This is a genomic window from Streptomyces sp. WM6372 (assembly GCF_001279655.1).
In the GTDB taxonomy this organism is placed as follows: domain Bacteria; phylum Actinomycetota; class Actinomycetes; order Streptomycetales; family Streptomycetaceae; genus Streptomyces.
In genome coordinates this window covers 1-57,671 of record NZ_LGDB01000187.1, presented here as the reverse complement: position 1 = coordinate 57,671, position 57,671 = coordinate 1, and the positions used below count along the sequence as shown (strand labels likewise).

General features: G+C 72.1%; 48 protein-coding genes and 1 riboswitch (1 of these 49 running past the window's edge). Of the genes, 13 read left to right on the top strand and 35 right to left on the bottom strand.

The window, feature by feature from the left end:
* The 6 genes from serA to ADK52_RS19795 all read right to left on the bottom strand — a co-directional run.
* Positions 1-1,506, bottom strand: the 5' portion of a protein-coding gene (gene serA / locus ADK52_RS19820; RefSeq protein ID WP_053691171.1) for a phosphoglycerate dehydrogenase. Its footprint begins 84 nt before the window's first position; the window shows 1,506 of its 1,590 coding nt (coding positions 1-1,506); it begins with the start codon at positions 1,504-1,506; the stop codon falls past the left edge of the window.
* Positions 1,507-1,778: 272 nt separating this feature from the next.
* Positions 1,779-2,780: a ketol-acid reductoisomerase gene (gene ilvC, locus ADK52_RS19815; protein WP_053691170.1), complete on the bottom strand. Its 1,002-nt coding sequence runs from the start codon at positions 2,778-2,780 to the stop codon at positions 1,779-1,781.
* A 140-nt stretch (positions 2,781-2,920) separates the two neighbouring features.
* Positions 2,921-3,445 carry an acetolactate synthase small subunit gene (gene ilvN, locus ADK52_RS19810; protein WP_030857425.1) on the bottom strand — a complete coding sequence of 175 codons (525 nt, stop codon included), beginning with the start codon at positions 3,443-3,445 and terminating at the stop codon, positions 2,921-2,923.
* 32 nt (positions 3,446-3,477) lie between these two features.
* On the bottom strand, positions 3,478-5,364 hold the full coding sequence (locus ADK52_RS19805; protein WP_053691169.1) for an acetolactate synthase large subunit: 1,887 nt from the start codon (positions 5,362-5,364) through the stop codon (positions 3,478-3,480).
* 204 nt (positions 5,365-5,568) lie between these two features.
* Complete coding sequence (locus ADK52_RS19800; RefSeq protein ID WP_420714918.1) at positions 5,569-8,478, bottom strand: putative bifunctional diguanylate cyclase/phosphodiesterase; 2,910 nt, start codon at positions 8,476-8,478, stop codon at positions 5,569-5,571.
* A 282-nt stretch (positions 8,479-8,760) separates the two neighbouring features.
* Positions 8,761-9,708: a 2-hydroxyacid dehydrogenase gene (locus ADK52_RS19795; RefSeq protein ID WP_053691167.1), complete on the bottom strand. Its 948-nt coding sequence runs from the start codon at positions 9,706-9,708 to the stop codon at positions 8,761-8,763.
* 79 nt (positions 9,709-9,787) lie between these two features.
* On the opposite strand from ADK52_RS19795, the gene ADK52_RS19790 reads away from it, so the two are divergent.
* The 3 genes from ADK52_RS19790 (at position 9,788) to ADK52_RS43030 (ending at position 12,399) form a co-directional block, all read left to right on the top strand.
* Positions 9,788-10,795: an aldo/keto reductase gene (locus ADK52_RS19790; RefSeq protein WP_053691166.1), complete on the top strand. Its 1,008-nt coding sequence runs from the start codon at positions 9,788-9,790 to the stop codon at positions 10,793-10,795.
* Between the two features lie 152 nt (positions 10,796-10,947).
* Complete coding sequence (locus tag ADK52_RS19785) at positions 10,948-12,180, top strand: PQQ-dependent sugar dehydrogenase (RefSeq protein ID WP_078988462.1); 1,233 nt, start codon at positions 10,948-10,950, stop codon at positions 12,178-12,180.
* Positions 12,181-12,231: 51 nt separating this feature from the next.
* Positions 12,232-12,399, top strand: a complete 168-nt coding sequence (locus tag ADK52_RS43030) for a DUF6191 domain-containing protein (protein WP_324615927.1) — start codon at positions 12,232-12,234, stop codon at positions 12,397-12,399.
* Here the strand turns inward: ADK52_RS43030 and ADK52_RS44810 are convergent.
* The 6 genes from ADK52_RS44810 to ADK52_RS19755 all read right to left on the bottom strand — a co-directional run bounded on the left by ADK52_RS44810 (position 12,365) and on the right by ADK52_RS19755 (position 20,052).
* Complete coding sequence (locus ADK52_RS44810) at positions 12,365-15,418, bottom strand: helix-turn-helix transcriptional regulator (RefSeq protein WP_053691164.1); 3,054 nt, start codon at positions 15,416-15,418, stop codon at positions 12,365-12,367. The two genes, ADK52_RS43030 and ADK52_RS44810, sit on opposite strands and share 35 nt — an antisense overlap.
* Before the next feature lie 80 nt (positions 15,419-15,498).
* The gene (locus tag ADK52_RS43025) at positions 15,499-15,666 is read right to left on the bottom strand and encodes a hypothetical protein (RefSeq protein ID WP_182508544.1); all 168 of its coding nucleotides are present in this window, start codon (positions 15,664-15,666) and stop codon (positions 15,499-15,501) included.
* Positions 15,667-15,856: 190 nt separating this feature from the next.
* Positions 15,857-16,465 carry a hypothetical protein gene (locus ADK52_RS19770; RefSeq protein ID WP_053691163.1) on the bottom strand — a complete coding sequence of 203 codons (609 nt, stop codon included), beginning with the start codon at positions 16,463-16,465 and terminating at the stop codon, positions 15,857-15,859.
* A gap of 103 nt (positions 16,466-16,568) precedes the next feature.
* Positions 16,569-17,123, bottom strand: a complete 555-nt coding sequence (locus ADK52_RS19765; RefSeq protein WP_053691162.1) for a GNAT family N-acetyltransferase — start codon at positions 17,121-17,123, stop codon at positions 16,569-16,571.
* Between the two features lie 39 nt (positions 17,124-17,162).
* Positions 17,163-19,412: an MMPL family transporter gene (locus tag ADK52_RS19760; protein WP_053691161.1), complete on the bottom strand. Its 2,250-nt coding sequence runs from the start codon at positions 19,410-19,412 to the stop codon at positions 17,163-17,165.
* A gap of 205 nt (positions 19,413-19,617) precedes the next feature.
* A complete protein-coding gene (locus ADK52_RS19755; RefSeq protein ID WP_053691160.1) occupies positions 19,618-20,052 on the bottom strand; it encodes a hypothetical protein in 435 nt (144 codons plus the stop codon).
* Between the two features lie 61 nt (positions 20,053-20,113).
* On the opposite strand from ADK52_RS19755, the gene ADK52_RS19750 reads away from it, so the two are divergent.
* Positions 20,114-20,911 (top strand): GNAT family N-acetyltransferase, encoded by a 798-nt coding sequence (locus ADK52_RS19750; protein ID WP_053691191.1) that lies wholly within the window; start codon positions 20,114-20,116, stop codon positions 20,909-20,911.
* Between the two features lie 33 nt (positions 20,912-20,944).
* The gene (locus tag ADK52_RS19745; protein ID WP_053691159.1) at positions 20,945-21,445 is read left to right on the top strand and encodes a DinB family protein; all 501 of its coding nucleotides are present in this window, start codon (positions 20,945-20,947) and stop codon (positions 21,443-21,445) included.
* 73 nt (positions 21,446-21,518) lie between these two features.
* Here ADK52_RS19745 and ADK52_RS19740 read toward each other — a convergent pair whose 3' ends face one another.
* Positions 21,519-22,253 (bottom strand): siderophore-interacting protein, encoded by a 735-nt coding sequence (locus ADK52_RS19740; protein ID WP_053691158.1) that lies wholly within the window; start codon positions 22,251-22,253, stop codon positions 21,519-21,521.
* Between the two features lie 69 nt (positions 22,254-22,322).
* Between ADK52_RS19740 and ADK52_RS19735 the strand changes: the two genes are divergently transcribed.
* The 3 genes from ADK52_RS19735 (at position 22,323) to ADK52_RS19725 (ending at position 27,005) form a co-directional block, all read left to right on the top strand.
* Positions 22,323-24,419: a penicillin acylase family protein gene (locus ADK52_RS19735; RefSeq protein WP_234344035.1), complete on the top strand. Its 2,097-nt coding sequence runs from the start codon at positions 22,323-22,325 to the stop codon at positions 24,417-24,419.
* A complete protein-coding gene (locus ADK52_RS19730; RefSeq protein ID WP_078988461.1) occupies positions 24,416-25,048 on the top strand; it encodes a GNAT family N-acetyltransferase in 633 nt (210 codons plus the stop codon). The genes ADK52_RS19735 and ADK52_RS19730 overlap by 4 nt, the downstream gene beginning before the upstream one ends.
* A 73-nt stretch (positions 25,049-25,121) precedes the next feature.
* Positions 25,122-27,005 (top strand): protein kinase domain-containing protein, encoded by a 1,884-nt coding sequence (locus ADK52_RS19725; protein WP_053691156.1) that lies wholly within the window; start codon positions 25,122-25,124, stop codon positions 27,003-27,005.
* Between the two features lie 74 nt (positions 27,006-27,079).
* Here the strand turns inward: ADK52_RS19725 and gatB are convergent, their stop codons facing one another.
* The 10 genes from gatB to ADK52_RS19675 form a co-directional block, all read right to left on the bottom strand.
* Entirely contained in the window at positions 27,080-28,570 is a 1,491-nt protein-coding gene (gatB, locus tag ADK52_RS19720) for an Asp-tRNA(Asn)/Glu-tRNA(Gln) amidotransferase subunit GatB (protein ID WP_053691189.1), read from the bottom strand.
* Between the two features lie 37 nt (positions 28,571-28,607).
* Positions 28,608-28,787, bottom strand: coding sequence for a hypothetical protein (locus ADK52_RS19715; RefSeq protein WP_229345000.1), 180 nt, complete (start codon positions 28,785-28,787; stop codon positions 28,608-28,610).
* 62 nt (positions 28,788-28,849) lie between these two features.
* Positions 28,850-30,346 (bottom strand): Asp-tRNA(Asn)/Glu-tRNA(Gln) amidotransferase subunit GatA, encoded by a 1,497-nt coding sequence (gene gatA, locus ADK52_RS19710; RefSeq protein ID WP_053691155.1) that lies wholly within the window; start codon positions 30,344-30,346, stop codon positions 28,850-28,852.
* Positions 30,347-30,351: 5 nt separating this feature from the next.
* The gene (gatC, locus tag ADK52_RS19705) at positions 30,352-30,648 is read right to left on the bottom strand and encodes an Asp-tRNA(Asn)/Glu-tRNA(Gln) amidotransferase subunit GatC (protein WP_007266718.1); all 297 of its coding nucleotides are present in this window, start codon (positions 30,646-30,648) and stop codon (positions 30,352-30,354) included.
* A gap of 194 nt (positions 30,649-30,842) precedes the next feature.
* On the bottom strand, positions 30,843-32,984 hold the full coding sequence (locus ADK52_RS19700; RefSeq protein ID WP_324615926.1) for a bifunctional diguanylate cyclase/phosphodiesterase: 2,142 nt from the start codon (positions 32,982-32,984) through the stop codon (positions 30,843-30,845).
* A gap of 455 nt (positions 32,985-33,439) precedes the next feature.
* Entirely contained in the window at positions 33,440-35,653 is a 2,214-nt protein-coding gene (gene ligA, locus ADK52_RS19695) for an NAD-dependent DNA ligase LigA (protein WP_053691153.1), read from the bottom strand.
* A gap of 31 nt (positions 35,654-35,684) precedes the next feature.
* Entirely contained in the window at positions 35,685-36,668 is a 984-nt protein-coding gene (locus ADK52_RS19690) for a methionine synthase (protein ID WP_053691152.1), read from the bottom strand.
* Positions 36,665-37,354, bottom strand: coding sequence for an SDR family oxidoreductase (locus tag ADK52_RS19685; RefSeq protein ID WP_053691151.1), 690 nt, complete (start codon positions 37,352-37,354; stop codon positions 36,665-36,667). Before ADK52_RS19685 ends, ADK52_RS19690 begins: the two co-directional genes overlap by 4 nt.
* Before the next feature lie 162 nt (positions 37,355-37,516).
* The gene (locus ADK52_RS19680; protein WP_053691150.1) at positions 37,517-37,861 is read right to left on the bottom strand and encodes a DUF1330 domain-containing protein; all 345 of its coding nucleotides are present in this window, start codon (positions 37,859-37,861) and stop codon (positions 37,517-37,519) included.
* A gap of 93 nt (positions 37,862-37,954) precedes the next feature.
* Complete coding sequence (locus tag ADK52_RS19675; protein ID WP_053691149.1) at positions 37,955-38,944, bottom strand: GlxA family transcriptional regulator; 990 nt, start codon at positions 38,942-38,944, stop codon at positions 37,955-37,957.
* A 115-nt stretch (positions 38,945-39,059) separates the two neighbouring features.
* Between ADK52_RS19675 and ADK52_RS19670 the strand changes: the two genes are divergently transcribed.
* Positions 39,060-39,983 (top strand): NADP-dependent oxidoreductase, encoded by a 924-nt coding sequence (locus ADK52_RS19670; RefSeq protein ID WP_053691148.1) that lies wholly within the window; start codon positions 39,060-39,062, stop codon positions 39,981-39,983.
* Positions 39,984-39,993: 10 nt separating this feature from the next.
* Here ADK52_RS19670 and mnmA read toward each other — a convergent pair whose 3' ends face one another.
* A complete protein-coding gene (mnmA, locus tag ADK52_RS19665; RefSeq protein ID WP_053691147.1) occupies positions 39,994-41,157 on the bottom strand; it encodes a tRNA 2-thiouridine(34) synthase MnmA in 1,164 nt (387 codons plus the stop codon).
* Between the two features lie 69 nt (positions 41,158-41,226).
* Between mnmA and ADK52_RS19660 the strand changes: the two genes are divergently transcribed.
* Positions 41,227-41,916 (top strand): N-acetylmuramoyl-L-alanine amidase, encoded by a 690-nt coding sequence (locus tag ADK52_RS19660; protein WP_053691146.1) that lies wholly within the window; start codon positions 41,227-41,229, stop codon positions 41,914-41,916.
* Positions 41,917-41,954: 38 nt separating this feature from the next.
* Here the strand turns inward: ADK52_RS19660 and ADK52_RS19655 are convergent, their stop codons facing one another.
* The 11 genes from ADK52_RS19655 to ADK52_RS19605 form a co-directional block, all read right to left on the bottom strand.
* On the bottom strand, positions 41,955-43,118 hold the full coding sequence (locus tag ADK52_RS19655) for a cysteine desulfurase family protein (RefSeq protein WP_053691145.1): 1,164 nt from the start codon (positions 43,116-43,118) through the stop codon (positions 41,955-41,957).
* A gap of 79 nt (positions 43,119-43,197) precedes the next feature.
* Positions 43,198-44,049, bottom strand: coding sequence for a thioesterase family protein (locus ADK52_RS19650; protein WP_053691144.1), 852 nt, complete (start codon positions 44,047-44,049; stop codon positions 43,198-43,200).
* 58 nt (positions 44,050-44,107) lie between these two features.
* Positions 44,108-44,764, bottom strand: coding sequence for a trimeric intracellular cation channel family protein (locus tag ADK52_RS19645; RefSeq protein ID WP_053691143.1), 657 nt, complete (start codon positions 44,762-44,764; stop codon positions 44,108-44,110).
* 205 nt (positions 44,765-44,969) lie between these two features.
* Positions 44,970-46,037 carry an ABC transporter ATP-binding protein gene (locus ADK52_RS19640; RefSeq protein ID WP_053691188.1) on the bottom strand — a complete coding sequence of 356 codons (1,068 nt, stop codon included), beginning with the start codon at positions 46,035-46,037 and terminating at the stop codon, positions 44,970-44,972.
* Between the two features lie 5 nt (positions 46,038-46,042).
* Complete coding sequence (locus ADK52_RS19635) at positions 46,043-47,104, bottom strand: ABC transporter ATP-binding protein (protein WP_234344037.1); 1,062 nt, start codon at positions 47,102-47,104, stop codon at positions 46,043-46,045.
* A gap of 35 nt (positions 47,105-47,139) precedes the next feature.
* On the bottom strand, positions 47,140-48,141 hold the full coding sequence (locus ADK52_RS19630; protein ID WP_053691141.1) for an ABC transporter permease: 1,002 nt from the start codon (positions 48,139-48,141) through the stop codon (positions 47,140-47,142).
* Between the two features lie 151 nt (positions 48,142-48,292).
* Positions 48,293-50,053: an ABC transporter substrate-binding protein gene (locus ADK52_RS19625; protein WP_053691140.1), complete on the bottom strand. Its 1,761-nt coding sequence runs from the start codon at positions 50,051-50,053 to the stop codon at positions 48,293-48,295.
* 41 nt (positions 50,054-50,094) lie between these two features.
* Positions 50,095-51,087: an ABC transporter permease gene (locus ADK52_RS19620; protein ID WP_053691139.1), complete on the bottom strand. Its 993-nt coding sequence runs from the start codon at positions 51,085-51,087 to the stop codon at positions 50,095-50,097.
* A 492-nt stretch (positions 51,088-51,579) separates the two neighbouring features.
* Positions 51,580-52,320, bottom strand: coding sequence for an enhanced serine sensitivity protein SseB C-terminal domain-containing protein (locus ADK52_RS19615; RefSeq protein ID WP_053691138.1), 741 nt, complete (start codon positions 52,318-52,320; stop codon positions 51,580-51,582).
* A gap of 56 nt (positions 52,321-52,376) precedes the next feature.
* Positions 52,377-53,114 (bottom strand): enhanced serine sensitivity protein SseB, encoded by a 738-nt coding sequence (locus ADK52_RS19610; protein WP_053691137.1) that lies wholly within the window; start codon positions 53,112-53,114, stop codon positions 52,377-52,379.
* A gap of 154 nt (positions 53,115-53,268) precedes the next feature.
* Positions 53,269-53,904, bottom strand: coding sequence for an AAA family ATPase (locus ADK52_RS19605; RefSeq protein ID WP_420714919.1), 636 nt, complete (start codon positions 53,902-53,904; stop codon positions 53,269-53,271).
* Between the two features lie 272 nt (positions 53,905-54,176).
* Positions 54,177-54,280, top strand: a riboswitch (glycine riboswitch).
* A gap of 184 nt (positions 54,281-54,464) precedes the next feature.
* Here ADK52_RS19605 and gcvT point away from each other — a divergent pair.
* The 3 genes from gcvT (at position 54,465) to glyA (ending at position 57,362) form a co-directional block, all read left to right on the top strand.
* Positions 54,465-55,580, top strand: a complete 1,116-nt coding sequence (gcvT, locus tag ADK52_RS19600) for a glycine cleavage system aminomethyltransferase GcvT (protein WP_053691136.1) — start codon at positions 54,465-54,467, stop codon at positions 55,578-55,580.
* Positions 55,581-55,704: 124 nt separating this feature from the next.
* Complete coding sequence (gene gcvH, locus ADK52_RS19595) at positions 55,705-56,088, top strand: glycine cleavage system protein GcvH (protein WP_053691135.1); 384 nt, start codon at positions 55,705-55,707, stop codon at positions 56,086-56,088.
* 17 nt (positions 56,089-56,105) lie between these two features.
* The gene (gene glyA, locus ADK52_RS19590) at positions 56,106-57,362 is read left to right on the top strand and encodes a serine hydroxymethyltransferase (RefSeq protein WP_053691134.1); all 1,257 of its coding nucleotides are present in this window, start codon (positions 56,106-56,108) and stop codon (positions 57,360-57,362) included.
* The last annotated feature ends 309 nt before the right edge of the window (positions 57,363-57,671 follow it).

The following is a 57,671-nucleotide window of genomic DNA, read 5'->3' as shown; positions in this document are numbered from 1 at the left end:
GACGGTGAGGACGGCGAGCGCCTCGCCGTGCGCCTCCGCTCGGGCGACCTGCATGCCCGCGATGTTCAGGCCGGCCTCGCCGAGGACGCGGCCGACGGTGCCGACCACGCCGGGGCGGTCGGTGTAGCGCAGCACGACCATGTAGTCGGCGAGCGCCAGGTCCACGTCGTACTCGCCGATGCCGACGATCTTCTGGAGGTGCTTCGGGCCGGCGAGGGTGCCGGAGACCGACACCTCCTGACCGTCCGACAGGGTGCCGCGCACGGTCACCACGTTGCGGTGGTCCGGGGACTCCGAGCTGGTGGTCAGGCGTACCTCGACACCGCGCTCCTGCGCGAACAGCGGGGCGTTGACGTAGGAGACCGTCTCGTCGACGACGTCCTCGAAGACACCCTTGAGGGCGGAGAGTTCCAGCACCTTGACGTCGTGCTGGGTGATCTCGCCGCAGACCTCGACGTCGAGGCGGACCGCGACCTCGCCCGCGAGGGCGGTGAAGATGCGGCCGAGCTTCTCGGCGAGCGGCAGGCCCGGACGGACGTCCTCGGCGATGACGCCGCCCTGGACGTTGACCGCGTCCGGTACGAGCTCGCCCGCGAGCGCCAGGCGCACCGACTTGGCGACCGAGATGCCGGCCTTCTCCTGGGCCTCGTCCGTGGACGCGCCGAGGTGCGGGGTGCAGACGACCTGGTCGAGCTCGAAGAGCGGGGAGTCCGTGCAGGGCTCCTTCGCGTACACGTCGAGGCCGGCGCCGGCGACGCGGCCCTCCTTGATGGCCGAGTACAGCGCGGCCTCGTCGACGATCCCGCCGCGCGCGGCGTTGACGATGCGGACGGACGGCTTGACCTTGTGCAGGGCCTCGTCCCCGATGAGACCGAGGGTCTCGGGGGTCTTGGGCAGGTGCACGGTGATGAAGTCGGCGACTTCGAGGAGCTCGTCCAGCGTCAGCATCTTGACGCCCATCTGGGCGGCGCGCGCGGGCTGTACGTAGGGGTCGTACGCGACGATCTTCATGCCGAAGGCCGACATGCGCTGGGCGACCAGGACGCCGATGCGGCCGAGGCCGACGACACCGAGGGTCTTCTCGCTGAGCTCGACGCCCGTGTACTTGTTCCGCTTCCACTCGCCGTTCTTCAGGGCGGTGTTGGCCTGCGGGATGTTGCGGGCCGAGGCGACGAGCAGGCCGCAGGCGAGCTCGGCGGCGGTGACGATGTTGGAGGTCGGGGCGTTCACGACCATCACGCCGGCCTTGGTGGCGGCGGAGACGTCGACGTTGTCGAGGCCGACACCGGCGCGCGCGACGACCTTCAGCTTCTTGGCGGCGGCGATGGCCTCCGCGTCGACCTTGGTCGCGGATCGCACCAGGATGGCGTCGACGTCCACGATCGCGGGGAGCAGCTCCGCGCGGTCGGCTCCGTTGACGTGCCGGATCTCGAAGTCCGGACCGAGCGCGTCGACGGTGGCGGGCGACAGCTCTTCGGCGATGAGTACGACAGGTTTCGAGCTCACGTGGGTCATCCTCACAAGTCCAGTGCGGACGGCCGTCCCGACGGCCGCAGGCGGTGGAGGGGGTAGCCGCGTGGAAGACGCACGACACTGTGGGCCTGACGCGTTGTGTTGAGCAGTGTAGTGGCGGATTCCGTGCTGGATTCCGCCTGTCCGGAAGGATCACCCGTCCGGGGTTGGCCAGGGTGGACAAGCCCCGTGTGCAGAGCGGTCCGATCCGGCCCGTCATCCGCGGCGGGGCCGGGGCTCATCGCCCCGGCCCCTTCGCGTACGGATCAGCTCTCGTCGCTGTCGACCCAGCTCATGAGCTTGCGCAGCTTCTTGCCGGTGGTCTCCAGCAGGTGCGCCTCGTCGGCCTTCTTGTACTCGTTGTACTTCGGCAGACCGGCCTTGTACTCGGCCATCCAGGTGTTGGCGAACTCGCCGCTCTGGATCTCCGCGAGGACCTGCTTCATCTCGGCCTTGGTGGCGTCGGTGATGATGCGGGGACCGGTGATGTAGTCGCCCCACTCGGCGGTCTCGGAGACCGACCAGCGCATCTTCTCCAGGCCGCCCTCGTACATGAGGTCCACGATGAGCTTCAGCTCGTGCAGGCACTCGAAGTACGCGATCTCCGGCTGGTAGCCGGCCTCGGTCAGGGTCTCGAAACCGGCCTTGACCAGGGCGGAGGCGCCACCGCAGAGGACGGCCTGCTCACCGAACAGGTCGGTCTCGGTCTCCTCGGTGAAGGTGGTCTTGATGACGCCGGCGCGGGTGCCGCCGATGCCGGCCGCGTACGAGAGCGCGAGGGCGAAGGCGTTGCCCGAGAAGTCCTGCTCGACGGCGGCGATGCAGGGCACGCCGCGGCCTTCCTCGTACTGGCGGCGGACCAGGTGGCCCGGGCCCTTCGGGGCGACCAGGGCGACGTCCACGTTGGTGGGGGGCTTGATGAAGCCGTAGCGGACGTTGAAGCCGTGGCCGAAGAAGAGCGCGTCGCCCTCCTCGAGGTGCTCCTTGATGGACTCCTCGTAGATCTCGGCCTGGAGCGGGTCCGGGGTCAGGATCATGATGACGTTGGCCCAGGCGGCGGCCTCGGCGACCGGGACGACCTTCAGGCCCTGCTCCTCGGCCTTGGCCTTGGACTTCGAGCCCTCCTTCAGGCCGACGACGACGTCGACGCCGGAGTCACGCAGCGACAGCGCGTGGGCGTGGCCCTGGCTGCCGTAGCCGATGACCGCGACCTTGCGGCCCTGGATGATGGACAGGTCGGCGTCGTTCTCGTAGAACAGCTCGGCCACTGGGATATCTCCTTGGTGCGCTGGTGTTGCTCCCACCGTACGGCGGGGAACGTGAAGGAAGTTTCTTGGTCTCGCGATGCGAGAGGCAACGCGACGTCGGCGTGTCGCTCAGGCGCCGTGCTGCTCGGGCGCCGTGTCGCTCAGGCGCTGCGGTCGAGCGCGCGCAGGCTGCGGTCCGTGATGGACCGGCCGCCGCGCCCTATGGCGATCGTGCCGGACTGCACGAGCTCCTTGATGCCGAAGGGCTCCAGCATCTTGAGCATCGCGCCGAGCTTGTCGGCGCCGCCCGTCGCCTCGATGGTGACGGCCTCCGGGGAGACGTCGACCGTCTTGGCACGGAACAGCTGGACGATCTCGACGATCTGGGAGCGGGTCTCGTTGTCGGCGCGGACCTTCACCAGAACGAGTTCGCGCTCGATGGCGTTGTGCGGCTCCAGCTCGACGATCTTGAGCACGTTGACCAGCTTGTTCAGCTGCTTGGTCACCTGCTCCAGCGGGAGGTCCTCGACGTTCACGACGATCGTGATGCGCGAGATGTCGGGGTGCTCGGTGACGCCGACCGCGAGGGAGTCGATGTTGAACCCGCGGCGGGAGAACAGCGCGGCGATCCGGGCGAGGATGCCGGGCGTGTTCTCGACCAGGACGGAGAGCGTGTGCTTGGACATGTGAGTCGTTCTCTCTCTCAGGCTCTCTCGGCTCAGTCGTCTTCGTTGTCGCCGAAGTCGGGACGGACGCCCCGGGCTGCCATGACCTCGTCGTTGGAGGTGCCGGCGGCGACCATCGGCCACACCATGGCGTCCTCGTGGACGATGAAGTCGATCACGACGGTACGGTCGTTGATCGCGTTGGCCTCGGCGATGACCTTGTCCAGGTCGGCCGGGTCCTCGCAGCGCAGCGCCACGCAGCCCATGGCCTCGGACAGCTTGACGAAGTCCGGGACGCGGGTGCCCTTGCGGGGGGCGGTGGACTCACCGAGCTGGGAGCCGACGGTGCCGTGGCCCGTCTCGTCCGCGTGCAGCACGGTGTTGGAGTAGCGCTGGTTGTAGAACAGGGTCTGCCACTGGCGGACCATGCCCAGCGCACCGTTGTTGATGATCGCGACCTTGATCGGGATGTTGTTCAGCGCGCAGGTGACCAGTTCCTGATTGGTCATCTGGAAGCAGCCGTCGCCGTCGATCGCCCAGACCGTGCGGTCCGGCATGCCGACCTTGGCGCCCATCGCGGCGGGGACCGCGTAGCCCATGGTTCCGGCGCCGCCGGAGTTCAGCCAGGTGCGGGGCTCCTCGTAGTTGACGAAGTGCGAGGCCCACATCTGGTGCTGGCCGACACCGGCCGCGTAGATGGTGTGCTCGGGGGCGAGCTCGCCGATGCGCTGGATGACCTGCTGCGGCGAGAGCATGCCGTCGTCGGGCAGGTCGTAGCCCAGCGGGTACGTGTCGCGCCAGCGGCTGAGGTCCTTCCACCAGGCGGTGTAGTCCCCGGTGTTGCCCTCGGTGTGCTCGGCCTGGACCGCCTGGATCAGGTCGGCGATGACCTCGCGGGCGTCACCGACGATCGGGACGTCGACCTCGCGGTTCTTGCCGATCTCCGCCGGGTCGATGTCCGCGTGGATGACCTTGGCGAACGGGGCGAAGCTGTCCAGCTTGCCGGTGACGCGGTCGTCGAAGCGGGTGCCGAGCGCGATCAGCAGGTCCGACTTCTGCAGGGCGGTGACGGCGGTGACCGCGCCGTGCATGCCCGGCATGCCCACGTGCAGCGGGTGGCTGTCGGGGAACGAGCCCAGCGCCATCAGCGTGGTGGTGACCGGGACCCCGGTCAGCTCGGCCAGGACCTTGAGCTCGGCGGTCGCGCCGGACTTCATGATGCCGCCGCCGACGTACAGGACGGGGCGCTTGGCCTGGCAGATGAGCTTCGCGGCCTCGCGAATCTGCTTGGCGTGCGGCTTGGTGACCGGCCGGTAGCCCGGGAGGTCCTGGGACGGCGGCCACGAGAAGGTGGTCCTCGACTGCAGGGCGTCCTTGGCGATGTCGACCAGGACCGGGCCGGGGCGGCCGGTGGAGGCGATGTGGAACGCCTCGGCGATCGTCTTCGGGATGTCCTCGGCCCTGGTCACCAGGAAGTTGTGCTTGGTGATCGGCATCGTGATGCCGACGATGTCCGCCTCCTGGAAGGCGTCGGTGCCGATCGCCTTGGAGGAGACCTGGCCGGTGATCGCGACGAGCGGCACCGAGTCCATGTGCGCGTCGGCGATGGGGGTGACCAGGTTGGTGGCGCCGGGGCCGGAGGTGGCCATGCAGACGCCCACCTTGCCGGTGGCCTGCGCGTAGCCGGTCGCGGCGTGGCCGGCGCCCTGCTCGTGGCGGACCAGGATGTGGCGGACCTTGGTGCTGTCCATCATCGGGTCGTACGCCGGGAGGATGGCCCCGCCCGGGATACCGAAGACGGTGTCGCACCCCACCTCTTCGAGAGAGCGGATGAGGGACTGCGCACCCGTGACGTGCTCAACTGCGGCGGGCTGGTGTCCGCCGGAACGGGGCCGCGGCTGCGGATGGTGGGCCCCGGTGGCCTGCTCGGTCATCGGCATTCTCTTCTCGAAGCTGAGGGTTTTACGAGGATTCGAAGGTGTGCCAGTGCAACAAAAAACCCCTCGTGCCGGGAGGCAAGCGAGGGGAGCGCGTCGGGAGTACGGAGCGGGGACATGCAGGTCCCAGCTTCAGCCGACGCGCTTTCCAAGTACGAGAATTCGGGTGCGCATGGCACTGACCCTCCCTCCGGCGGGAGGGGGATGTCAAGCGGGTGGGACGGGCGTCTCATTATGTGAGCCTCTGCGGATGGCCATCGAGCCCCCGGACGAACCACCGGCCAAGGCGGGCTGGGCCGCTCCGCCCGGTACTGGGAACGTACCGCGCACCAGCGCGCGGCGCAGCCTGTACTCGTCGAGTGGGCCGGAAAAAGCCACTCCCTGGCCGTGTGTGCACCCCATCGCGCGCAGTGCCATGACCTGCTCGGGGAGGTCCACCCCGTCGGCCACCGACTGCATGCCCAAGTCATTTGCAATGCGCAACAAACCAGCGGTGATCTTGTGGAGACGGGCCGATTCGACCACTCCCTCGACGAGCCCCCGGTCCACCTTCAGGATGTCCACGGGAAGCCTGCGCAGGGCGCTGATGGCCGCGTAGCCGCTGCCGAAGCCGTCCAGGGAGATCAGGACCCCGAGCCGGCGCAGGGCCGCCAGGCGCCGCTCCAGCTCGTCGAAGGGGACCCTGGGGTCGGACACGGTCAATTCGATCACGAGGGCCCCGGACGGCAGCCCGTGCCGGGTCAGCAGGGCCTCCACGGAACCGAGCGGCGCGGCCCGGTCCAGCAGCCGCTGGGCGCTCATCCGTACGGCCACCGGTACGTCGTGCCCGATCCGGTGCCGCTCGGCGGCCTGCGCCACGGCCTCCTCCAGCAGCCAGTGCCCCAGCTCGGCGGCCCGGGTGGGCGAGCCCGCGGGGAGGCCGGAGCGGCCGGAGCGGCCGTCGGGCCCCGCCGCCGCGCCCTCGCTGTACTCGGCCACCCGGAGGAATTCCGCCGGGGTGAACAGGATCCCCTGGGCCGAGCGCCACCGGGCCTGCGCCGCCACGGCCGTGACCTCGCCGCTCGCCAGCGAGACCACGGGCTGGTGCAGCAGGGCGAACTCCCCGTCGTGGAGCGCGGTGCGCAGCCGCCCGGCGAGCTCCGCCTTCCGTACGACCTCGGCCTGCATCTGGGGCGCGTACAGCTCGACCCGGTCCTTGCCGCCCGCCTTGGCGCGGTACATCGCGAGGTCCGCGTTGCGCATGAGGTCCGAAGGGGTGATGCCGGGGTCGGCGAAGGCCACGCCGATGCTGGCGGCGACCCGGACCTCGCTGCCGGCGATCCGGTACGGCTGGGACAGGGTGGTGCGCAGCCGGTCCGCGATCTCGTGCACCTGGTACTCGCGTGCGCTCCGGTCGCGGCTGCCGTCGCCCAGGATCAGCGCCGCGAACTCGTCGCCGCCGAGCCGGGCCGCGGTGTCCCCGGCGCGCACCGAGTCCTGGAGCCGGTGGGCGGCCTCGATCAGCAGCTCGTCGCCCGCCTGGTGGCCGATGGTGTCGTTGACCGCCTTGAACCCGTCGAGGTCGATGAAGAGCACGGCGGTGCTGTGGTCCCCCGCGCGCCGGCCGGTCAGGGCCTGGCGGACCCTGCGGGTGAACAGGGCCCGGTTGGGCAGGTCGGTCAGCGGATCGTGCTCGGCGCTGTGCTGGAGCTGCGCCTGGAGGCGGACCCGCTCGGTGACGTCGCGGCTGTTGAGGATGAGGCCGCCCTGGTGGCGGTTGACGGTGGACTCCACGTTGAGCCATTCGCCGCTGCCGGACTTGAAGCGGCATTCGATGCGGGTGGTCGGCTCCTCGGCGGGCGGCGCGGCGAGGAAGCGGCGCACCTCGTGGACCACCCGGCCCAGGTCGTGCGGGTGGATCAGGGTGGCGAGCTCGGTGCCGACGAGCTCCTCGGCCTCGCGTCCGTAGACCCCGGCGGCCGCGGGGCTGACGTACCGCAGGGTCCCGGTGGGGGCGGCGATCATGATGACGTCGCTGGAGCCCTGGACCAGGGAGCGGAAGTGGTTCTCCTTCTGGGCGAGTTCCTGCGTCAGCGCGATGTTGTCGATGAGCATGATGCCCTGCCGGATGACGAGGGCGAGCACCACCGTGCAGCCGGTGAAGACGACCACGCGGTCGACCTTCCGGCCGTCCACCACGTTGTACAGGATGCCCAGGGTGCAGACGGCTGCCGCCAGGTACGGCGTGAGCGCGGGCAGCGACCCGGTGATGGGGCGGCTGACCGGGCGGTCGGGGCGCGGCGGCCCCGGCGTCCCCGGCTCCGGATGGGCGCGCCGGGCTCCCCAGGGCGCGTAGGCGAGCAGCAGCGAGCCGGCGAACCAGCCGGCGTCGAGCAGCTGACCGGACTGGTATTCGGCGCTGAGCAGCGGCGAGGTGAACAGGGCGTCGCTGAGGACGGTCAGGGCCAGGGCCGCGATGGCGGTGTTCACGGCCGAGCGGTTGGCCTCGGAGCGCCGGAAGTGCAGGACGAGCACCATGGAGACGAGCGCGATGTCCAGCAGCGGGTAGGCGAGCGAGAGCGCGGCGCGCGGGACGCTGCCTGGGGCTCCGGACTGGGCGGTCCGCGCCGCGTGCGCGAGGGCCAGGCTCCAGGACAGGGTGAGCAGGGAGCCGCCGATGAGCCAGGAGTCGAGTCCGAGGCAGACCCAGCCGGCGCGGGTGACCGGGCGTTTGGCGAGGACGAGCAGGCCCACGATGGCGGGCGGTGCGAAGCAGAGGAAGGCGAAGTCGGCGAGCGAGGGCTTCGGCACGGCCTCGCCGAGGACCACCTCGTACCAGCCCCAGACGCCGTTGCCGCAGGCTCCCATGAGGGAGGAGAACGCGAAGAGCAGCCAGGCCGGGCGCTCGCGGCTGTCGATCGCCCGCGCGTACGTGTAGCAGGAGACGGCGGCGAGCAGGGCCGCGGCACTGAGCCCGAAGTCGCCCATGATCTCGGCGAGTTCCTCGGAGCCCCAGCCGAGGGCGGCGCCGACGGCGTACCCGCCGCTGACCACTGCGAGGAGCAGCTGCATCGCCAGGCTCCTGCCGCCGCCCGAGACGGGCGGCCTGGTCAGCAGCGCCGCCCCCGGGGTACTCACCGGTCCCCCTCGCTGGCTGATTCCGGCGCAGCCCAGTCCCTGCAGCGCCGCCTCCGGCGGCCGTGCCGCATCGGATCCTTCGTCCATTGGCCGTACATCGCCCGTCGCCCCCCAAAGTGTCCGATCACTCCCCAGCGCCAGACGAAAGCGCTGCAGCCCCTTGTTCCGGACGATACACCACTTTCGTCACTCAGGGACATAGACGGTCTACTCTCCGTTACCACTCGGGGAGTTGTTGCCACTGTGCGCGTCCGGACGGATGCGGAGCGTGCGCACTGCGCGTCAGCCGGTGATCAGGACCGTGTTCTCCACGGGCTCCCCCGCGGCGAACCGCTGGAGCTGGCGGGCCACCAGACGCCTGGCCCGCGGCGCGAACGCCGTACTGCTGCCGCCCACGTGAGGCGTGATCAGGACATTCGGAGCATGCCAGAGCGGATGGCCGGAGGGCAGCGGTTCCGGGTCGGTGACGTCGAGCGCCGCGCGCAGCCGGCCCGACTCCAGCTCCGCCAGCAGGGCGCCGGTGACGGCGACGGGGCCGCGCGCCACGTTCACCAGCAGGGCGCCGTCCTTCATCCGGGCGAGGAACGCGGCGTCGGCCAGGCCCCGCGTCGCGTCGGTCAGCGGGGTGGAGAGGATCACCACGTCGGCCTCGGGGAGCAGCCGCGGCAGTTCGGCCTGAGCGTGCACGGGCCCGCGCGGGGTGGTGCGCGCCGAGCGTGCGACCCGTACGACCCGCGCGCACTCGAAGGGTGCGAGCCGGTCCTCGATGGCCTCGCCGATCGATCCGTAGCCGAGGATCAGTACGGACTTGTCGGCGAGGGCGTCGTAGAAGCCGGAGTGCCATTCCTCGCGGTCCTGGCCGCGCACCATCCCCGGGATGCCGCGCAGCGAGGCGAGGGTGAGGGTGAGCGCCAGCTCGGCGGTGCTCGCCTCGTGGACGCCGCGCGCGTTGCACAGCCGTACGCCGGGACGCAGCAGGTCGAGGCCGTCCAGGACGTGGTCGATGCCCGCGGTCAGCGTCTGCACGATTTCGAGCCCCGGCATGTCGGCCAGCGGGCGCAGGGTGACCTCGGGGGACTTCATGTACGGGGTGACGTAGAAGACGCAGGCGGCCGGATCGGCCGGGAAGTCGTCCTCACCGTCCCACGCGCGGTAGGTGAAGGCGTCGGGGAGGCCCTTGATCTCCTCGGCGGGGAACGGCAGCCAGACGTCCACTGTCTTTGCATCCATGACCAGGAGGCTATGCCAAGGGCAATGGATCCTGATCAAGCCGTTAGTTTGTTTGCCGGACCGGGAGGGGGACGCACGGGTGGAGCGCAGGTCGATCGGGGCGGGGGCGCTGACGGTGGGCGCCGTCGGGCTCGGGTGCATGCCGATGAGCTGGGCGTACGCGCCCTCGCGGCGCCGCCTGGCGGAGTCGCTGGCCACGGTGCACACGGCGCTGGACCTCGGGGCGAACCTGCTGGACACCGCCGACATGTACGGGCCGTTCACCAACGAGCTGCTGCTGGGGCGGGTGCTGCGGGAGCGGCGGGCGGACGCGTTCGTGTCCGCCAAGGTGGGGCTGCGGGCGGGCGAGCAGCACGTGGTGGCGGACGGGCGGCCCGGATACGTGCGGCGGGCCTGTGACGCCTCGCTGCGGCGGCTGCGGACGGACGTCATAGACCTCTACCAGCTGCACCGGGTGGATCCGGAGGTCCCGGTCGAGGAGACCTGGGGGGCGATGGCCGAGCTGGTCGGTGCCGGGAAGGTGCGGGCGCTCGGGTTCTGCGCGCTGGGGGCGGGCGCCGGGCCGGGGGCGGGGCGGCGCGGGGACCGGGCGTACCAGGTGACCTTGGACCACCTGGAGCGGGTCCAGCAGGTGTTCCCGGTGAGCGCGGTGCAGGCGGAGCTGTCGGTGTGGTCGCCGGATGCGGCGCGGCGGCTGCTGCCGTGGTGCGCGGCGCGCGGGGTGGGGTTCCTGGCGGCGATGCCGCTGGGCAGCGGGTTCCTGACCGGGACGCTCCGGCCGGGCGAGGGCTTCGAGTGGGAGGACGTGCGGGCGCGGCATCCGCGGTTCACGGCGGAGTCGATGGCGGCGAACCAGGTGCTGGTGGCGGGGCTGCGGCGGGTGGCGCGGCGGCTCGGGCCGCAGGTGACGGCTGCGCAGGTGGCGCTGGCGTGGGTGCTGGCGCAGGGGCCGCAGGTGGTGCCGGTGCCGGGGGCCGACCGGGCGCACTGGGCGGCGGAGAACGCGGGGGCGGACCGGCTGCGGCTGACGGCCGGGGACCTGGCCGAGATCGCGGCGCTGCCGGCGGCGGTGGGAGCCTGGGACTGACCCGCCGCGGACCGGGGAACGAGCCGGGAGCGGGCCCGGTGCCGAGCTCGGAACACCACTCGATCGGGTGTACGAGCGCCGGAACTTCGGGAAGTGCCGCAGCTGTTGAGACGGGTGAAAGGCACGATCGCCGGCCGGAGGGGAGCAGGACGATGCGATACGGACAGGACCGCAGGGGATACGAGGGATACGGGGGCCCGCGCGCCCGGAGCCGCGGAGTGCTGGCGGCGTTCGCCCTGGCGGGATGCGGGGCTCTGCTCGCGGCGGGCTGCGCACCGGCGGGCTCCCCCGCCGCGAAGCCGGGCACGTCACCACCGGGTGCGCCACCCGCGGCGTCGGGGTCCGGCCCCGGGGGCTCCCCCTCCGGTTCCCCGGAGGCCGCGCCGCCGGCCAAGGGCTCCGTGACGGTGGCGGGCGAGGTCGCCAAGGGCCTGGAGTCCCCTTGGGGCGTGGCCCCGCTGCCCGACGGGGACCTGCTGGTCGCCTCGCGGGACAAGGGGACGATCAGCAGGGTCGCCCTGGCCACCGGCACGGTGACGCAGATCGGCAAGGTCCCCGGGGTGGCCCCGGGCGGCGAGGGCGGGCTGCTGGGGCTCGCGCTGTCGCCCTCGTACGCCTCGGACCGGATGGTGTACGCGTACTTCACGACGGAGTCCGACAACCGCATCGCCCGGATGCGGTACGACGAGCAGCGGGATCCCGGCCAGCAACTGGGCGCGCCGGACACGGTGTTCCGGGGCATCCCCAAGGGGCTGATCCACAACGGCGGCCGGATCGCCTTCGGCCCGGACAAGATGCTCTACGCGGGGACGGGTGAGACCGGCGACACCGGGCTGGCGCAGGACAAGAAGTCGCTGGGCGGCAAGATCCTGCGGATGACTCCGGACGGGCAGCCGGTGCACGGGAATCCCGAGGCCGATTCGGTCGTCTACTCCTACGGGCACCGCAATGTGCAGGGCCTGGCCTGGGACAAGGACAAACGGCTGTGGGCGGCGGAGTTCGGCCAGAACACCTGGGACGAGCTGAACCTGATCGAGCCCGGCGCGAACTACGGCTGGCCGGAGGCCGAGGGAAAGGCCGGCAAGCCCGGCCTGCGCGATCCGGTGGCCGTGTGGAAGACCGACGAGGCCTCGCCGAGCGGGATCGCCTGGGCGCAGGGCTCGGTGTGGATGGCCGGGCTGAAGGGCGAACGGCTGTGGCGGATCCCGCTGGCCGGGGCGCATCCGGTCGCCGAGCCGGAGGCCTTCCTGACGGGGAAGTACGGCCGGCTGCGCACGGTGATCGCCCTCGGCGGGGACAGATTGCTGCTGGTGACGAGCGAGACCGACGGGCGCGGGTCGCCGGAGGCGGGCGACGACAGGATCCTGACACTGACGGTGCGGTAACCGACGGAGCCCTGGTGGGGGGCGAAAGGCACGGTGGGCACGGTGTTCAACATGATCGAGGAGCTCTTCAACCCGGGACGCAAGCACACGGACGAGGAGAAGAAGCGGCTGGAGCTGTCCCGGACCGACGTGAACGACGGCGATCCGGGACGCGGTCCGATAGACCTGGACTCCGGCACGGTGCTCATACGCCCGGCGGAGCCGTCCCCGCGGGAGTGAGGGGCCCGAACAGCCGTAGCCGGTGGGCGAGGGCGGCCGCCTCGCCGCGGCCGGCGACGCCCAGCTTGGCCAGGATGTTCGAGACGTGCACGCTGGCCGTCTTCGGCGAGATGAACAGCTCCTCGGCGATCTGGCGGTTGCTGTTGCCCGCCGCGACCAGGCGCAGGACGTCGCGTTCGCGGCTGGTCAGGCCCAGGGCTTCGACGGGGTCGGGGGCCGGTGCGGGCAGGGCCTGGGGCGCGTCGGCCGCGGTGAGCGGGAGCCGGGCGCGCTGGGCGAGGAGGGCCAGGTCCTCGCGGAGCCCGCGGGAGCCGAGCCGGTCCGCGGTGGCGTAGGCCTGGCGGAGCACCACGGCGGCGGGCTCACGGTCGCCGCCGGAGGCCAGCAGGGCCTCGGCGAGCCGGTGGCGGGCGCGGGCCAGCAGGTACGGACGTTCCAGCGGGCGGATGGCCTGCTCGACGCCGGCCCAGTCGGCGGCGGTGTCCCGGTCCTCGGCCCGCAGCAGCTCCACGCGGAAGAACTCGGCGTGGGCGGCCCACACGGGCACGGGGGTGGCCAGGGCGCGGGCGGCGGAGCGGAGTACGCCCAGGGCGGCTTCGCGGCCGGCGTCGGCGACCGGGAGTCCACGGGCGTCCGCCTCGGCGGAGGCGGCCGCGAGCAGCAGCGGCCAAGCGTAGCGGTGGTGGCCTATCGGGAAGCCGTAGGCGAGTGCGTCGGTGATCTCCGCGCGGACGTCGGCGATCCGGCCCTCGCCGGCGGCGAGGCCGACGGCGAGGCGGTAGAGCGGTATGCGGTGCTGGGGCTGGCTGTCGTGGGTTCCGAAGTGGGCGTGGGCGGCGGCGAGCCGGCCGGTCGCCTCGGCCAGTTCGCCGCGGGCCAGGGCCAGGTGGGACAGCCGCGTGGAGGCGGAGCCGCGCGGGGCGGCGCTCTGGCCGACGCTCAGGCCGCGCTGGGCGGCTGCGGCGGCCTCGTCCCAGCGGCCGAGGCTGTACAGGCTCTCCGCCATGTTCCCGCTGAGCCAGGCCTCGGTGTCCAGCAGCCGTGACCGCTTGACGAGTTCGACCCCTTGTTCGGCCAGTTCCACGGCTTCGAGGGACCGGCCCATGCTTTCCAGCTGAGAGGTGAGGTTGATATGTGCACGTCCCGCCAGCATGACGAGCCCCAGTTCGGTGGCCCGCTCGCGGACCGCGAGCATCTCGGCGAGGCCGCGGTCGGCGTCGCCGGAGTCGGTGAGCAGGCAGCCCACCGTGATCCGGGCGTTGAGCTCGATCTCCTCGGCCCCGACCATACGGGCGTAGGCGACGGCGCGTTCCGCGGCTTCGAGGTTGCCGGGGCCGGGGTTGTGGAGCATGCCCCAGCCCGCGGCCCGGACCAGGACCTCGGCGTGCACCTGGGACGGGGGCAGCCCCTTGACGAGCTCCTGGGCCTTGGCGAGTTCCTCCCAGCCGTCGCCGCGGGCCAGGCTGGAGACGAGCCGGGAGCGCTCGGTCCAGAACCAGGCGGCGCGCAGCGGGTCCCGGTCGTCCTCCAGCAGCCGCAGCGCCGTCTTGGTGAGCTTGAGGGCGCGTTCGCGCTCGCCGCCGAAGCGGGCGGCGACGGTCGCCTCGGCCAGCAGGTCGAGCCGCTTCAGCGGGGTGGTGGCCGGGTCGCAGCCGCACGGTGGGTACACGTCGGTGTAGTCCACCGGGCGCAGCGCCTCGCGGATCTCCTCAGGCGCGCTCTCCCACAGGTCCAACGCCCGTTCCAGCAGTCTCAGCTGCTCGGAGTAGGCGTGCCGGCGGCGGGCGGCGACCGAGGCGGCGAGGACGGCGGGCAGCGCCTTGGCCGCGTCGTTGGCGCAGTACCAGTAGCTGGCCAGCCGGATGACCCGCTCCTCGGCGCGGATCAGCCAGTCGTCGGCTTCCATCGCCTCGGCGTAGCGGCGGTTGACGCGGGCGCGCTCGCCGGGCAGCAGGTCGTCGCTGACGGCCTCGCGGACCAGCGAGTGGCGGAAGCGGTAGCCGTCCCCGTCGGGGGTGGCGAGGAGGATGTTGGCGCCGACGGCGGCCCGCAGGGCCTCGATCAGCTCGTCCTCCGTGAGCCCGGCGACGGCGCGCAGGAGCGGGTACTCCACCGTGGAGCCGCCCTCGGCGACGATGCGCACCACGCGCTGGGCGGCCTCCGGCAGCACTTCGACGCGGACGAGCAGCAGGTCGCGCAGGGACTCGGTGAGTCCCGCCTGGCAGCCGCTCCTCGTGCAGGCGGCGAGTTCCTCGACGAAGAAGGCGTTGCCGTCGGAGCGGTCGAACACGGAGTCCACGAAGGCCTCGTCGGGCTGCGAGGCGAGGATGCCGGCGAGCTGGCGGCGCACCTCGGCCCGGTTGAAGCGGGGCAGTTCGATGCGCTGGACGGTGCGGAGCCGGTCGAGTTCGGCGAGCAGCGGGCGCAGCGGGTGGCGGCGGTGGACGTCGTCGGCCCGGTAGGTGGCGACGACGACGAGCCGGCCGCTCGCGAGGGTGCGGAAGAGATAGGAGAGCAGGTGCCGGGTGGAGGTGTCCGCCCAGTGCAGGTCCTCCAGGACGAGGACGACGGTGCGGTCGGCGGCGAGCCGCTCCAGCATCCGGGCCGTCAGTTCGAAGAGCCGGGCGGTGCTCTCCTCGTCGTGCGGTCCGCGGGGGGTGTCGCCGAGTTCGGGAAGGATCCGGGCGAGTTCGTCCTCCTGGCCCGCGGCGGCGGCCGCCAGCTCTCCGGGGAGCTGCCGGTGCAGGGTGCGCAGGGCCGTCGAGAACGGGGCGAAGGGAAGGCCCTCCGCCCCGATCTCCACACAGCCTCCGACGGCCACCACCGCACCGCGGCGGGCCGCCTCGCAGAGGAACTCCTCGGTGAGGCGGGTCTTTCCGACCCCGGCCTCGCCTCCGACGAGCAGCGCCTGCGGCTCGCGGCCCGCGGCCCGGGCCAATGCGTCGGTGAGTACGGCCAGTTCGTCGGCGCGGCCGACGAACACCGGGCTGACAGATCTGGTCTCCACGTCGCCGAGCATCGCACAGGAGTCCTGGCCCGCGGCACTCGTCGGGGGTGCGCTTCTCATCACGCGTCAGTCCACGCGGTCCGCGGCGCGGGTCACGCGGCGCGTGTGAAGCGGCTCCGCTGGCCTCTCACCGGCCGTTCGGGCTCCTGGCTGCGCGAGGAGGCGCGGCGCGCCTTCCTGGCCTCCTGGACCACGCGGTACCGGTCGGCCTGGCGGATGAGGTCGGCGCGGCGGGCGGTGGCGATCTCGTACTCGAACATCTCGTACTCCTCGGTTCGCGTTTCTCGGCACCTCGTTCGGTGTGATCCAAGATTCGCGTCCCAGGGGGTGCCGGCACATCGGGCGCTTGCCGCATCCGTACGGGACAGGGGTCCTTAGGCCGCGGCCGAAGGACCCCGGGTCGGACCGGGAGTGCCTAGGAGGGGGTCCTAGGCGGCCGGACGGGGGGTCCTAGGCGGCCTTCGGGAGGGGAGCCAGGATGTCGAAGTACATGAGGCCGAAGAGCAGTACGCCCAGGGCGCCGAGGGCGACGGCGGCCCAGGAGACGGCGCGGACCCAGGTGGGGAGGGTGCGGCCGGGGGCGCCGAAGGCGGGGCGGGCCAGCACGAAGACGGCGAGCAGCAGGGCGAGGGTGGACAGGACGCCGTTGACGAGGGCGGTCATGTGCCAGGCGTCGCCGTACAGGGCCTCGATCTTCGCCTCGGTGGTGGCGGCGTTGACCGACTCGATCTGGCCCACGAGGGTCTGGCGCTCGGCTATGACGCGCGAGACCCAGCTTCCGCTGAGGGCGACGAGCCCGAGTCCGGCCGCGACCACGGCGGAGGCGGCGGCGCCGACGCCCTCGGACCGCGGCTCCGTCTCGTCGAGCTCGTCGTGGAGCTCGTCCTCGAGGTCCTCGTCGGAGAGGCCGGCCTCGTCGGCCCCGGCGGTCTCCGCGGCGGGGGCGTCCTTGAGGTCGGCCTTGGCCTCGGTGGCCTTGGCCTCGGCGGCCTCGGTGGCCTGGGGCTCGGCGGTGTCCGTCTCGGGAGCGGTCGGGTCGGCGGTCTTCGTGGTGTCCATGCGGGGCACCGTAGGCGGCTTGTCTGAGAGGTTTCTGAGAAGGCCCCGGCGCCTTCGGACGGGGCCGGCCGCAGGCCCCGGACCGGGGCCGCGGCGGGTGCTGTCAGGCGCTGGGGGCCGGCGGCCACTCGTGCGCGAGGACCGCCCAGATCTCGGTGTCCTGGCGGACGCCGCGGTGGGGGTAGTTCTCGCGCAGGACGGCCTCGCGGCGCATCCCGAGGCGCTCCGCGACGGCGAGGCTCTTCCGGTTGGCGGCGGACGCGTGCCACTCGGCGCGGTGCATTCCGCGCTCCCGGAAGGCCCAGTCGATCAGGATGCGGCAGGCCTTGGTCACCAGGCCCCGGCCGGCCGCTGCGGGCTCCAGCCAGCAGCCGACCTCGCAGTTGCCCGCATCGGCCTCGAAGATCCGGAAGAGGACCCCGCCGACGAGGGTGCCGCCGACCCGGATGCCGTAGAGACGCCCGCCGTCGGCGGCCGTCTTCTGTGCGTACGAGGAGAGGAACCCGCGCGCCGAGTCGACGTCGGTGACGATGTCGGCCAGGACGATGTGCTCGCCGATGAACTCGCGGCCGCGGTCCATGTGCGCCAGGAACTCCTCGGCGTGCCAGACCTCCAGCGGGAACAGCTGGGCGTCATCGGCGAGGTCTATCGAGAACATGCGGGTTCTTCCTTGGGTCTCTTGCGGCGGGTTGCCGGATCACCGGGATGCCGGGGCGGGCTCGGCGCCGTCCTCGCTCGTGGCGGGATCCGCGGCGGGCCGCTGCGCGGGCAGTGTCGCATGCGAACGGCATTCCGGGGGCTCGATGCTGATCTTGGGCAGCCGGCGGTCCAGCCAGGCGGGGAGCCACCAGTTGGCGCCGCCGAGCAGATGCATCAGCGCCGGGACGAGGAGGGTGCGCAGCACGAAGGCGTCGAGCGCGACGGCCGCGGCGAGCGCGATGCCGAACATCGCGATGATGCGGTCGCCGCTGAGCACGAAGGCCAGGAAGACGGCGATCATGATCACCGCCGCCGAGTTGATCACCCGGCTGGTCTCGGCGAGGCCGACCCGGACGGCCCGCCGGTTGTCGCCGGTCTCCAGCCACTCCTCGTACATCCGGCTGACCAGGAACACCTGGTAGTCCATGGACAGCCCGAAGAGGACCGACACCATGATGACCGGCAGGAAGGGCTCGATCGGCCCGGCGCTGCCCAGGCCCAGCAGCTCACTGCCCCAGCCCCACTGGAAGATCGCGACGACGACGCCGAAGGAGGAGGCGACGGCGGCGACGTTCATGGCGGCCGCCTTGAGCGGGATGCCGAGGGAGCGGAAGGCCAGCAGCAGGAGGACGCAGCCGAGGGCGACCACCACCCCGACGAACAGCGGCAGTTTCCCGACGATGACGTCGGCGAAGTCGTCGTAGCCCGCGGTCACGCCGCCGACGTGGACGGTCATGGAGTTGCCCTGCCCGGCGGCCGGGATGACGCTCTCGCGCAGCGTCGTGACCAGCTCGCTCGTGGCCCGGGACTGCGGGGCGGAGTCCGGTATGACGGTCAGGACGGCGGTGTCCCCGCTGCGGTTGAAGACGGCCGGGCCGGTGGCGGTGACGCCGTCGGTCCTGCGGAGCGACTCGGCCAGCCGGTCGACGGCGAGCCGGTCCCCGGCCCCGTCCAGGCGGGAGACGACGGTGAGCGGGCCGTTCACTCCGGGCCCGAACCCGTCGGCGAGCAGGTCGTAGGCCTGCCGGGTGGTGGAGCCCGCCGGGTTGTTGCCCTGGTCGGAGGTGCCCAGGTGGAGCGAGAGGGCGGGCAGTGCCAGACCCGCCATGACCAGCGTGGCGACGATGCCGAGCAGCTTGGGGTGCCACTCCACGAAGGCCGACCAGCGGGCGGCGAAGCCGGTCGGCGTCTCGGGCCGCGGGCCCTCGGCGGCGAGCCTGCGGCGCTCGCGGCGCGAGAGGGCGCGCATGCCGATGTACGAGAGGAGGGCGGGGAGCAGGGTGACCGAGGCGGCGACGGTCAGCACGACCGTGAGGGAGGCGGCGATCGCGACGCCGTTCAGGAAGTTCAGCCGCAGCACCAGCATGCCGAGCAGGGCGATGCAGACGGTGGCCCCGGCGAAGACGACGGCCCGGCCGGTGGTGGCGACGGCCCGTTCGGCGGCCTCCTCGACCGGCAGGCCGCGCATCAGGCCCTTGCGGTGCCGGGTCACGATGAACAGCGCGTAGTCGATGCCCACGCCGAGCCCGACGAGGGTGCCGAGCATCGGGGCGAAGTCGGCGACGGGCATGGCGTGCCCGAGCAGGGTGATGCCGAAATACGCGGTGCCCACGCTGACGAGGGCGGTCGCGATGGGCAGCAGGCTCGCGGCGAGCGAGCCGAAGGCGAGGAAGAGCACGAGGGCCGCGACGGCCACGCCGATGACCTCGGCGAGGTGGGCGGTGGGCGCCTCGGTCAGGGCGACGGCCCGGCCGCCGAGCTCGACCTGGAGTCCGTCCGTCTCGGTGGTGGGGTTCTTCGCCGCGTCGACGACGGCCTTGGCCTGCGCCTTGGGTACGGAGTCGGCCTGCCGGTCGAACGTCACCACGGCGTAGGCCGTCCGCCCGTCGGGGCTGATCTGCGCGGCGCTCTCGGGGCCGGCGCCGTACGGGCCGGCGACCGAACCGACGCCGGGGAGAGCGGCGATGGTGTCGAGGGCCCTGGCCATGCGCTGCTCGACGGCGGGAGTACGGACGCTCTGATGCTCCGGGGCCCGCCACACGACGGTGTCGGTGTCACCGCCCTGGCCGTGGAAGCCCGCGCGCAGGAGGGCGTTGGCCCGGCTGGACTCGGTGCCGGGGACCTCGTAGTCGTTGGAGAACGCCGATCCGGCGGCCCCCGCGGCCACGGCCGCGGCGCCCAGGGCGAGCAGCCAGAGGAGGACGGCCACCAGGCGGTGGCGCAGGCACCAGCGTGCGATCGCTGCCAACGGACGTGCTCCCTGGTGGTTCGGATCTTTACCGGGGCTGCCCGACGCAAAGAACGCTAGAACTCGTGAAGGCCCGGCCGACGGCCCGGGGGATCGCCCAGGGATCGGCCAAGATGGTCTACACCGACACGATCCCAGCGTTTCGTGATCGTTGGCCCCTTTCGTGTGCATCGTCACAGGGGCACGGGGCGGTACGGGACCAAGGTCATCCGCCCGAGGGGCCGTTCGACGGGCCGTCCGGCTCGTCGGCCCGGTAGCCCGGGAGGGAGGGCCACCTGACGGTGAGCACCACCGCGTCCTCCTCGGCGTACCAGGAGTGGTCGACGCCGCGACCCCAGACGACGTAGTCGCCCTGCTCGGCGAGGACGACGGTCCGGCCGGGGAACTCCAGCCGGAAGCGGCCGCTGATCAGCACCTGGAGCGCGGTGCGCTCCTCGCCCCGCACCCACTGGGCCCGCTCGTCGCCCTTCGGGTGGACTCCCCACTTGATCTCCACGTCCTTGCTGTGGCGCGGATCGGCGGGGTCCTTGAAGTGGCCGAGCAGCCAGCCGCGGTCGGTGGCGGCGTCCGGGGTGGCCTTGCCTGTGTAGACGGAGCCGGTGGAGGCGGTGGCGGCGGTGGAGGTGGAGTCGTCGTTCACGGGCGTGAGGCTAATGCAGTTGTGCGGCCGTGCGAGCGGCTGATGAGCTGGGCCGATGACGATGGATGCGGACGAACTGGCGAACGTACGGGCCGCGTACGACCGGGAGATGCGCCGCGACGCGCTGCCGGACACCGCGGGCGCCCGGGTGGAGCGGGCGGGGGCGGTCGTACGGCAGACCGCGGCCGCTCCCGGGTGGAACGGGGTGCTCTGGTCGGACCTCGACGAGGAGACGGCGGACGCGGAGGTCGCCGCGCAGGTGGCGTACTTCGCGGGGCAGGGGGCCGGCGAGTTCGAGTGGAAGCTGTACGGCCACGACCGGCCGGCGGATCTCGGGGACCGGCTGCGCGCGGCGGGCTTCGTACCCGAGCCGGCCGAGACCCTGATGGTGGGACGGGTGGACGAGCTCGCCGCGCTGCCGGTGGAACCGCCGGACGGGATCACCCTGCGGGCGGTGACGGACGAGGCGGGCGTCGACCTGATGATGGACGTCCACGCGAAGGCCTTCGGAGTGGAGCGCCCCGCGATCCGGCACCTGCTGCTCGCCCTGCTGAGGGACGAGCCGGAAACCCTCGCGGCGGTCGTGGCGATGGCCGGGGACACCCCGGTGAGCGCGGCCCGCATGGAGATGCGACCCGGTTCCTCGTTCGCCGGCCTCTGGGGCGGCGGCACCCTGCCGCAGTGGCGGGGCCGCGGCATCTACCGCCTCCTGGTCGCCCACCGCGCCCGCATCGCGGCGGCCCGCGGCATCCGCTACCTCCAGGTCGACGCCTCCCCCGACAGCCGCCCGATCCTCGACCGCCTGGGCTTCGCGACCCTGGGCACGACGGTCCCGTACATCCGGACCGCAAAGCCGTAGCGGGGGCGGGAGGTTCCGGGGCAAGATCGCGGGATGGAACGAATCGGGCCGCCCCTGACCGGGGACGAGCGGGAGACGCTGCGCACATTCCTCGACTATCACCGGGCCACGCTCGCCTGGAAGTGCGAGGGGCTCACCGACGAGGAACTGCGGCGGCCCTCGATGCCGCCGTCCACCCTGTCCCTGCTGGGCCTGGTCCGGCACATGGGCGAGGTCGAGCGGCACTGGTTCCGCCGCACCCTGAACGGCGAGGAGCTCCCCCACCTCTGGTCGGACACACACGACTTCCAGGCCGCCTACGAGGCCTCCGGCGCCACGCGCGAGGAGGCGTTCACCGCCTGGGAGGAGGAGGTCGCGCACGCGCGCCGCATCGAGGCGGACGCCGAGTCCCTCGACGTGACGGCGTACGTGGCCAGCTGGGAGGAGGAGGCCTCGCTGCGCCTCGTCATGCTCCACCTGATCCACGAGTACGCGCGCCACAACGGCCACGCCGACTTCCTCCGCCAGGCCATCGACGGCGCCACCGGAGCCTGACGGGCCCGCGGCGGCCGCCCGATCCGCCCGGCAGCCCGTCCCGCGGCCTCCCCGGCGGCCCGTCCGGGACCCGTCAGGCCGCCCGCCAGTAGCCCAGGCCGTTCACCCGCTGCTTCGGCAGGGCCAGGTCCTTGCGCAGGTACGCCGTCAGCGTGCGCGTCGTCGCCGTGTCGCAGGCCAGCCAGACGTACGCCGACTCCGGGTCCGCGACGAGCTCCGGGAGCTCCGCCTTGACCTGCTCCACCAGCGCCGAGCCCGTGCGTTCGACCCGCCGGATCTCGTGCCGGGACGGGTCCAGCCGTACCGGGAGGTCGGCGTCCGAGGCGTGCTGCGTCTCCAGCCAGATCGTCGCCGGGGTCCGCGGGTAGGCATCCAGCAGGGAGTTGATCGCCGGGACCGAGGCCGGGTCGCCGATCACCAGCAGCCGCTCCGGCTCCGGCGCCGGAGCGGTGAAGCCGGTCCCCTGGACCGTGGCCTCGATGGTGTCGCCGGCCTTCGCGGCGCGGGCCCAGGCGCTCGCGGGGCCGTCGTGGAGGGCGAACTCCAGGGCGAACGTTCCCGCCCGCGGATCCGGGTCGACGAGCGTGTACGCCCGCGTGTGCGGCTTGCCCGCGTTGTCGAACCACAGCCGCACCCACATCGTCGGATGGAGCGATTCACCCGCCGCCGCGAGCAGCCCGCCGTCCGTGACGTACACGCGGCGGTAGTGCTCCGTGACCTCCTCCGCGCCCGTGACCGTGAACGTGAAGTCCTTGCCGCGCAGAAGCCGCAGGACCACGCCTTCCCATCCCTTGCCGACGCCTGCCATGTGCGACCACCCCTCCCCCTCGAACCCCTATAGTTAGGGCAGCCTAACCTAATGTATTGGGGGAAGAGTGTGAGCCTTCTGAACAACGCCGGCGCCGACGCGTTCGAGCTCTACCGGGACGACTGGGGCGTCCCCCATCTCCGCGCCCCCGACGCCGAACGCCTCGCCTACGCCCAGGGCTACGCCACCGCCCTCGACCGCGCCTGGCAGCTGGAGGTCGAGCGCCACCGCGCCCAGGGCTCCAGCGCCGCCTTCCTCGGAGCGGACTCCGTCGCCTGGGACAGCTTCGCCCGCCGGTCCCTCCTCGCCGACACCGCCCGCCGCTGCCACCAGGCCCTCGACCCCGACACCGCGGCCTGGGTCGGGTCCTACGTGGACGGCGTCAACGACGGGCTGGCCCAAGGCGCCGCGCGCGACGAGCGGTTCGCGCGCACCGGCCACACCCCCACCCCCTGGGAGCCCTGGGTCCCGCTCGGCATCTGGATCGCCACCCACATCCTCTTCGCCGGGTTCGCCACCAAGCTGTGGCGCGAGCGCGTGGCCCGCGCCCTCGGCGAGGAGGCCGTCACCCTCTTCGCCACCGACGGCCCCGGCGCCGCCGGCAGCAACGGCTGGCTGGTCCCGGGCGAGCGGACCGCCACCGGCTCGGCGCTCATCGCGGGCGACCCGCACCGGTTCATCGAGGACCCGGGCGTGTACCAGCAGATACGGCTCTCCTGCCCCGAGTACGACGTCCTCGGCCTGGCCGTCCCGGGCATCCCCGGTCTCGGCCACTTCGGACACACCGGCAGCGCCGCCTGGGCGATCACCAACGCCATGGCCGACTACCAGGACCTCTACGTCGAGAAGCTGCGCCCCACCGCCGACGGCGACGGCATCGAGGCACTCGGCCCCGACGGCTCCTGGGAGCCCGTCCACCGGCACACCGAGACGATCGCCGTCGCCGGAGCCGACCCGGTCGAGGTCGAGGTCCTGGAGACCGCCCGCGGCCCCGTGATCACCGGTGGCGGAACGGCGGACCGGGAGGAGGGCGAGGAGCAGACCCTCTCGCTCCGCTACCCGCCCCGCGTCCGCCGCGACCTCGGCTTCGCCGTCCTCCCCGCCCTGCTGCGCGCCCGTACGGTCGCCGACGTCGACCGCGCCCTCGACGGCTGGGCCGAGCCCGTCAACGTCGTCCACGCCGCCGACTCCGAGGGCGGCCTGCTGCACCGCGTCGCCGGCGCCGTCCCGCTGCGCGACCCGGCCAACCGGCTGCGCCCGGTGCCGGCCTGGGACCCGCGGTACGCCTGGCAGGGCTGGGCCGAGACCCCCGCCGAGCCCGTGCAGGGCTTCGCCGTCATGGCCAACGCGCGCGGCATCGCCTCGCCGCTCGGCGTGGAGTTCGCGCCCCCGCACCGCGCCAACCGCATCCGCGAGCTGCTCTCCGGCTCGGCGGACTGGTCCCCGAAGGCGATGGCCGACGTACACGGGGACACCCACCTGGCCTCGGCAGCGCCGCTGCTGGCCCTGCTGCCCGGGCTCGACGGCCTGTCCCCCGCCGCGCAGGCGCTGCGCGCCCGACTGCTCGCCTGGGACCGGCACATGGCCGCCGAGAGCGCCGACGCCACCCTCTTCTCGGCGCTGCGGAGCGCGACCGTACGCCGCTTCGCCGCCGATCCCGCCCTCGCCGCTCTGGCGGGGGCGCCGACCGGCCCCGAGGTGTTCCACCCCTGGCTGTACCTGGTCCCCCGCGTCGGCTACGCCCTGGAGGGGCTGCTGACCACCGCCCTCCTGCCCGCCCTGGACCGGGCGGCCCACGTACGCGCCGCCCTGGAGGAGACCGCCGCGGCGGACGCCCCCGACACCGCGTGGTCGCAGGTGCACCGCCTCGCGCCGTGGTCGGCGCTCCCCGACCCGGACGCGCAGTGGCCCGGCCTCGGCGGCGACCACGACTGCGTGAACGCCACCTCCACCGTGCCCGGTTTCACCGATCTCACCGCCCGCGCCTCGGCGGCCCGCTACGTGTGGGACCTGGCCCGCCGCGAGGACAGCCTCTGGGCGGTCCCGCTCGGCGCGGACGGCGTCACCGGGTCACCCCACCACCGCGACCAGCTCCCGTACTGGGCCCGGTGCGAACTCGTCCCCGTCGTCACCGACTGGACCCGTCTCACCAAGGAATCCGTATGACCAGCAGCAGCGCGTCCGCCTCCACCCCCGGCCCGGGCCCCGGCCCCGGCCCCCGGCAGCCCGTGTACTCCCAGCGCGTCGAGGGCCTCGGCACGGTCACCCTCACCCCCGTCGACCCGGCCGCCGACGCCGCGCTGATCCACTCCTGGGTCACCGAGGAGCGGGCCCGCTTCTGGGGCATGCGCGAGGCCAGCCGCGAGCTCGTCCGGGAGATCTACGAGGACGTCGACCGCCGCACGACCCACCACGCGTTCCTGGCGCGCCGCGACGGCGAGCCCGTCGCGCTGTTCCAGACGTACGACTGCGCGGAGGACCGGGTCGGCGAGTGCTACGAGGTCCTTCCCGGCGACACCGGCGTGCACCTGATGATCGGCCCGGCGCGGGGTACGTCCGAACGCGGCTTCAGCGCGGGCCTGATCGGGGCCTTCCTCTCCTACGTCCTCTCGAACGGAACCACCCGGCGGATCGTCGCGGAGCCCGACGCCCGCAACGAGAAGGCCATCGCCCGCCTGGTGCGGAGCGGCTTCGAGCTCGGCCCCGAGGTCGAGCTCCCGGAGATCGACCTGCCCGAGGTGTACCTGCCGGCGAAGCGGGCCCGCCTCGTCTTCTTCCACCCCGAGGCAAACTGACCGTTCCGATTGACCGTGTGATTCCGGCCACGCCAGACTGATGCCCACTCAAAGCATCGGCGCTGGGGGGAAATTGACCAGCCAGAATCTGCACATCGGGCCGGATGCGGCAGCAGACCGGTACCGGCTGCTCCGGTCGATCGGGCGCGGCGGGGAGGCCGTGCTCTATCTCGCGGAGATCGAACTCGCGGGCGGCAGCGAACCGGTGGTCGTCAAGGTGCTCGACTCCAAGACGACCATCACGCCCGACGAGTTCGACCGGATCAGCCGCAAGTGGAACGAGCAGGCCGAGCTCCTGCGCTTCGTGCACCGCCCGGGCGTCGTCGGCGTCCGGGAGCACTTCGAGGGGCCGCCGATCCACCGGTCGGGAGAGTCCGGGACCCTGACCGGGCGTGCCCTCGTCCTCGTGATGAACCACGTCGACGGGCTCGACCTGCGCGACTGGCGCGCCGAGCGGAACCTCGCCACCGCCGCCGAGCGGCGCGAGGTGATGCGGACGCTGGAGCAGCTCGCCGACGTACTGGACTGGCTGCACTCGGGGAAGGCCACGCCGTCCGGGCGCCAGGTGATCCACGGTGACCTCTCCCCCGGCAATGTGATGGTCGACGGGCACGGCCAGGCCACGCTGGTGGACTTCGGGCTGAGCAAGCTGACCGCCGACCACCAGACGGCGGAGGTGTGGTTCACCCCGGGGTACGCGGCTCCCGAGGTCTTCGACGGCAAGCGCACCCCGGCGGCGGACCGCTACGCCTTCGGAGCGATCGCGTACTTCCTGCTGAGCGGCGAGTCCCCGCCCAACTCTCCGGAGCAGCTGGCCCGGGCGATGGCGGCGCTGCCGCAGATCGCGGTCCTGGACGCCGAGCGCCGCGCCCGGATCACCGCCGTCTACGCGGGCGATCCGACGCAGCGGCCCGTCAGCCTGGCCGGCTGGATGAAGGACGTACGGCACGCGGTCGTGTCCACGACCGCCTCGACCTCGCAGCGGGCGGTGCAGGACGCGGTCCCGGCCCCGGTCCCGGCGAAGCCGGTGGTGCCTCCGCAGCCCGCGAGCCCGCCGCCCGTCCACACACCGGTCCACACGCCGGTCCACACACCGGTCCACACGCCGGTCCCCGTCCACTCCCCGCCCCCGCCGGCCCAGGAAGCCCAGGAAGCCCAGGAAGCCCGGGACTTCCGGCCGCAGACCGAGCAGCAACCGCGGTCGCTGCCCCAGCCGGAACACGTGCCCGCCGGGTACGGGCCGACGTACCCGCTGCACGAGTCCCCGCCCCCGGGGCCCGCCGCATCGAAGAAGCGGCGGGCGGGACTGGTCCTGGGCTCGGTGGCCGCCGTCCTGGTCATCGCCGCGCTCGCCGTGCTCGGCGTACGGCTGCTGGACAAGGACAAGGCCGGCGACCAGGCCTCGAACGGCAAGGGCGGCAGTTCCGCTTCCGATCCGGCCGGAGCGGAGGAGGAGTCCCCGACGCCGTCCCCCTCACCGAGCGCGAGCGAGAGCGAGAGTCCGGACGCCGTGGCGACGCCCGACCCCACCGCCAGCGGTACCCAGCCGGGCGGCGTGGCGCCGGACATCAAGGCCGCCGACCTGACCCTGCTGACGCCCATCGCGGGGCTGGGCAACTTCACCGTCGGGGCCGCGAAGATCAACACCAAGCAGTACGGGGCGGCCTTCATCGCCCGGCCCGACTGCAACGACGAGGCGATCACGGAGTTCGACCTCAACCGCGAGTGGAAGCACCTGGAGTTCACCGCCGGGATCGACGACGGCTCCACGCACGAGAAGGGGCGGGTCAGCATCTCGCTCGACGGGAAGCCCGCGGCCTTCTCCGAGCTGGTCGAACTCGGCAAGCCGGCCACCCAGTCGGTGGACGTGACCGGCGCGCTGCGGCTGCGCGTCAAGGTGGACATGGGCTGCGACAACGGCACCGTCGTCATCGCGGCACCGCAGCTGACCCGCTGAACGGCGGACGGCCCCGCACCGGAGGTGAACTCCGGTGCGGGGCCGTCACGGTCGTACGGGAGCGACCGCGTCGACTACTCCGAGACGCCCAGGCGCTCCAGGATGAGCTCCTTGACGCGGGCCGCGTCGGCCTGGCCGCGGGTGGTCTTCATGACCGCGCCGACCAGGGCGCCGACGGCCGCGATCTTGCCGCCGCGGATCTTGTCCGCGATGGCCGCGTTGCCCGCGATGGCCTCGTCCACGGCCGCGCCGAGCGCGCCCTCGTCCGAGACGACCTTCAGGCCGCGCTTCTCGACGACCTCGTCCGGGGTGCCCTCGCCGGCGAGGACGCCCTCCAGGACCTGGCGGGCCAGCTTGTCGTTCAGCTCGCCGGCCGCGACCAGGGCCGCGACGCGGGCGACCTGCGCCGGGGTGATCGGCAGCTCGTCGACGACGACGCCCTGCTCGTTGGCGTTGCGGGCCAGCTCGCCCATCCACCACTTGCGCGCGGCGGTCGAGTCGGCACCCGCCTCGATCGTGGCGACGATGGAGTCCACCGCGCCCGCGTTGAGGATCGACTGCATGTCGTGCTCGTTCACGCCCCACTCCTCGCGGAGGCGGTTGCGGCGCACGCGCGGCATCTCGGGCAGACCGCCGCGCAGCTCCTCGACCCAGTCGCGGGCCGGGGCGACGGGGACCAGGTCGGGCTCCGGGAAGTACCGGTAGTCCTCGGCGTTGTCCTTGATGCGGCCGGCCGTGGTGGAGCCGTCCTCCTCGTGGAAGTGCCGGGTCTCCTGCACGATCGTGCCGCCGGACGAGAGCACCGCCGCGTGGCGCTGGATCTCGAAGCGGGCCGCGCGCTCGACGGAGCGCAGCGAGTTGACGTTCTTCGTCTCGCTGCGGGTGCCGAACTCGGACTCGGGGGTCGGGCGCAGCGACAGGTTCACGTCGCAGCGCATCTGGCCCTTGTCCATGCGGGCCTCGGAGACGCCGAGCGCCTTGATGACCTCGCGCAGCTCGGCGACGTACGCCTTGGCGACCTCGGGGGCCCGCTCGCCCGCGCCCTCGATCGGCTTGGTGACGATCTCGATGAGCGGGATGCCGGCGCGGTTGTAGTCCAGCAGGGAGTGGGACGCGCCGTGGATACGGCCGGTGGCGCCGCCGACGTGCAGCGACTTGCCGGTGTCCTCCTCCATGTGGGCGCGCTCGATCTCCACGCGGAAGATCTCGCCGTCCTCCAGCTGTACGTCGAGGTAGCCGTTGAAGGCGATCGGCTCGTCGTACTGGGAGGTCTGGAAGTTCTTCGGCATGTCCGGATAGAAGTAGTTCTTCCGGGCGAAGCGGCACCACTCGGCGATCTCGCAGTTCAGCGCGAGGCCGATCTTGATGGCCGACTCGACGCCGATCGCGTTGACGACGGGCAGCGAGCCGGGCAGACCGAGGCAGGTGGGGCAGGTCTGCGAGTTGGGCTCGGCACCCAGCTCGGTCGAGCAGCCGCAGAACATCTTGGTCTTGGTGCCGAGCTCGACATGGACCTCAAGGCCCATGACGGGGTCGAACGAGGCGAGAGCGTCCTCGTACGACATCAGTTCGGTGAAGGTGGTCACGGTGAAACTTTCCCTCTCAGCCCAGCAGGACGTCGTCGTCGCCCAGGCGCTTCAGCTCGCGGTACAGGATCGCGAGGCCGGTGACGATGGCGGCGGCGGACACGACGGCGTCGACGAGCTTGAGCGTGTCGTGCTCGGTGCGGGCCTTCTTGACCTGCTTGATCACGCCGAGAGCGCCGAAGGCGGTGGTGCCCATCGACAGGTACGTACCGGTCTTGGACTTCTTGAAGCCCTTGGCCTTGGACAGTGCACTGGTGCTCACAGGGACGGTGCCTCCTCAAGCAGCGGGTGACCCCAGCGTGCGACGAAGGCCGCCTCCACGGCGGCGCCGACCTTGTACAGCCGGTCGTCCTTCATCGCCGGGGCGATGATCTGCAGCCCGACCGGCAGGCCGTCCTCCGGTGCCAGGCCGCAGGGGAGCGACATGGCGGAGTTGCCGGCCAGGTTGGTCGGGATGGTGCACAGGTCCGCGAGGTACATCGCCAGCGGGTCGTCGGTGCGCTCACCGATGGCGAAGGCGGTGGTCGGGGTCGTCGGGGAGACGATGACGTCGACCTGCTCGAAGGACTTCTCGAAGTCCCGGGTGATGAGCGTGCGGACCTTCTGGGCGGAGCCGTAGTACGCGTCGTAGTAGCCGGAGCTCAGCGCGTACGTACCCAGGATGATGCGGCGCTTGACCTCGTCGCCGAAGCCGGCTTCGCGGGTGAGCGCGGTGACGTCCTCGGCGGACTTGGTGCCGTCGTCGCCGACGCGCAGGCCGTAGCGCATGGCGTCGAAGCGGGCCAGGTTCGAGGAGCACTCGGACGGCGCGATCAGGTAGTACGCGGCCATCGCGAGGTCGAAGGAGGGGCAGTCCAGCTCGACGATCTCGGCGCCCAGCTCCTTGAGGAGCTCGACGGACTCGTTGAAGCGCTGGACGACGCCGGCCTGGTAGCCCTCGCCGGCGAACTGCTTGACGACGCCGACGCGCATGCCGGCGACGGAGCCGTTGCGGGCCGCCTCGACGACCGGCGGGACCGGGGCGTCGATGGAGGTGGAGTCCATCGGGTCGTGGCCGGCGATGACCTCGTGGAGGAGCGCCGCGTCCAGGACCGTACGGGCGCAGGGCCCGCCCTGGTCGAGGGAGGAGGAGAAGGCGACCATGCCGTAGCGGGAGACGCCGCCGTACGTGGGCTTCACACCGACCGTGCCCGTGACGGAGGCGGGCTGGCGGATGGAACCGCCGGTGTCCGTGCCGATGGCGAGCGGGGCCTGGAAGGCGGCCAGCGCGGCCGCGGAGCCGCCGCCGGAGCCGCCGGGGATGCGGGTGAGGTCCCACGGGTTGCCGGTGGGCCCGTACGCGCTGTTCTCGGTGGAGGACCCCATGGCGAACTCGTCCATGTTGGTCTTGCCGAGGATGACGACGTCGGCTTCCTTGAGCTTGCGCGTCAGGGTGGCGTCGTACGGCGGGATCCAGCCTTCGAGGATCTTCGAACCGACGGTGGTCGGGACCCCGACGGTGGTGAAGATGTCCTTGAGGGCGAGCGGGACGCCGGCCAGCGGGCCGAGCTTCTCGCCGCGCTCGCGCTTCGCGTCGACGGCGCGCGCCTGGGCGAGGGCGCCCTCGCGGTCGACGTGCAGGAAGGCGTGGACCTTCTCGTCGGTCGCGTCGATGCGGGCCAGGTGGGCCTCGGTGACCTCGACGGCCGTGAGCTCGCCGGAGGCGATCTTCTCGGCGGTCTCGGCGGCCGTGAGCTTGATGATCTGGTCAGTCATGGTTGTTAGTCCTCCCCCAGGATCTGCGGCACCTTGAAACGCTGCTGCTCCTGGGCGGGAGCGCCGGAAAGCGCCTGCTCGGGGGTGAGCGACGGTCGGACCTCGTCCGCGCGCATGACGTTCGTCAGCGGCAGCGGGTGGGAGGTCGGCGGGACGTCTTGGTCGGCGACCTCGGAAACGCGGGCGACCGCGCCGATGATGTCGTCGAGCTGTCCGGCGAAGTGGTCCAGCTCTTCGCTCTTGAGCTCCAGACGTGCCAGCCGAGCGAGGTGGGCAACCTCCTCGCGCGTGATGCCAGGCATGCAGCGATCCTCTGGGGGTGGTGAGTGTGTAGTTTCGTGCCCAATCCTATGGGGCGGGGCCCCGGACCACCGAAACCGTTTCCCACCAGGGCCGCCCCGGGCCCGGCGGGGCCACGGGGCGGAGCACTCCCACGGGTGCTCGTACGGGCGCCCGCGGGTGCCCGTACGGCTGCTCCCGCGGCCGCCGGCCCGGCTTACTGGGCCGGGGTTTCCGCCGGGGCCGGGGAGGCCGACAGCTCCGCCGTGATGTCCGCCGGACGGCGCCAGCCGCGTTCGCCGCGGGCCAGGAGCCAGGCCGTGGCCTCCTGCGGGGGCATGGCGGCCGCGACCAGCCAGCCCTGGACGGCGTCGCAGCCCAGGTCGCGCAGGCGCTCCCAGGTCTCGTCGTCCTCGACGCCCTCGGCGACGACGAGCAGCCCCAGCGAGTGCGCCAGGTCGACGGTGCAGCGGACGATCTCCGCGTCCTGCGCGTCCACCGCGAGCCGCGCCACGAACGAGCGGTCGATCTTCAGCTCGCTGACCGGCAGACGCCGTAGGTGCACCAGGGAGGAGTAGCCCGTGCCGAAGTCGTCGAGCGACATCTTCACGCCGTGGCCGGTCAGGCCCGCCATGGTGTCGGCGGCCCGCTGCGGGTCCTCCAGCAGCACGTGTTCCGTTATCTCCAGCTGGAGCCCGCTGGCCGGGACCCCGTGCCGGGCCAGCCGGGCCGCGACCGCGCCCGCGAAGCCGGGGGTGTGGACGTCGCGCGGCGAGACGTTGACGGCGACCGGGACCTTGAGGCCCTGCGCCCGCCAGCGCGCCACCTGGGCGAGGGCGGTCTCCAGCACGTACTCGGTGAGGTGGGGCATCAGCCCCGAGGTCTCGGCGATCGCGATGAACTCGTCCGGCGATACGCGGCCGCGCTCCGGATGCACCCAGCGCACCAGGGCTTCGAGCCCGGCGACCTGGCCGTCGAAGCGGACCTTGGGCTGGTAGTGGAGTTCCACTTCGCCGGCGTCCAGGGCGCGGCGCAGATCGCCGAGGAGGCCGAGCCGGTCGGGCGTGTTGCTGTCGCGCTTGGACTCGTACACCTCCACGCCGGTGCGGTCCCGCTTCGCCTGGTACATCGCGACGTCGGCGCGGCGCAGCAGTCCCTCCGCGTCCAGCGCGTGGTCGGGGAAGACGGCGAGGCCGGCGCTGGCCTCCAGGACGAGGGTCAGGCCGTCCAGGTCGAGGGGGGAGCTGAGCTCGGCGACGAGGTGGCGGGCGACCCGCTGGGCGCTGGTGGTGGAGTCGGCGACGGGCAGGAGCACGGCGAACTCGTCGCCGCCGAGGCGCGCGGCCTCGGCGTCCTCGGGCAGGGCCTGGCGGAGCCGGTCGGCGATCTGGAGCAGCAGCCGGTCACCGGCGAGGTGGCCCAGCGTGTCGTTGACCGCGCGGAACCGGTCCAGGTCGATCAGCACAAGAGCCGACCGGGTGCCCAAACGTTCAGCCTCGTCCAGGGCGGACCAGGCCCGCTCCAGCAGCCACTGCCGGTTCGGCAGCCCCGTCAGCGGATCGCGCAGCTGTTCCTCGGCGCGTGCCCGGGCGATCCACAGGGTGGAGTCCAGGGCGATCAGGGGTACGGCGAACAGCGGCAGCAGCACCGGCTGCGTCACGGCGACGACGCAGATCAGCGGGGCGATGCCGAGCAGGGCGACCGCCACTAACGCCTGGCGGAGCAGGGCCGTGCGGGCGACGGTGGGCAGGGCGCCGCCGCGCGGGGTCTGCGCGAGCCACAGCAGCGCCTTGGCGACCAGCAGGTAGGCGAGGGCCACCAGGACGATCTCGGGGACCGCCTCCAGCCCCCAGGCGGTCGGCCGCCACGGGGTCTCGACGGTCGGCGCCTCGCCGAACGCGGCGAGTACGAGCGCCCCCGCGCCGATGCCGAGGATGTCGGTGGCGCCGTGCAGCAGACCCTGCCGCCAGCGGTGCCGGCGCGCGGCCCCGACCAGGGAGACCACCGCGAGCGAGACCAGTCCCGCGGGCACCCAGCCGTAGAGGACGAGCACGCCGAGGGTCAGCGCCGCGCCCGAACCGGTGCCGCCCCACCAGCGGTCGCGGCCCAGCGCGACGAGGTGGCCGACGATGATGCCGGTCAGCAGGGCGAGCGCCCAGCCGACCGGGCCGCCCGGGAAGAGGGCATGACGCTCGCTCAGCGCGGAGACGATGCCGATCGCGAGGACGACGGCGGACAGGCCCACGACGATGAACGGCAGCACGGTGCGCTGCGCCGCTCTGCCCGATCCCGCGCCGCCGTCGAGCGGATGGGTGTCCGGTGTCCTGGCACCCAGGACACCGAGCCGGCCCGTCCGCATGGACGGGATCTCCCCGCCGACATCAGGTGACGGGTCGGCGCTTTCGGTGGGTTTCATGCCCGTCCCTCTCACAGCCGGCAATGCCGATGCCACGCGATGGCCCCGATGTCATGCCATCACGGCTGGAAGCGCATCACGCAGCCGTGCACGACAGGCGCCCCCCTCAACAGTAGGACGCGAGAGGCCCCCAGGGGCAGCGGTCGGCGGCGGTTGCCCGAATGCGACCCAGCCATCCTCATCAGTACGGTATCCGCCGAACGGGTGAGTTTGGACCAGGACTTCCGGGTCACCCATCCGATGATCCGACAGGTCACCGCCCCGCGAACAGCCCTGTACCGGCCTTTTACCACCGGGGGTTGCGCCTGGCGTGCGCCCGCCCGTACGGCCGCACGCCACGCATCCGTTCGCCTTCGCTACTCCCCTGGTGCGAGACCTGCGTGTCGGCCGGGGGGGTGTTACTGCGCTTCGGCGCCGCCGTCCACCGGGAGCGCCGCCTCGCGCGCCGCGTCCGGACCCTGTTCGAGCAGCACCGCGAAGCCCGCGTCGTCGAGGACGGCCAGTTTCAGCTGCATCGCCTTGTCGTACTTGGAGCCCGGGTTCTCGCCGACCACGACGAAGGAGGTCTTCTTCGAGACGGATCCGGTCACCTTGGCGCCACGGCTTTGCAGGGCTTCCTTCGCGCCGTCCCGCGTGTGGCTCTGCAAAGTGCCGGTGACGACGACGGTCAGGCCCTCCAGCGGACGCGGCCCCTCCTCCTCGCCGGAACCCTCCTCCTCCATCCGTACCCCGGCCTCCCGCCACTTGCGCAGGATCTCCTGGTGCCAGTCGACGGCGAACCACTCCTTGACCGCCGCCGCGATGATCGGTCCGACTCCCTCGGTGGCGGCGAGCTCCTCCTCGGTCGCCTGCTCGATCCGCTCGACCGACCGGAACTCACGGGCCAGGGTCTCCGCCGCGACGGGTCCCACGTGCCGGATGGAGAGGCCGTTGATGAAGCGGGCCAGCGGGCGGTCCTTGGCGGCCGCGATGTTCTCCAGCATGGACAGGGCGTTCTTCTTCGGCTCGCCCTTCTGGTTGGCGAAGACCGTGACGATCTTCTCCTCGCCGGTCTTCGGATCGCGCTTGGGCAGCCCGCTGTCGGCGTCCAGGACGTACGCCTTGATGGGCAGCAGCTGCTCGATGGTGAGGCCGAACAGGTCGCCCTCGTCGAGCATCGGCGGCTCGGCCGGCTCCAGCGGGTTGGTGAGCGCGGCCGCGGCCACCGCGCCGAAGTTCTCGATGTCCAGGCACTGGCGGCCGGCCAGGTAGAACAGCCGCTCGCGCAACTGGGCGGGGCACGTCTGCCCGTTGGGGCAGCGGAGGTCGATGTCACCCTCCTTCATCGGCCGCAGCGCCGTCCCGCACTCGGGGCATTCGGCGGGCATGACGAACTCCCGCTCGCTGCCGTCGCGCAGGTCCACCACCGGGCCGAGGATCTCGGGGATGACGTCGCCTGCCTTGCGCAGCACCACGGTGTCCCCGATGAGCACGCCCTTGGCCTTGACGACGTCCTGGTTGTGCAGGGTCGCGAACTCGACCTCCGAGCCCGCCACCGTCACCGGCTCCACCTGCGCGTACGGGGTCACCCGGCCGGTGCGGCCGACGCCGACCTTGATGTCGACCAGCTTGGTGTTGACCTCTTCGGGGGCGTACTTCCACGCGATCGCCCAGCGCGGGGCGCGGGCCGTGGAGCCGAGGCGGCCCTGGAGCGGGATCTCGTCGAGCTTGACGACGACGCCGTCGATCTCGTGCTCCACGGAGTGCCGGTTCTCGCCGAAGTGGGCGATGAACTCGCGGACCTCCGCGAGCGAGGACACCGCCTTGTTGTGCCGGGCCGTGGGCAGGCCCCACTCGCCGAGCAGCTCGTACGCGTGGCTGAGCTTGTCGATCTCGAAGCCGGCGCGCGCGCCGATGCCGTGCACCACCATGTGCAGCGGGCGGGTGGCGGTGACCTTCGGGTCCTTCTGGCGCAGTGAACCGGCGGCCGCGTTGCGCGGGTTGGCGAAGGGCTTGTCGCCGGCCGCGACGAGCCGCGCGTTGAGCTCTTCGAACTTCTCCATCGGGAAGAAGACCTCGCCGCGGATCTCGACCAGCTCGGGGATCCGGTCGCCCTTGAGGCGGTCCGGGATCTCCGCGATGGTGCGGACGTTGGGCGTGATGTCCTCGCCGGTGCGGCCGTCGCCGCGGGTGGCGGCCCGGGTCAGGCGGCCCTTCTCGTACGTGAGGTTGACGGCGAGGCCGTCCACCTTGAGCTCGCACAGGTAGTGGAAATCGGGGGTGTTGACGTCCCGGGCCACCCGCTCGGCCCAGGCCGCCAACTCCTCGTCGTCGAAGGCGTTGTCGAGGGAGAGCATGCGCTCCCGGTGCTCGACGGACGCGAAGTCCGTCTGGTACGCCCCGGCCACCTTCTGGGTGGGCGAATCGGGGGTGCGCAGCTCCGGGTACTGGTCCTCCAGCGCCTCCAGCGAGCGCAGCAGCTTGTCGAACTCGGCGTCACTGACGACCGGCTGGTCGTTCACGTAGTACCGGAAGCGGTGCTCCTCGACCTGCTCGGCCAGCAGCGCGTGCTGCTCGCGCACCGCCGCCGGTGCGACCGTGCCGTCGCCGGCCTGCTTCTGTTCGGCTGCCATGCCGTGTCCTCCCGTGGCCCGTCCGTTTACGTCACTCAGGGTTGTCGGCGAGCGACCTCGCCGCCCTGACGCAGTGCGCCTGCGCGGCGCGGGCGTAGGCGGGCGAAGCGCCCGCCAGACCGCACGCCGGGGTGACCACGACGGACTCCGCCAGAGTCCCCGGGGCCAGCCCCAGCCTGCGCCAGAGCTTCCTGACACCCATGACGCTACCGGCAGGGTCCGACAACGGGGCGTCCGTGCCCGGCACCACTCCGGCGAAGAGTTTCGTGCCGCCTTCGACGGCCTCGCCGATGGCGTCGTCCTCGCGCTCGGTGAGCAAGGAGAAATCGAACGACACACCCGCGGCGCCGGCCCGCCGGAGCAGCCCGAAGGGCACCTCGGGTGCGCAGGAGTGCACGACGACGTCCCCGTCGTGGACGGCGAACAGCTCGCGCAGGGTGCCCTCGACGACCTGCCGGTCGACGGCCCGGTAGGTCCGGTACTTGCTCGCGGACCGTACGCGCCCCAGCAGCACCGCGGTCAGGGACGGCTCGTCGAGCTGGAGCACGATCTCGGCGCCGGGGATGCGCCTGCGCACGTCGGCCAGGTGGTCGCGCAGACCCTCCGCGAGGGATCCGGCGAGGTCACGGCAGGCACCGGCGTCCTGGAGCACGGCCTCGCCGCCGTGCAGTTCCAGGGCGGTGGCCAGGGTCCACGGGCCGACGGCCTGGACCTTGAGCTTGCCGGTGTACCCCTGGGTGAACTCCTCCAGGGCGTCGAGGTCCTCGCCGAGCCAGGAACGGGCGCGCCGGGTGTCGCGCCCCGGGCGGTCGCTGATCCGCCAGCCGCTGGGCTCGACGTGGGCGTACATCTCGACGAGCATCCCGAGGGAGCGGCCGATCATGTCCGCGCCGGGCCCGCGGGCGGGCAGCTCGGGGAGGTACGGGAAGTCCTCGAAGGACCCGGTGGCCGTCTTGGCCGCCTCGCGGGCGTCGCCGCCGGGCAGGGAGCCGACGCCGGTGGCTCCCGCGGTCATCGGCCGGGCCTGACGCTCAGGTCGTTGACCTCGGCGTCGCGCGGCAGGTCGACGGCCATCACGATCGTGGTCGCCACGGACTCGGGGTCGATCCACTGCGCGGGGTCGTACTCCTTCCCCTCCTGCGAGTGCACCTTGGCCTGCATGGCGGTCGCGGTCCGCCCGGGGTAGACGGAGGTGACGCGGATGCCGTTCGGCTTCTCCTCGGCGCGCAGCGAGTCGGCGAGGGCCTTGAGCCCGTGCTTGGAGGCGGCGTACGCGCTCCAGTCGGCGTGGGCGGTCAGGCCGGCGCCGGAGTTCACGAAGACCACGGTGGCGCGGGAGGCGCGCAGGGTGGGCAGCAGCAGCCGGGTGACCTCGGCGGGGGCGATCAGGTTCACGTTGAGCTGCTGCTGCCAGGTCTTGGGGCGCAGCTCGCCGACGGGGCCGAGGTCGACGATCCCGGCGATGTGCAGGAGCGAGTCGATCCGCTCGGGGATGGGCTGCTTGGAGAAGGCCCACGAGAGCCGCTCGGGGTCGGAGAGGTCGCCGACGAGGGCGCGGGAGCCGGGATAGCGCTCGACGAGCTGCTTGCCGCGGGCGGCGTCACGGGCGAGCAGGACGAGGTCGTCGCCGCGGGCGTGGAGCCGGGCGGCGACGGCGGCGCCGATGCCCGCGCCGGCACCGGTGATCAGGTGAGTAGCCATGGGCCCCATGCTCGCAGGTCGCCGCCGCCGGGCAGGGCCTGGGACGTGTCGCCGCCCGCCGGTGCGGTGACCTCGGCGGCCTCGGCGGGGACGGCCGGGGCCGAGGTGATCCACCGGCCGATCCGGCGCCGCCCAGGACGCGGCGGCGGTCCGGGCCGGGGGTCAGAGCCCTGCGGCCGCGCGCAGGCCCGCGGCGGTCTTCGCGGCGTCGTAGCCGGGCGGAACGCCGTCCACCAGGATCACCTCGCCCGGGATGTGGCGGGTGCGCAGCGGGAGGAGGGCCTGGTAGGCGGGCGAGTCGTACCAGGCGCGGGCGCTCTGGATGTCGGGGAAGGCGATCACGACGGCCGTGCCGGGCCACGGGCCCTCCTTGACCTCGATCTCCGCCCCGTGCACGAGGAAGCGGCCGCCGAAGGGGTCCATCGTGGACTGGATCTCCTCGATGTAGCGGAGGATGTCCTCGTTCATCGTCTCGGGGCGTATGTGGCCGATGGCGTACGCGGTCATGGGTCTGGCCTCCGAACTCTCACATGGTGCGCCGGATCGGGCTGTTGGTCCGATCCTGCCAAGGCGGGGAGCCGGAGGCCATGACCTCCGGGGTCATGGCCTCACGGCCACCGGGCTGCCGGGCCGGAAGGTCCGGCGGTAGGCGATCGGGGAGATGCCGAGGGAGGCCCGCATGTGCTGGCGCAGCGAGTTGGCGGAGCCGAAGCCCGACCGGTGCGCGACCAGGTCGACCGGCAGGTCGCTGGACTCCAGCAACTGGCGGGCGACTTCGAGGCGTTGGACGGTGAGCCACTGCACCGGGGTCATGCCCACCTCGTCGCGGAACCGCCGGGTGAAGGTGCGCAGGCTCATCCGGGCGTGGGCGGCCAGCTCGGCCAGCGTGACCGGCTCGGCGAGCCGCTCCAGGGCCCAGGCGCGGGTGGCGGTGGTGGTCGCGACGGTGGGTTCGGGGACGGGCCGGTCGATGTACTGGGCCTGTCCGCCGTCCCGCCACGGCGGTACGACGCACAGCCGCGCGGCGCGGTTGGCGACGGCGGTGCCGTGGTCGGCGCGGATCAGGTAGAGGCACAGGTCGATGCCGGCGGCGACGCCCGCCGAGGTCAGGACGTCCCCGTCGTCGACGAAGAGCACGTCCTCGTCGAGCAGGACGCGCGGGAAGGACCGCTGGAACTCCGGCGCGTGCACCCAGTGCGTGGTGGCGCGCCGCCCGTCGAGCATCCCGGCGGCGGCGAGCACCTCGGAGCCGGTGCAGATGGACACGATCCGGGTGCCGGGCCGGATGCCGGCGAGGGCGTCGGCGAGGGCCCGCGGCAGGGGCTCGCCGCGCAGCAGCCCGGGCATGGCGTGGGTGGGCGGGACGATCACCGTATCGGCCGCGGCGAGGGCCTCGGGGCCCGCCGTGACGCCGATGGTGAAGCCCGCGTCGCTGGTCACGGGCTGTCCGTCGGCGGTGCAGACGGTGACCTCGTACAGGCCGCCGCCGTCCTCGGCGTGGGCGTTGCCGAACACCCGGGACGGCATCCCGAGCTCGAACGGGGCGACGCCTTCGAGGGCGAGTACGGCAACACGATGCACAACGGACATGGCCAGATCCTGTCACATGGTGGCCGTACGGCCAACACCACGCGGGCCCGTCGGCAGCCAAGCTGAGTGCACCGGCCGGGAAAACCGGTCCGGAACGCAACGAAGGAGACAAGTCATGCGTGCGGTCGTCGTGAGCCAGTGGGGCGGGCCCGAGGTTCTCACCGAGGTCGAGACGGAGCGGCCCGAGCCGGGTCTGAACGAGATCCTCGTACGGGTCCACGCGGCCGGCGTGAACCCGGTGGACTGGAAGACCCGGGCCAGCGGCGGCCTCATCGGCTGGGGCGAGGTCCCGATGGTCGGCTGGGACGTCTCGGGCACCGTCGAGGCGGTCGGCCCGGGCGTCACGCTGTACCGCGAGGGCGACGAGGTGTACGGCATGCCGAACTTCCCGCGCCAGGCCGGCGGCTACGCCGAGTACGTGGTCGCCCCGGCCCGGCACTTCGCCCGCAAGCCGGCCTCCCTGGACCACGTGCAGGCGGCCGCACTGCCGCTGGCGGCGCTGACCGCCTGGCAGGCCCTGGTGGACACGGCCGGGGTCACGGCCGGGCAGCGGGTGCTGGTGCACGCGGCGGCCGGCGGGGTCGGCCACCTGGCCGTGCAGATCGCCAAGGCCCGCGGGGCGTACGTCATCGGCACGGCGAGCGCGGGCAAGCACGAGCTGCTGCGCGAGCTGGGCGCCGACGAGGTGATCGACTACCGCACCACCGACTTCGAGGACGCCGTCACCGGCGTCGACGTCGTGATCGACGCCGTCGGCGGGGACCACGGGCAGCGCTCGCTCAAGGTGCTCAAGCCCGGCGGGCACCTGGTGACCCTGCCCGGCCCGGACGGCATCCCGGCCGACGCGCAGGGCGTGCAGGCCTCGTGGGTCCTGGTGGAGCCGGACCTGAAGGGGCTGCAGGAGATCGCCGCCCTCGCCGACCAGGGCCTGCTCAAGCCCCTGATCGACACGGTGCTGCCGCTGGAGCAGGCGGCGAAGGCCCACGAGATCGGCGAGCGCGGCCGGACCACCGGCAAGATCGTCCTGACGGTCGTCTAGACGGCCCGGGTCACACGGACGCGGCCGCGGCCCGGGTGGTCGTCGCGATGGTGGCGGAGCCGACCACGCGCGTGCCGTCGTACAGCACGATCGCCTGGCCGGGGGCGACCCCCCGCACCGGCTCCGCGAAGCGCACCCGCAGCTCGCCGTCCACGAGCTCGGCGAAGACCTCGGTCTCGCCGCCGTGGGCGCGCAGCTGTGCGGTGTACGTCCCCGGGGCGGCGGCCGTGGAGCCGCACCAGCGGGGCCGGATCGCGGTCAGGGCGCTGACGTCGAGGGCCTCGACGGGGCCGACGGTGACGGTGTTGTTCACCGGGGAGATGTCGAGGACGTAGCGCGGCTTGCCGTCGGGGGCCGGGTGGCCGATCCGCAGGCCCTTGCGCTGGCCGATGGTGAAACCGAAGGCGCCGTCGTGGGTGCCGACCTTCTCTCCGGTCGCTCCGTCGACGATGTCGCCCTCCGCCTTGCCCAGCCGGCTCGCGAGGAAGCCCTGGGTGTCGCCGTCGGCGATGAAGCAGATGTCGTGGCTGTCGGGCTTCTTCGCCACGGCCAGGCCGCGCTCCTCGGCCTCGGCGCGGATCTCTTCCTTGGTGGTGAGGGTGTCGCCGAGCGGGAACAGCGCGTGGGCCAGCTGCTTCTCGTCGAGCACGCCGAGGACGTACGACTGGTCCTTCGCCATGTCGGAGGCGCGATGCAGCTCGCGCGAGCCGTCCTCGTTCAGGACGACGGTGGCGTAGTGGCCGGTGCAGACGGCGTCGAAGCCGAGGGCGAGGGCCTTGTCGAGCAGGGCCGCGAACTTGATCTTCTCGTTGCAGCGCAGGCAGGGGTTCGGGGTGCGCCCGGCCTCGTACTCGGAGATGAAGTCCTCCACGACGTCCTCGCGGAAGCGCTCGGCGAGGTCCCACACGTAGAACGGGATGCCGATGACGTCGGCGGCGCGGCGGGCGTCGCGGGAGTCCTCGATGGTGCAGCAGCCGCGGGCGCCGGTCCGGAAGGACTGCGGGTTCGCGGAGAGCGCGAGGTGGACGCCGGTCACGTCGTGCCCGGCTTCGACGGCACGGGCGGCGGCGACGGCGGAGTCCACGCCGCCGGACATGGCGGCCAGGACGCGAAGTGGGGGTCCCCCCAGCGCAGCGAGGGGGAGGCGTGAGGTGCGCGGCAGGTTCTCAGTCATAGCACCGTCCAGAGTACGGGGGAACCGGCCGGGGTCACAGCGCGTTATCAGGTGCGGGGGGTGGATCACATGGGGAGCAGGGTCGGGACCGCGCCCGGGGCGGCGCCGCGCAGGACCCGCCGGGCGGTGCTGTTCGGGGGGCTGGGGGTGTTCACGGTGGCGGCCATCGCCGGGCAGGACGAGCTGCGGCGCGCCTGGTGGCTGCTGCCGGGCGTGGGCAAGCCCCGCAAGGAGGGCGAGGTGGACCACGCGGGCGTGGGCTGGACGGCGGCCTCGCCGGCGAACTGGCGGATGGCGGACCGGCCCGAGGACTACCCGGTGGACCGGATTGTCGTGCATGTCACCCAGGGCAGTTTCGCGACCTCGGTGGACGCCTTCAAGAACCCGTTCCACCAGGCGTCGGCGCACTACATAGTCGGCCAGGACGGGCGCGTGGAGCAGATGGTGCGCGAGATGGACGTCGCCTTCCACTCGGGCAACCGCTCGATGAACGAGCGCAGCGTGGGCATCGAGCACGAGGGCTTCGTGGACCGGCCGCAGGATTTCACGGACGTGATGTACGCGGCCTCCGCCCGGCTGGCCGCCGATGTCTGCCGCAGGTACGGCATACCCGTCGACCGGACGCACATCGTGGCCCACTCCGAGGTCCGGGGCACGGACCACACGGACCCGGGCCCCCACTGGGACTGGGACCGGTACCTGGGCCTGGTCCGCTCGGAGCTCGCGGCCGCCCCGGCCTCGGCCCCGGCCTCGGGGTGACCCGAGGCCGGCGCCCGGCATGATCCGAACGACACGACCTAGCTGAGGCCTGCCGTGCGGGCTCGTTCGACCGCCGGGCCGATGGCCGCGGCCACGGCCGCGACGTCCTCCTTGGTGGAGGTGTGGCCGAGGGAGAAGCGCAGGGTGCCGCGGGCCAGCTGCGGATCGGTGCCGGTGGCCAGCAGGACGTGGCTGGGCTGGGCCACGCCGGCGGTGCAGGCGGAGCCGGTGGAGCACTCGATGCCCTGGGCGTCCAGCAGGAGCAGCAGCGAGTCCCCCTCGCAGCCGGGGAAGCTGAAGTGCGCGTTGGCCGGGAGCCGGTCGTCCGGGTCTCCGCCGAGGACGGCGTCCGGCACCTCGCGGAGCACGGCGGAGACCAGTTCGTCGCGCAGCGCGCCGATCTCGGCGGCGAACCGCTCGCGCCGTTCGGCGGCGATCACGGCGGCCACCGCGAAGGCGGCGATGGCGGGCACGTCGAGGGTGCCGGAGCGTACGTGCCGCTCCTGGCCGCCGCCGTGCAGGACCGGTACGGGGCTCTGGTCGCGGCCGAGCAGCAGCGCGCCGATGCCGTACGGGCCGCCGATCTTGTGGCCGCTGACGGTCATCGCGGCGAGGCCGCTGTCACCGAAGCGGACGTCGAGCTGCCCGAAGGCCTGGACGGCGTCGGAGTGCAGGGGGACCGCGAACTCGCGGGCGACCGCGGCCAGTTCACGGACCGGCAGAACGGTGCCGATCTCGTTGTTGGCCCACATGACGGTGGCCAGGGCCACGTCGTCGGGGTTGCGCGCGATGGCCTCGCGGAGGTCCTCGGGGTGCACGCGGCCGTAGCGGTCGACGGGCAGGTACTCCACGCGGGCGCCCTCGTGCTCGCCGAGCCAGTGGACGGCGTCGAGGACGGCGTGGTGCTCGACGGGGCTGGCGAGCACCCGGGTCCGGGCGGGGTCCTGGTCGCGGCGGGCCCAGTAGAGGCCCTTCACGGCGAGGTTGTCGGCCTCCGTGCCGCCCGCGGTGAAGACCACCTCGCTCGGGCGGGCGCCGAGTGCCTCGGCGAGGGCCTCGCGGGCCTCCTCGACGGTACGGCGGGCACGGCGGCCGGCGGCGTGGAGGGAGGACGCGTTGCCCGTGGCGGCGAACTGCGCGGTCATCGCCGCAGCGGCCTCCGGGAGCATCGGGGTGGTGGCGGCGTGGTCGAGGTAGGCCATGATCCCCTGATTCTACGAGTCCCCTCCCGGGCTCCGGACCCCCCGGGGCGGCGGGGGCCCGGAGCGGCGGGATCCGGGGTCAGCGCGGGGCGCGGGCCAGTTGGCGGGACTGGGCCACCAGGTGGTCCGTGGAGTCCCACACTTCGGCGTCCTCCTCCAGGAAGCCGCCGGCCAGGTTCCGGGTGGTGATGGAGATCCGCAGCGGGCCCGGGGCGGGGCGCCGACGCACGTGCGCGGTGAGCTCGATGGTCGGACTCCAGCCCATCAGGCCCAGGTCGAAGCAGGTCGGCGGCAGGGCGTCCACCGCGAGCAGCATCGACAGCGGATCGGCGTCGCGGCCGTCGGCCAGCTCGAACCAGGCCCGCATCTCGCCCTTGCCGGACGGCGCGCCGATCGCCCAGCCCGCCGTCGCCGGGTCCAGCCGCAGCCGGAGCCGGTCCACGATCGCGTTGCTGCCGGGGATCGGGGCCGGGCCGGCCTCCGGGCCGAGGCAGTCCTCGTACGCCGGGAACGCCGGCGGGACGGCGGTGGTGCGGACGTCGTCCGGGAGGGAGGCGAGGTCACCGTACGAGGCGACGACCCGGATCCGCTCGATCTCGGCGCCGTTCTCGTCGTACTGGAAGAGGGAGGCCTGGCCGGTGGAGAGGGTGCGCCCGATCCGGACGACCTCGGTGCGGATCACGGCGGGGCCGGGCACCGACGAGGTCAGGTAGTGGGCGGAGACGGTGAAGGGGTCCGGGTGCGGCAGGGCCGCCGACAGGGCCCGGCCGACCAGGGCCAGCAGGTAGCCGCCGTTGACGGCGGTGATGATCGTCCACCCGGCGGAGAGTTCCGCGTCGTACACGCCGGGCTCGTCCGCGCGCGGGGTGACGGTGGTGTCCCGGTCGAATTCGCTGTCGCCGATGGAGGCCTGGGTCGCTGCGTATGCCATGGATTCGAGCCTACCGCCGGTAGCTACTAAGCGGTAGCTTTCCTTTGCTACATGCTGGTTACGGCTCTTCGGCCACCGAGGAGCGGCGGTTCCAGGCCAGCGGCGCCCGCCAGTGGTAGCGCATGGCGAGGAGCCGCAGCACGAACGTGGTGATGATCGCCGCGGCCGTCGTCACGGCGTTGAGCATGTGGAAGGCGATGGACAGGGCCACCATCGAGGCACCGACGATGGCGGGCACGGCGTACATCTCGCGGTCGCGCAGCAGCGACGGCACCTCGTTGGCCAGGACGTCGCGCAGGACGCCCCCGCCGACGGCGGTGACCAGGCCCAGCGCGGCGGACGCGGTGAGTCCGAGACCGAACTCGTACGCCTTGGTCGTGCCGGTCACGCAGAAGAGGGCGAGGCCTGCGGCGTCGAAGACGTTGATGGCCCGGTTGATGCGCTGCACCTCGGGGTGCAGGAAGAAGACGCACGCCGCCGCGATCAGCGGGGTGACGAAGAAGCTGAGCTCGCCGAAGGCGGCCGGCGGGACGGCGCCGATGACGAGGTCGCGGAAGAGGCCGCCGCCGAGGGCGGTGGCCAGCGCGAGGACGCAGATGCCGAAGACGTCGAAGTTCTTGCGGACGGCGAGCAGCGCGCCCGCGGTGGCGAAGACGAAGATGCCGGCGAGGTCCAGGGCATGCTGGATCCCGGGCGGGAAGAGATCGTGGAGCACTGCCCCATTGTGCAGCGCGCCCGGCCTGCGGTTCGACGGGTACGGCCCGCCACCCCGGGCGGCCGCCGCCCCGGCCGGAGGCCGCATGCCCGGCTCACGGCCCGGTCGGGCCGACGACATGCCCCCGCCCCGGGGCTCTGGGCACCGGGGCGGGGGCGCTTACGCCCCGGGACGGCGGATGCCCGTACCCCGGGGCGGGGGCGGGTTACTCCGAGACCGGGGCCAGGGCTTCCGCGGCGCCCGGGAGGGCCGGGTCTCCCGGGGCCTGGTCGGCGGCGTTCTCCGGGTGGTGGCAGGCCACCTGGTGGCCCGTGGCCAGCGCCAGCATCGGCGGCTCCTGCGTCGTGCAGATCTGCGTGGCCTTCCAGCACCGGGTGTGGAACCGGCAGCCGGAGGGCGGCGAGATCGGCGACGGGACGTCGCCCTTCAGCAGGATGCGCCCGCTCTTCACGCCCCGGCGGCGGGGGTCCGGCACCGGCACGGCCGACAGCAGTGCCTTGGTGTACGGGTGCATCGGGTTCTCGTACAGCGACTTGCGGTCGGTCAGCTCCACGATCTTGCCGAGGTACATCACCGCGATGCGGTCCGAGACGTGCCGGATGACCGAAAGGTCGTGCGCGATGATCACGTACGTGAGGCCCAGCTCCTCCTGGAGGTCGTCCAGCAGGTTCACCACCTGGGCCTGGATCGACACGTCCAGCGCCGAGACCGGCTCGTCGGCGACGACCAGCTTCGGCTTCAGGGCCAGCGCGCGGGCGATGCCGATGCGCTGGCGCTGGCCGCCCGAGAACTCGTGCGGGTACCGGTTGTAGTGCTCCGGGTTGAGGCCCACCAGGGACAGCAGGCGCTGTACCTCCGCCTTGAGCCCGCCCTCCGGCTGGACGCCCTGGAGCTTGAAGGGGGCGCCGACGATCGTGCCGACCGTGTGCCGCGGGTTCAGCGAACCGTACGGGTCCTGGAAGATCATCTGCACGTCGCGGCGCAGCGGACGCATCCCGGAGACCCCGAGGTGCGTGATGTCGCGCCCCTCGAACTCGACCGTGCCGCCCGTGGGCTCCAGCAGGCGCGTGATGAGCCGGCCCATCGTCGACTTGCCGCAGCCGGACTCGCCGACCACGCCCAGCGTCTCACCGCGCCGGACGTCGAAGTCGATGCCGTCCACGGCCTTGACGGCCCCGACCTGCCTGCGCAGCAGCCCCTTGTTGATGGGGAAGTGCTTGACCAGGCCGGTCACCTTCAGCAGCGGTTCCCCGGAGGCGTCCGTCTTCTTCATGTCGGTCACAGCTTCGGCGCAATCTCTTCGGTCCAGATCCGGGTCCGCTCCTCCTGCGACATGTGGCAGGCGGACCAGTGCCGGCTGTCGTCCTCGGTGAGCTCGGGCCGCTGGGTGCGGGTGATGCCGCCCTTGGGGACGTCGGCGTACGGGCAGCGCGGGTTGAAGGCACAGCCGCTCGGGATGTTGATGAGGCTGGGCGGCGAGCCCTTGACCGGGATCAGGCGCTCGGTCTGCTCGCGGTCGATGCGCGGCATGGACCCGAGCAGGCCCCAGGTGTAGGGGTGGCGGGGTTCGTAGAAGACCTTCTCGGCGGTGCCGCGCTCGATGCACCGGCCGCCGTACATCACGAGGATCTCGTCGGCCATCTCGGCGACCACGCCGAGGTCGTGCGTGATCATGATGACCGCGGAGCCGAACTCCTTCTGGAGGTCGCGGATCAGGTCGAGGATCTGCGCCTGGACGGTGACGTCGAGGGCGGTCGTCGGCTCGTCCGCGATGAGCAGTTCGGGGTTGTTGACCAGTGCCATCGCGATCATCGCGCGCTGGCGCATACCGCCGGAGAACTCGTGCGGGTACGCGTCCACGCGCCGGTGGGGCTCCGGGATGCCGACGCGGTCGAGCATCTCGACCGCCCGGGTGCGGGCGGTCTTCTTGTCGACGCCCTGGTGGGTCCGGTACGCCTCGATGATCTGCTTGCCGACCGAGTAGTACGGGTGCATCGCGGACAGCGGGTCCTGGAAGACCATGGCCATCTTGCGGCCGCGCAGCTTGCGCACGTGGTCGGCGTCGGCCCGTACGAGGTCCTCGCCGTCGAGCACGACCTGGCCCGAGATGTGCGGGCGGCTGCGGGCGTTGCCGGTGCGGTGCAGGCCCATGATGGCCAGCGAGGTCACCGACTTGCCGGAGCCGGACTCGCCGACGATCCCGAGCGTCTTGCCGCGCTCCAGGTCGAAGGAGAGTCCGTCGACGGACTTGACCAGACCGTCGTCGGTGGGGAAGTGCACCTTGAGGTCGCGTACGGAGAGGAAGGCCCCGTCGGACGGGGGCCCGGCCTGCTCGGGCACGAACGCGGGCCCGCTGCCGGTGGTGGGGTTCTCGGTCACGTCAGCCTCACGCGCGGGTCGATGACGGCGTACAGCAGGTCCACGATCAGGTTGGCCATCACCACGAACAGCGCGGCGAGCAGGGTGACGCCCATGATCACGGGCAGGTCGCCCTGGCCGATGGCGGCCACGGCCGCCGTCCCCAGACCCTGGAAGTTGAAGGTCGTCTCGGTGAGCACCGCGCCGCCGAGGAGTCCGCCGAGGTCCAGGCCGAACATCGTGACGATCGGGGTGAGGGTGGAGCGCAGGGCGTGCTTGCGGATGACCACGCCCTCCTTGAGCCCCTTGGCACGGGCGGTGCGGATGTAGTCCTCGCCGAGGACCTCCAGCATCGTGGCGCGGGTGATGCGGGCGTAGGTGGCGGCGAAGAGGAAGGCCAGGGTCACCCAGGGCAGGATCAGCGAGTTGAGCCAGGCCAGCGGATCCTCGGTGAGCGGTCTGTAGTTGGACACGTCCAGCCAGCCGAGGCCGTAGACGAAGATCGCTGGGGCCACCATGCCGGTGAAGAAGATCGGCAGGGAGACGCCGGCGAGCGCGCCGACCATCACCGTGCGGTCGATGGCGGTCCGGCGTTTGAGCGCCGAGACCACACCCGTGGCCACACCGGCGATCACCCAGATGACCGCCGCGCCGAGGGCGAGCGAGAGGGTGACCGGCATCCGGTCGACCATGGTCTCCCAGACGGGCGCCTCGGTCTTGAAGGAGTATCCGAAGCAGGGGGCGGCGCAGTGGGTGACATCCGTGCCGCCGTCGTAGTCGCGGCCGACGAAGATGCCCTTGACGAAGGTCAGGTACTGCTCGGAGATGGGCTTGTCGAAGCCCATCTTCACGCGGATGCCCGCCAGGGCGGTCTCGTTGGTCTCGCGGCCGGCGTACATCAGGGCCGGATCGCTGCCTGTGATCTTGGGGACCGCGAAGAAGATGCCGAAGGTGACCACGGAGACCACCAGCAGCGTGGCGACGACGTTGAACAGCCGCCGTATGAGGTAGACGAGCACTGCAGTCGGCCGCCCGGGGCGGGCGGCTGCCGTCCCTCGTGGGGACGACAGCCGCCGCCTGCGGCCTTCACCTGCCCTTCGGACTAGCGCATGTGCGGTGAAGGCACTTGCCTGTTGTTACGTGACGACTCGACGACTCGTGCCGGTCGGTTTACTTGGCGGCGATACCGACCGTGGCGAGGTCGATCTTGCCCATGGAGTCGTTGAAGTAGACGTTCGTCAGACGCGGGTTGTGGTAGACGAAGGCCTTGTCGAAGTTGATGGGAAGGTAGAGGGCCTTCTCCATGACCTTCTTGTTGATGTCCGTGTAGAACGGGGCGGCGGCTTCCGGAGTCGCGGCGGCGGCGGCCGTCTTGAAGAGCTGGTTGATCTCCGGGTCGTTGATCATCGTGTAGTTGTTGTTGCCGTTGGGCTGGATGAACGATCCGTCAACGAGCGGCTGGAGGAAGCCCGAGCCGGAGTTGTAGTCGGCGCCCCAGCCCATCACGATGATGCCGTAGTTCTTCTTCTTCACGTTCTCGGGCGAACCGATCACGGAGGAGGAGAGCTTGCCGTCGTACTGGTCGATGGTGACCTTGATGCCGACCTTGGCGAGCGAGGCCTGGAGGGACTCGGCCGTCTTCACCTCGGGGGCGCGGTTGTTGCGCACCGCGATGGTGGTCTCGAACCCGTCCGGCTTGCCACAGGCCTTGAGGGCCTCCTTGGCCTTGGCCTCCTGCGGCTCGCCCTTGGTCAGGTTGAAGGGGTCGTAGCTCTTGTCGGCACCGGGGATGCCGGGCGGCAGCATGTTCGCGCCGAGGTCACCGCTGGTCGGGCCGCCGCGGGCGGTCTGCAGGGACTTCGGGTCGGCCGCGTAGATGACGGCCTTGCGGCACTCGATGTTGTCGAACGGCGCGACCGTGGTCGGGAAGGCGAAGTAGCGGATGTAACCCGTGAACGGGTTGTCCGCGTTCTGCTTCAGCTTCTCGTCCTTGAGGACCTTGTTCTTGCCGGCCTGCTGCATGCCCGTGCCGTCGATGGCGAGGTCGATGTCGCCCGACAGCAGACGCGCGTCCATGTCGTCCGGGTTGGTGGTCACCGTGAAGGAGACCTTGTCCGGCAGACCCTTGCGGATCGTGTCGGTCTTCGGGTCCCAGTTCTCGTTGCGGACGAAGGTCGCGCCCTTGCTCGCGGTGAAGCTCTCGACCTTGTACGGGCCGGTGGAGACCGGCTTGTTGGTGTACGTGGCGCCCGTGTCCTTGGCCGCCGGGACCGGCGAGGAGGACGGCATGGCCAGCAGGTAGCTGAAGTCGGAGTTGGCGCTCGCCAGGTTGAAGACGATCGTCTTGTCGTCCGGCGTCTCGACGGACTTCAGGCCCATCTTGTTGGCGTCGGTGTCCTTGTACGGGCCGGGGTACTTCTGGCCCTGGTCGAGGATGTCGATCAGGTAGGTGGGGCCGCCGGACAGCACGTCCTGCGCGAAGACGCGCTCGATGCCGTACTTGAAGTCCTTCGAGGTGATCGGCGTGCCGTCCTCGAACTTCACGCCGTCCTTGATCTTGAGGGTGTACGTCTTGCCCTCGTTGCTCAGGACCGGCAGGGCCTCGGCGAGGTCCGGGACGAGCTTGCTGCCGTCCTTGCCCGGCTTGCTGTCGTACGCGAGCAGCTGGCGCACGTAGAGGCGCTGGATGTCCCACACGAAGCCGTAGTAGGCACGCGCCGGGTCGAGGTAGTCGACGTCCTGCGGCGACCAGAGCTTGAGCTCCCCGCCCTTGGCGTCCGAGGGGTTCACCATGCCGGTGGTGGCGGCGTTGAAGGCGGCGCCGCCCTTGCCCTCGGTCCCCTTGCCGCTGTCACTGCCACCGCACGCGGCGGTCAGGGACAGGGCGGCGATCACGGCGGTGATCGCGAATGCCTGCTTTCTGCGGATCACGTTGGTCCAACCTCCATTGGTGGGTGAATCGTTGAAGCGGTTCAGCTGCCCTTGGGGTCGAGTGCGTCGCGCAGCCCGTCCCCGAAGAGGTTGAACGCCAGGACGGTGATGAAGATCGTGATACCGGGGACCACCATGTACGCGGGGTCGTCCTGGTAGATGGGGATGGCGTCGGACAGCATCTTTCCCCAGGAGGCGGTGGGCGGCTTGACGCCGGCTCCGAGGAAGCTGAGGGCCGCCTCCGTCAGGATGTTGGTCGGGATGAGCAGCGTCGAGTAGACGAGGATCGGCGCGACCAGGTTGGGCAGCAGCTCCTTGATGAGGATGTAGCCGCGCCCGGCGCCGAGGCTGCGCGCGGCCTCGACGTACTCGCGCTCCCGCAGGGAGATCGTCTGGCCGCGGACGATACGGCCGATGTAGGGCCAGCCGAAGAAGCCGATCACGACGATCAGCACGCCCATCCGGACGCCCGAACCCGAGAACCCCCAGAGGGAGTTGGGGACGACGGAGACCAGGGCGATCGTGAACAGCAGCTGCGGGAAGGCGAGCAGCAGGTCCATCAGCCGGCTGATGATGCCGTCGACCCAGCCGCCGATGAACCCGGCGAGCGCGCCGAGCAGGCTGCCTATCGTGACCGAGACGAAGGCCGACAGGAACGCGACGATCAGCGAGATGCGGGCGCCGTAGACGATCCGGCTGAACACGTCGCGGCCGTTGGTGGGTTCGACGCCGAGCAGGAAGTCGGAGCTCATGCCGCCGAAGGAGCCGAGCGGCGTGCCGAGGTCCGGGTCGATCAGGTCCTCGTGGAACTCGTTGGGCGGGTGGCCCAGCAGGCTCACGATCTGCGGTGCGAAGACCGCCACCAGGATCAGGAGGATCACGACCACGCCGCCGGTCAGCGCGACCTTGTCGCGCTTGAGCCGCATCCAGGCGATGCGGCCGGGCGAGCGGCCTTCGATGGCCTTGGCTGGGACGTCGGCTACGGACACAGGTGCGGGTGATTCCGCGCTCGTGTCATGCAGTGGTGCCGTCATCGTGGTGGGGACCCCTCTCGGCCGACGGGTTGCCGGCCCATGCCCGCCGCTGTGGCGGCGTTGGTGCGGAGTGGCGCTCGGAGTGCGTGGTGACACGCAGGACGCGTGTGAGGTGCAGGAACTGCGGGAAGTGCCGTGCGAAGCGACAAGCAAAAAATCATGTGCCGAACCGGGCCTTGGAGGACTGACCGGCTCTTGGGTGGGGAGTCTTCATCGGCGCTGCGATCAGCCGCCAGACCCGCAGATGAATGGATGCGCAACCGTGATGTGAGGGTCGGGTTCCCGTTATCCGGACTTCGCTCTCGCCTGAGCGGAGCAACACCGTCCGTTCGGTACGCAATCGGACATGGCGCCCAACTCGCGGTAGGACCATGTCTTTTGGGCCCACAAGGTCGGCGAAATCAGGACAAGCCGAAGGCCGCGGGGAACGGTCGTTCCCCGCGGCCTCGGTTGGCTCGATACGGTCGTCCCGGTCCGTGGACCGGGGCCTGCTCAGTAGGCCGGAGCCTGGCCCTCCCGGTCGTAGAAGGGGCGCGTCTGGGCGCGCAGCCACATCGCGACGGGATCGTGCTCGTCCGCCAGCGCCACCGTGCACACCGGCACGCCCTCGGGCACCGCGCCGACCGACTGGCGCATCATCTCCCGTACGGATTCCAGCGCGGGCGCGGAGGCGTCGTACAGGTCGAGCCCCACCGCGAGGTACGGCGAGCCCAGCGAGGGCTGCACCCAGGCGCGGCGCAGGGAGCGCACGGCGGGGGTGCGGTGCGCGTGCTGGGTCAGCAGCCCGTAGAACTGCGGGAGCTCCAGGGCGGGCTCGGACAGCCGCAGCGGGCCGGCCGGCATCCGGTCGAGGCCGGTGGCGATGCGGCGCAGGTCGGCCCAGGGGATGCCGAGGCCGCCGCCCTGGGCGTGCGGGTTGAGCCACAGGCCCCAGCGGTCCGGGTAGAGGGCGCGGGAGACGTCCCGGCCCGTGACCACCTCGTAGCCCCGGTTCCAGCCGCTGGCGGCCAGCTCCTGGGGGGAGGTCACGCAGGGCGCGTACCCGAGGCCCTCGACCTCCATGCCGCCGTACTGGGCGTCCGGGGAGCCCGGCTGGCCCTGCCAGAGCAGCATCCACAGGCGGCCCTCGGCGAGGGCGTGCAGAAGCGACTCGTAGCTCTCGAAGCGCCCGGGCGTCACCTGGCGCATCATGTGCTCGACCTGCCCGGCCGCGGCCGTGCCTGACGCACTCACCCGGTACCCCTCTTCGTCCGCCCGTCCACCCGTATCGGCACCCAGCTTAAGCGGCGCTACGCGAGGTAGAAGGGGCGTACGCGCTCGGCGATGAAGTCGACCACCGGGTCCTGAGCGGCGTCGAGGAGGATCAACTGCACGGGCCAGGGCGGTGCCACGCGGGCCAGGGCCCGGCCGAGGGCGTCCATCGGGGCGTTCCGCATCTCGGGCTCCCATCCCAGCAGCCGGACACCGATGTAGAGCTCCGGGCCCCCGCCCTCGACGCTGGCCAGGCAGCGGTGGGCGGCGGCGACCACGCCGGTGGCGCGGAACTCCTCGGCGGCGGCCGCCAGGAAGTCCACCGGGTCCTCCTGCCAGTCGGGCTCGTAGAGCCGGACGCGGCCGCCGGTGGCGGGGCCGTCGAGGGGGGTCCGGCCGGTGCGGCACAGCTCCGCGACGGCGGGCGGGGGCAGCGGGACGCCGACGGCGCCCTCGGGGTTCACGGCGATGCCGAGCTGCGGGGGCAGCCCGCGGGCGAACTCGACGGCGGGGGCCACGGCGAAGTCCATGGCGGGACCGGCGCAGGCGCGGAACTGGGCCTCGGAGCTGTACACGGGGACGTACGGCGCCCCGTTGATCTCCATGGTGGGCAGCGTGAGGCCGCCGGCCGCGTCCGGGCCGCCACCGGCGGGCAGCGGCACCCAGAGCCGGCTGCGGCCGAGCACCTCGACGATCCGGGCACCGGCGTCCGCCTGCCCGAGCGCCGCCCCGAGCACCTGCTCCAGCTCGTTGTCCGGCCAGCCGCCGCCCTGCATGTACGCCTCCGCTGTTTCGCCCCGCCCTGTCGGCCCGAGATTATCGGCTCGGACCGACACCGCCGCCGGGGCCCCCGGCCGGCCGCCGGCGCTCCCGGGCCTCCGACGGGCGCTCCCGGGCCGCCCACGGGCACCTACGACCGTCCACGGCCGCCTACGGCCGCCGGAACGCTATGCGGGTCACGCGGGCCGCCGAGCCGCGGTCCAGGAGCACCGCCGAGGTGCAGCCCGCCGGGACGCGGCCCGATTCCGCGTCGCGCAGCAGCCGGGCCACCGCCCCGCGGTGGCGGGCGAAGGCGTACGCCGACACCCCGCGCCCCCGCGCCGCCTGCCCGGCCAGCGCCTCCTCCGGGCTGGTGTCCAGCAACAGCAGGTGCAGCGCCCGGCCCCGGCGCCGCGCGGCCGCGGCCAGCAGGCTGCGGACCCACGTCTGCGTTCCGCAGTCGTGGACCACCGCCGAGGCGCCGGAGCGCAGGGTCCGCCAGAGCCCCCAGTAGTGGTCGAAGCGGACCAGCGGCCGGTACACCGCGTACGGCAGCGCCCTCGGCATCCGGCGTTCCCAGCGCTCGCGCACGTCCTGGGAGTCGATGCCGCCGTCCTCCGCGGCCCGCTTGATCAGCGTGCTCTTGCCGCCGCCCGGCAGACCGGACACCACGACGATGTCCCCTTCCGTGAAGCCGAGCCACTGCGGTCCGTGCGCGCCCCGGCCGCGCAGGTCGCGTACGGCAGCGCCCTCGGCGCACGCCCGCCGCGCCGCCGGCGCCGCGTCCACGGATCCCGTCCCGGTCAACGCCAGCACTCCGAATCTCCGCACAGTGATCGCCTCCCCCAATCGGGCCCCGCAGGGGCCCCATGCCCACTGAGTGTAAAGAGACGGTAATCCGGCACCCCCGGTTCCGGTCGGCGCATCCCGGCCGCGTCCCGGAAGCGTCCCCGGTCCGTCATCACCGGTCCGCACTTCTTCCGTGCCTTCCTCCGCACGTTCTTTCGGGCCCGCACCCCCGATCGCCCGGACGGCGTGCAATGATGTGCGCCATCTGGACCAACTGCATACCGGCCGCTTGAATCCGCGCGGGAGAGTCCCGGCACGCCGTGAGGCGGTGCCCGGGCGCCGAAGGAGCAAGTACCTCCCTTGAATCTCTCAGGCCCCGTACCGCGTGGATGAGGCAGATCTGAAAAGCGAGCCGCGCCGCCGTCCCCCGCGACGGCATCCGCGTGCGCTCCACCCAAGGTGCAAGTCGACGTTCCCCGGGTCCGACCGGGAACTCTCGGCGAACCTCTCAGGTTCCGATGACAGATGGGGAGGAACGTCCTCGTCATGTCATGCCCTGGGACCCGGGAGCCACACCCATGAGCACTGCCCCCCGCCTGACCGCCCTCGACGCGCTGCACCGTTCGCTCGGTGCGACCATGACCGACTTCGCGGGCTGGGACATGCCCCTGCGGTACGGCAGTGAGCGCGACGAGCACAACGCCGTCCGGACCAAGGCCGGCCTCTTCGACCTCTCCCACATGGGCGAGATCACGCTGACCGGCCCGGAGGCCGTCAAGGCCCTGGACTACGCGCTCGTCGGCAACATCTCCACCGTCGGCGTCGGCCGCGCCCGCTACACGCACATCTGCCAGGAGGACGGCGGGATCGTCGACGACCTGATCGTCTACCGCCTGGGCGAGACCGAGTACATGGTCGTCGCGAACGCCTCCAACGCGCAGGTCGTCCTGGACGCCCTGACCGAGCGCGCCGCCAGCTTCGACACCGAGGTCCGCGACGACCGTGACGCGTACGCGCTGATCGCCGTGCAGGGCCCCGAGTCCCCCGGCATCCTCGCCTCCCTCACCGACGCCGACCTGGACGGGCTGAAGTACTACGCCGGCCTGCCGGGCACCGTCGCGGGCGTGCCCGCGCTGATCGCGCGTACGGGCTACACGGGCGAGGACGGCTTCGAGCTGTTCGTCTCCCCCGAGCACGCCGTCGAGCTGTGGCAGGCGCTGACGAAGGCCGGCGAGGGCGTCGGCCTGGTCCCGGCCGGCCTGTCCTGCCGCGACACGCTGCGCCTGGAGGCGGGCATGCCGCTGTACGGGCACGAGCTGACCACCTCCCTGACCCCGTTCGACGCGGGTCTGGGCCGGGTCGTGAAGTTCGAGAAGGAGGGCGAGTTCGTGGGCCGCGCCGCCCTGGAGGCCGCCGCCGAGCGCGCCGCGACGAACCCGCCCCGCAAGCTCGTCGGCCTGATCGCCGAGGGCCGCCGCGTCCCGCGCGCCGGGTTCCCCGTCGTGGCCGGCGGCCAGGTCATCGGTGAGGTCACCTCCGGCGCCCCGTCCCCGACGCTGGGCAAGCCGATCGCGATGGCTTACGTGGACGCGGCGCACGCCGCGCCCGGCACCTCCGGCGTCGGCGTGGACATTCGCGGTACGCATGAGCCGTACGAGGTCGTGGCCCTGCCGTTCTACAAGCGGCAGAAGTAACCCCGTACGCCGTACCGGTGCCGCGGCGGTCCCGTACGGGCGCCGTCCCCGGCTCCGTACCGGCCGTCTCAGTACGCAAGACCACTGTTCGTTCGCACTCCCCCGCATCCAGGAGAATCAGGTCATGAGCAACCCCCAGCAGCTGCGTTACAGCAAGGAGCACGAGTGGCTGTCGGACGCCGAGGACGGCGTCGCGACGGTCGGCATCACGGAGTTCGCGGCCAACGCGCTCGGTGACGTCGTGTACGCCCAGCTCCCCGCCGTCGGCGACACGGTGACCGCGGGCGAGACCTGCGGTGAGCTGGAGTCGACCAAGTCCGTCAGCGACCTGTACTCCCCCGTCACCGGTGAGGTCGTCGAGGCCAACCAGGACGTCGTGGACGACCCGGCGCTCGTGAACACCGCCCCGTTCGAGGGTGGCTGGCTGTTCAAGGTGCGCATCGCGGAGGAGCCGGCCGACCTGCTCTCCGCCGAGGACTACGCCGCGCTCACCCACTCCGACAACTGACACCCCAGGGGTTCCTGATGTCTGTTCTCAACACCCCCCTGCACGAGCTCGACCCGGACGTCGCCGCCGCCGTCGACGCCGAGCTCGCCCGCCAGCAGTCCACCCTGGAAATGATCGCGTCGGAGAACTTCGCTCCGGTCGCCGTCATGGAGGCCCAGGGTTCGGTCCTGACCAACAAGTACGCCGAGGGCTACCCGGGCCGCCGTTACTACGGCGGCTGCGAGCACGTCGACGTGGTCGAGCAGATCGCGATCGACCGCATCAAGGCGCTGTTCGGCGCCGAGGCCGCGAACGTCCAGCCGCACTCCGGTGCGCAGGCGAACGCCGCCGCGATGTTCGCGCTGCTGAAGCCGGGCGACACGATCATGGGCCTGAACCTGGCCCACGGCGGTCACCTGACCCACGGCATGAAGATCAACTTCTCCGGCAAGCTCTACAACGTGGTCCCGTACCACGTCGACGAGACCGGTGAGGTGGACATGGCCGAGGTCGAGCGCCTCGCCAAGGAGTCCAAGCCGCAGCTGATCGTCGCCGGCTGGTCCGCCTACCCGCGCCAGCTGGACTTCGCCGCCTTCCGCCGCATCGCGGACGAGGTCGGCGCGTACCTGATGGTCGACATGGCGCACTTCGCCGGCCTGGTGGCCGCGGGCCTGCACCCGAACCCGGTGCCGCACGCCCACGTGGTCACCACCACCACGCACAAGACCCTCGGCGGTCCGCGCGGCGGTGTCATCCTGTCGACGCAGGAGCTGGCCAAGAAGATCAACTCCGCGGTCTTCCCCGGTCAGCAGGGTGGTCCGCTGGAGCACGTGATCGCGGCCAAGGCGGTCTCCTTCAAGGTGGCGGCCTCGCCCGAGTTCAAGGAGCGCCAGGAGCGCACCCTGGAGGGCGCCAAGATCCTCGCCGCCCGCCTGGTCCAGGACGACGTCAAGGCCGTGGGCGTGGACGTCCTCACGGGCGGCACGGACGTGCACCTGGTCCTGGTCGACCTGCGCAACTCCGAGCTGGACGGCCAGCAGGCCGAGGACCGCCTCCACGAGGTCGGCATCACGGTCAACCGGAACGCGATCCCGAACGACCCGCGGCCGCCGATGGTCACCTCGGGTCTGCGGATCGGTACGCCGGCGCTGGCCACCCGCGGTTTCGACGCCGAGGCCTTCACCGAGGTCGCCGAGATCATCGCGCAGGCGCTGAAGCCCGCGTACGACGCCGAGGACCTGAAGGCGCGCGTCTCGGCGCTCGCCGCGAGGTTCCCGCTGTACCCGACGCTCTAGGCGCCGGCCTGATGGGCCCGGCCCTGTTTTCCACAGGGCCGGGCCTTTCTCATGACCACAGCCGCTCGCCTTCGCCGCGCGGGCGTCCAGGTCCGCTCCGCCGGGCTGCCAGGGCCCGACCCGATCCTGGAGGCGGCGCGGCCCCGCCGCGGACGCCGTCGTGCAGCGGGACCGTGACCTGACCCACGCCCAACCGCAACCTCGCGCACCCGGTCCGGCAGACGAACCGTTCACTTCACCACGTTAAGCTCGGCTGTCGGACAAAAACCGAACAATCACCCCTCCTGAAGCCCCCCGCCCCACCCGCAC

Coding starts and splice junctions, on each gene's coding strand:
- ADK52_RS19655 (WP_053691145.1), bottom strand. CDS start 43,118: ATGGCCTACCTCGACCACGCCGCCACCACCCCGATGCTCCCGGAGGCC.
- mnmA (WP_053691147.1), bottom strand. CDS start 41,157: ATGACTGAGAACCTGCCGCGCACCTCACGCCTCCCCCTCGCTGCGCTG.
- gatC (WP_007266718.1), bottom strand. CDS start 30,648: ATGCCTGGCATCACGCGCGAGGAGGTTGCCCACCTCGCTCGGCTGGCA.
- ADK52_RS19670 (WP_053691148.1), top strand. CDS start 39,060: ATGCGTGCGGTCGTCGTGAGCCAGTGGGGCGGGCCCGAGGTTCTCACC.
- ADK52_RS19765 (WP_053691162.1), bottom strand. CDS start 17,123: ATGTTCTCGATAGACCTCGCCGATGACGCCCAGCTGTTCCCGCTGGAG.
- ADK52_RS19715 (WP_229345000.1), bottom strand. CDS start 28,787: ATGGGCACCACCGCCTTCGGCGCTCTCGGCGTGATCAAGCAGGTCAAG.
- ADK52_RS19650 (WP_053691144.1), bottom strand. CDS start 44,049: ATGGCATACGCAGCGACCCAGGCCTCCATCGGCGACAGCGAATTCGAC.
- ADK52_RS44810 (WP_053691164.1), bottom strand. CDS start 15,418: ATGCTCGGCGACGTGGAGACCAGATCTGTCAGCCCGGTGTTCGTCGGC.
- gcvT (WP_053691136.1), top strand. CDS start 54,465: ATGAGCACTGCCCCCCGCCTGACCGCCCTCGACGCGCTGCACCGTTCG.
- gatB (WP_053691189.1), bottom strand. CDS start 28,570: ATGTCGTACGAGGACGCTCTCGCCTCGTTCGACCCCGTCATGGGCCTT.
- ADK52_RS43025 (WP_182508544.1), bottom strand. CDS start 15,666: ATGTTCGAGTACGAGATCGCCACCGCCCGCCGCGCCGACCTCATCCGC.
- ADK52_RS19740 (WP_053691158.1), bottom strand. CDS start 22,253: ATGGCAGGCGTCGGCAAGGGATGGGAAGGCGTGGTCCTGCGGCTTCTG.
- gatA (WP_053691155.1), bottom strand. CDS start 30,346: ATGACTGACCAGATCATCAAGCTCACGGCCGCCGAGACCGCCGAGAAG.
- ADK52_RS19690 (WP_053691152.1), bottom strand. CDS start 36,668: ATGACCGCGGGAGCCACCGGCGTCGGCTCCCTGCCCGGCGGCGACGCC.
- ADK52_RS19610 (WP_053691137.1), bottom strand. CDS start 53,114: ATGCAGGGCGGCGGCTGGCCGGACAACGAGCTGGAGCAGGTGCTCGGG.
- ADK52_RS19685 (WP_053691151.1), bottom strand. CDS start 37,354: ATGGCTACTCACCTGATCACCGGTGCCGGCGCGGGCATCGGCGCCGCC.
- ADK52_RS19795 (WP_053691167.1), bottom strand. CDS start 9,708: ATGGATGCAAAGACAGTGGACGTCTGGCTGCCGTTCCCCGCCGAGGAG.
- ADK52_RS19785 (WP_078988462.1), top strand. CDS start 10,948: ATGCGATACGGACAGGACCGCAGGGGATACGAGGGATACGGGGGCCCG.
- ADK52_RS19805 (WP_053691169.1), bottom strand. CDS start 5,364: ATGCCGATGACCGAGCAGGCCACCGGGGCCCACCATCCGCAGCCGCGG.
- ADK52_RS19660 (WP_053691146.1), top strand. CDS start 41,227: ATGGGGAGCAGGGTCGGGACCGCGCCCGGGGCGGCGCCGCGCAGGACC.
- ADK52_RS19700 (WP_324615926.1), bottom strand. CDS start 32,984: ATGCGGACGGGCCGGCTCGGTGTCCTGGGTGCCAGGACACCGGACACC.
- ADK52_RS19750 (WP_053691191.1), top strand. CDS start 20,114: ATGGATGCGGACGAACTGGCGAACGTACGGGCCGCGTACGACCGGGAG.
- ligA (WP_053691153.1), bottom strand. CDS start 35,653: ATGGCAGCCGAACAGAAGCAGGCCGGCGACGGCACGGTCGCACCGGCG.
- gcvH (WP_053691135.1), top strand. CDS start 55,705: ATGAGCAACCCCCAGCAGCTGCGTTACAGCAAGGAGCACGAGTGGCTG.
- ADK52_RS19640 (WP_053691188.1), bottom strand. CDS start 46,037: ATGAAGAAGACGGACGCCTCCGGGGAACCGCTGCTGAAGGTGACCGGC.
- ADK52_RS19675 (WP_053691149.1), bottom strand. CDS start 38,944: ATGTCCGTTGTGCATCGTGTTGCCGTACTCGCCCTCGAAGGCGTCGCC.
- ADK52_RS19730 (WP_078988461.1), top strand. CDS start 24,416: ATGACCAGCAGCAGCGCGTCCGCCTCCACCCCCGGCCCGGGCCCCGGC.
- ADK52_RS43030 (WP_324615927.1), top strand. CDS start 12,232: ATGATCGAGGAGCTCTTCAACCCGGGACGCAAGCACACGGACGAGGAG.
- ADK52_RS19680 (WP_053691150.1), bottom strand. CDS start 37,861: ATGACCGCGTACGCCATCGGCCACATACGCCCCGAGACGATGAACGAG.
- ADK52_RS19770 (WP_053691163.1), bottom strand. CDS start 16,465: ATGGACACCACGAAGACCGCCGACCCGACCGCTCCCGAGACGGACACC.
- ADK52_RS19620 (WP_053691139.1), bottom strand. CDS start 51,087: ATGACGGCACCACTGCATGACACGAGCGCGGAATCACCCGCACCTGTG.
- ADK52_RS19745 (WP_053691159.1), top strand. CDS start 20,945: ATGGAACGAATCGGGCCGCCCCTGACCGGGGACGAGCGGGAGACGCTG.
- ilvN (WP_030857425.1), bottom strand. CDS start 3,445: ATGTCCAAGCACACGCTCTCCGTCCTGGTCGAGAACACGCCCGGCATC.
- glyA (WP_053691134.1), top strand. CDS start 56,106: ATGTCTGTTCTCAACACCCCCCTGCACGAGCTCGACCCGGACGTCGCC.